We start from the raw sequence: 54,515 nt of genomic DNA on the forward strand, positions 1-54,515 counted from the left end.
TTGGCCGAAGCCGCGGGGGCGTTCGACAGGATCATCCGGTCAAGTCGGTCGGCCCAAACGGATCGGCCAAGTCATGGCGTCGCCGCACGGGCGCGCCGCAGGCCGCCGGAGCCGTCCGCGATCGCCCCCAATGTGGGCGGGCGCGCCATTGTTGCGCCTGAGCAGATCGGTTGCCCTTGCGGCTGCCTCGTGCGCGCGCCGTCGCTCCATGGACGCGCCCGCCCGCGCCGCGCGCCCGATGCGCGGGCCAGGATCCGGCGCGCCGCCGTGACGAGCCGGCCGAAGGCGCGGGGGCGTTTGCGCAGGGTGCGAGGTGCGCGCGGCGGCGCAGATGAGGCGCGGCGATCGAGACAAAATGCCTTTGGGGCGCGACGTGCGCGCGGCGGTGCGTCCGCAAGGCGGCGCATCCGCAAGGGCGATCTCAGCGCGCCGCGCCCAGCCTGCGCGCGCCCGCGGCGCCATCGGCCGCGTCCTCGCCTTCCGGTCGGCCCTGTTCGCCGCCGCTGCCCTCGGCGGCGCCCGATTCCGCCCGCGCCGGCGGCTCGGAGGGCCGTCCGGGCGCCGGGCGCCGACGGCGGCGGCGCGCCGAGGCCGGAGCGCCCGATTCCGGTCCGCCTTCGCAGTCGAACGCCCCTTCCGCCGCACGACGCCCGGGGGCTTGCGCCGGACGTCGCGCGGGCGCGGCCAGCTTGGCGCCGTCATCCGCCGGGCCGGCGCCCGATCCGGCAGCCCCGCCGGCGCCGCCGGCTCCGCCGTTCCCGTCGCCGTCGCCGCCCGTGCGCGCCTTCGCGCCGGCGCCCGTCCGCCGCGCGCGGCGCAGCGTGGCCGAGGGCGCTTCGCCGAAGCGCGCGCGGTAGGCCGCTGCGAAGCGGCCCAGGTGATTGAAGCCGCAGGCCAGCGCGATCTCGCTCACGCCTTCGTGCGGCCCCGGGCTGTCAAGGCGCGCGCGCGCCAGGTCGAGGCGCATGTTCGTCAGCCGCTCGCGCGGGGGTTCGCGGCCCATCTCGCGAAAAGCCATCTGAAGACGGCGCAGCGTCACGCCCACGTCGCGCGCGACGGCGGCCGCGGTGAGCGGCTCGGTCATGCGCGCGCGCATGATCTCTTCCGCCGCCAGGGTCAGCGCGCGCGCGCGGGGCGAGGGCGCCGCGCCTTGCGAGTCGTTCTGTCTGTTCATGGCGCCAAGGACCGCTTCGTTGGAATGTTGCCGTGGCGGAAGCCTGCGCGCCATGAGAGCGCGTCGCGTGAGGGGCCTGCTCGGTCGCCCGGGGGCGTCCGGTTCCGCGCGCCAGCGGCTTCTCCCTTGGGCGCAATGGAAGAATTGCCGCTCAACCTTTGACGAATCGTTGTGGATAACCATGAAGCGCGCGCGCAATGCCGAAAAATCGCCGGGAATTTTCCCGAGATTTCGCGTTGCGGATTGCGAGAGCCGCCCGCCATCGCCTCAATGCTGCGGCTTTTCGGTCGATGTCAGCGACGTCGCTTCAGCCGATGGTTGAAGCCGGCGGCGCTCGCGCGGCGAGGCTGGCGGGGTTTGCAGGCATGGATGACGGGCGGAGACCGGACCATCGGTTCGCGGCGCGCGCGGCGGCGGCGGGGTTCCTGGCGCTTGCGGCCGCCGCGGCCTTCGCCGGCGCGGCGACGGGCGATTTCTCGGCAAGCCGCTCGCTTGCCGCCCCCTGGGCGCAGTTGGCGCAGCGCGTGGCGGGGGACGGGCCGCCGGCGGTCGAGGGGCTGGGCGTGATGGGCGGCGCGCTGATCAACGCTGTCGTGGTGGGCGCGCTGGTCTGGGTCGGCCTGCGGCGGCGCTGAGCCGCGGCTGTTGACAGCGCGCGCGCCGGCGGCGAAGCATCGCGCATGACCGCCACCAGCCCTTCCGCGCCGACGGCGCGCCCGCTTGCCGACCGCATCCGCCGCCTTCCGCGCGCGCACGACCCGCGCCGCGGCGCCGAGGCGTGGGCGGCGCTCGACCTCGATCCGGCGCTGCGCCCGCTGATCGAGGGCGCCGCGGGCTCTTCGCCCTACCTGCAGGGCCTGATGCGGGCCGAGGGCGCGTGGCTGTCTCGGGCCCTGGCCGCGCCGCCCGAGCAGGCCATGGCCGAGATCCTGGACCAGGTGCGCGCCATGCCGGCGACGGTCGAACGGCCCGATCGCGGCCCCTGGCTGCGCCGGGCCAAGCGGCGCGCGGCGCTCCTCATCGCGCTGTGCGATCTGGCGGGCGCGTGGTCGCTGGAGGAGACGACGGGCGCGCTGTCGGATCTGGCCGACGCGGCGGTGGACGCGGCGCTGCGCGCGCTGGTGGCGGACGAGGCCGCGCGCGGGCGCCTGCCCGGCCCCGACGAGGATCCGGGCGGCTGCGCGGGGCTGACGGCGCTGGCCATGGGCAAGGGCGGCGCGCGCGAGCTGAACTACTCGTCCGACATCGACCTGATCTTCCTGTTCGACGAGTCGCGCTATGGCGCGCGCGACGCGCTCGAGGCGCGGGCGCGGCTCATCAAGGTGTGCCAGCAGGCCACGCGGCTGCTCAGCCAGCCCACGGGCGAGGGCTACGTCTTCCGCGTCGACCTGCGCCTGCGCCCCGACCCCTCGACGACGCCGGTCTGCGTGTCGATGGGCATGGCCGAGCAGTATTACGAGAGCCTCGGCCGCACCTGGGAGCGCGCGGCCTACATCAAGGCGCGCGCGGCGGCGGGCGACGTCGCGGCGGGCGAGGCCTTTCTGCGGCGCCTGACGCCCTTCATCTGGCGCAAGCATCTGGATTACGCCGCCATCGGCGACGCGCAGGGCATCCGCGAGCGCATCCGCGCCCATCGCGGCGTGGGCGGGCCGATCCGCCTGCCGGGGCACGACATGAAGCTGGGCCGCGGCGGGATCCGCGAGATCGAGTTCTTCGTCCAGACGCGGCAGCTGATCTGCGGCGGCCGCGACCCCTCGCTGCGCGCGCGCGCCACGCGCAAGGCGCTGGCCGCGCTGACCGAGGCCGGCTGGGTCGGCGAGGACGAGCGCGCCGCGCTCGACGCCGCCTATGTCGCCCATCGCGAGATCGAGCACAGGCTGCAGATGATCGAGGACGCGCAGACCCATGTCATGCCCGTTTCGGCCGAGGCGCGCGCGCGCGTCGCGGCGCTGTGCGGGCGCGAGGATCAGGCGGCATGGGAGGCCGAGATCATGGCGCGGCTCGAGACGGTCGATCGCCTGACCGAGCCCTTCTTCACGCCGGGCCCGCGCCAGGCCGCCCCCGCGGCCGACGCCGAGGCGCTGGCGGCGATGGGCTTCGCGCGCCCCGACGCCGCCGAGGCGACGCTGATGCGCTGGCGAGACGGCGAGATCCCCGCCACGCGCAACGCCCGCGCGCGCGAGCTGCTGGGCCGTCTCGAGCCGCTGATCCTGCGCAGCCTGTCGCGCGCCGCCCAGGCCGACGAGGCCCTGGCCCATTTCGACCGCTTCCTGTCGGGCCTGCCGGCGGGCGTGCAGATCCTGTCGCTGTTCGAATCGAACCCGGCGCTTCTGGACCTGATCGCGCAGCTATGCGCCGCCGCGCCGCGCCTGGCCGAGCATCTGGGCCGCAACGCCCAGGTTCTGGACGCGCTGCTCGACCGCGACTTCTTCGAGCCCCTGCCCGCCGCCGACGCGCTGCGCAAGGATCTGGCCGCGGCGCTGGCGGCCGAGCAGGATTACGAGCGCAAGCTCGACCGCGCCCGCCGCTGGCGCAAGGAGGCCGCCTTTCGCGTCGGCGTACAGCTGCTGCGCGGGCTGGCCGACCCGGCCGAGGCGGCGCGCGGCTTCTCGGCCATCGCCGAGGCCTGCCTGCAGGCGCTGCTGCCCGAGGTCGAGGCCGAGTTCGCCCGCCGCCATGGCCCGCCCCCCGGCCGCGGCGCGGCGATCCTCGCGATGGGCAAGCTCGGCAGCGCCGAGATGACCGCGGGTTCGGACCTGGACCTGATCCTGCTTTACGACGCGGCGGGGCAGGAGACGTCCGAGGGCCCGCGCCCGCTTGCCGCCTCGGCCTATTTCTCGCGCTTCGCGCAGGCGCTGATCAGCGCCGTCAGCGCCAAGACGGCCGAGGGCGCGCTCTACGAGATCGACATGCGCCTGCGCCCCTCGGGCCGGCAGGGCATGGTGGCGACCTCGCTGGCGGGGTTCGAGGACTACCAGCGCGCCAAGGCCTGGACATGGGAGCACATGGCGCTGACGCGCGCGCGCGCCGTCGCCGGGCGCGCGGATCTGATGGCCGACGTGGACGAGGCGGTGGCGCGCGCCCTGAGCCTGCCGCGCGACGAGGCCGCCACCCTGGCCGACGCCGCCCGGATGCGCGCGCGCGTCGCCGCGGCGCATGGCGCGCGCCGCGCCGATCCGTGGGACGTCAAGCATGCCGCGGGCGGGTTGATGGACATCGACTTCGTCGCCCAGGCCGGCGCGCTGATCCTGGGGCGCGGACGCCCCGCCGGCGCCGAGGCGGCGATCGCGGCGCTGGCCGAGGCGGGGCGGCTCGGCGCCGACGAGGCCGAGGCGCTGATCGCCGCGCGCCGCCTTCAGAGCGCGGTGCAGCAGCTGACCCGCGTCGCGCTGGACGGCGACCCGCGCCCCGAGGCCTTCGGCGCCGAGCTGCGCGGCGTGCTGTGCCGCGCGACGGGGGCCGCCGACGTCGCGGCGCTCGAGGCGCGGCTGGCCGAGGCGCAGGCGCGCGCCGCCGCCGCGGCCGACCGCTTCCTGCCCGCCCCGGCGCCCGAGGCGGGCTGAGCGCCGCGCGCGGGCGTCAGGACAGCGCCCGCGGCAGCCACAGGGTCAGCGCCGGCAGGGCGATGAGCAGCCCCACGCGGATCAGCTCGGCGAAGAAGAAGGGCGCCACGCCGAGGAAGGTGCGCCGCATGGGCACTCCGCCCGACAGGGCCGAGATGACGAACACGTTCATCCCCACCGGCGGCGTGATCAGCCCCAGCTCGACCACGATCAGCGCCAGGATGCCGAACCAGACCTTCAGATCCTCGGTCGTCATGCCGAAGGCGGCCTCGGCGGCGGGCACGTAGTCGCCGCCGTTGATCTCGACCAGGGCCGGCCAGAAGAAGGGGATGACCAGCAGGATCATCGACAGGCTGTCCATCAGGCAGCCCAGCGCGATCAGCGCGGCCAGCAGGATCAGCAACACCGCCATCGGCGCGAGGCCCGAGTTCGCCATCCACTCGGCCATGGCCTGGGGAACGCCGCCGCGCGACATGAAGATCTTCAGCATCTCGGCGCCCAGCAGGATCAGATAGATCATGCCCGTGGTGCGCGCCGTCTCGAGCAGCGCGCCGCGCAGCGCCTTGAGCCCGACCGTGCCGCGCGCCGCGCCGTAGATCCACACCAGGAACGCCCCGATCGAGGCCGCCGGCGTCGGGTTGAAGAAGCCCAGATAGATGCCGCCGATGACCAGCGCGAAGATGCCCAGAACCGGCAGGACGCGCAGGCTGGCCTCGGTCAGCTCGGCCCTTGTCGGACGCGGCGCGGCGGGGCCCGCTTCGGGGCGCAGGCGCACATACAAGGCGATGGTGGCCAGGAACAGAAGCACCGCCAGGATGCCGGGAATCAACGCCGCCATGAACATGGTGACGATGTTCGCCTCGACGATCACGGCGTAGATGACCAGCACCACCGAGGGCGGGATCAGGATGCCCAGCACGCCGCCCGCGGCCAGCGTTCCCGTGGCCAGCGCGTCCGAATAGCCCAGCCGGCGCAGCTCGGGCAGCGCCACCTGGCCCATGGTCGAGGCCGTGGCCAGCGACGAGCCGCACACCGCGCCGAAGCCCGCGCAGGCGGCGATGGCGCTCATGGCCGCGCCGCCGGGCAGCCAGCCCAGCCAGGCCGCCGCGGCGCGGAACAGGTCGCGGCTGAGCCCGGCGCGCGTGGCGATCGCGCCCATGAGCACGAACATCGGCACGACGCTCAGGTCGTAGATCGAGAACTGCCCGTAGGCCAGCGTCTTGAGCTGGCTCATGAAGATGTCGGGGCCGTTCAGCAGCGCGACCCCGACGCCGCCCACCAGGATCATCGCATAGGCGATGGGCATGCGCAGCGCGATCAGCGCGACCAGGACCGCCAGCCCGCCAAGGCCGGTCGCAAGGGCGTCGTTCATCGCTTCAGCTCCGCAGCAGCGCGCGCAGATCCCGCGCCAGAGTCGCGGCCGAAGCCGCCGCCAGCAGCGCCAGCGAGGGCAGGATCAGCGCGAAGGCCTGCCAGTGCGGGATCTGCAGGATCGCCGTGGTGTATCCGTAGGTCATCTGGTCGGTCATGCCGAACCACATGCGCCACAGCAGCAGCGCCGAGAAGCACAGCGCCGCCAGGCTGCCCGCCAGCGAGAACGCCGCCAGCCAACGCCGCGAGGCGCCCATGGTGAAGATGTCGGCCGTCACGTTCGCCCCGCTCATCTGGCAATGGGGCAGGAAGGCGAAGACCGCCACGCACACGCCCATCTCGGTCAGCTCGAAATCGCCCGGAAAGGGCGCCCCCGCCACCGCCGAGGCGACCACCGACCACACATTCATCAGAACCACCGCGCACAACAGCGCGCCCCCGCCCAGCGCCCACAGCTCGGCCGCGCGGGCCAGCGCCCGCTCGAACGGGCCGGGGGCGTCGTCGGGGGCGTGGTCGGGGGCGTCGTGGGGGCCGCGCGCCGCGCCGCCGGCCATGTCGCCGGCGGCGGGCCGCGCATTCTCGCGCGTCATCGGCTCAGCGGCTCGCGTTCTGCGCCATCAGCGCGCGGGCGCGCGCGATCAGCGCCGCGCCGTCGATGCCGCGGGCCGAGACCTCTTCGATCCAGCGCCGCTGCACGGGCTCGAGCGCGGCCAGCAGCGCGTCGGTCTCTTCGGGCGTGAGGACCACATGCTCGTTGCCCGCCGAGACCGCCAGCGCGATGCCCGCGTCGTCGCTGGCGCGCCAGATGCGGCCGACCTCGCGCAGCCAGTCCTCGTCCGAGGCGTCGCGGAAGGCCTTCTTGACGTCGTCGGGCAGCGAGTCCCAGCGCGCCTTGTTCATCGAGACCTGGAAGGTGGTGGTGCCGATGCGCGTCTGGTCATGACCCTCGATCTGGTAGCGGGTCTGCTGCTGAAGGCGCAGGGGGGCGATGATCTCCCACGGGATCAGCGCGCCGTCCACCACCTTCTTGCTCAGCGCCTGGGGCAGCTCGGGCACGGGCATGGCCACGGGCGCGGCGCCCAGCGCCTCGATCGCCCAGGCGCCGGTGCGGGTGGGGATTCGCAGCTTGAGCCCGGCGAAGTCCTCGGGCTTGCGCACCAGCTTGTCGACCATGTGGATGCCCTGGCCGGCGTGGACGTGCAGGAACATCACCTCGACGCCGTCGTAGTCCTTGGACAGCTCGTCGTCGAACATGCGCCGCATGGCCACGTTCGCCGCCGCGGGGTCGTTGAGGAACACGCCCGGCAGCTCGAACGCCTCGGTGCGCGGAAAGGCGCCGGGGGTGTATCCGTTCACGGTCCAGACCAGATCCACGACGCCGTCGCGCACCTGCTGGATCAGCTCGGGCGGCTTTCCGCCCAGCGACATGGCGGGGTAGATCTCGATCTTGACCTTGCCGCCGGAATTGGCCTCGACGCGGCGCGCCCAGGGTTCGAGCATCCTGGCATGCGCCGGCGCCTTGGCCGACAGGAAATGATGCAGCTTGAAGACGTATTCCTGCGCCTGCGCGGCGCCCGACAGCGCGCCCAACGCGCCCAGCGCGGCGGCGGCGATGCGGATCAGTTTCATGGCGTCGGCTCCCTGTTGCGGTCGTGCTTCTTGTCGATGGCGCGGCGTCGCGCCCGCCCGGCGGCGCGGCCTGCGCGCGCCCGGATCATGAGGCGGCCCACGGCCCGCGCGCCGGCCCCGGGCGGCTGCGAGCCGCGGCGAGGCTGGGACATGAAGTTACCGGCGCGACCGCCCGCGCGCCATGTCTATTGCGCCATGACGTCATGCCCATGGCGTCAGATTCCGTGGAACCCGCGCACAAGCTGCCGCAGCCCCAGCGCCGCGCCGGCGGCCATGGCCAGCGTCGCCGCGGGCGCGCTCGTCGCCAGCGTCGAGAAGGCCGACAGCCCCTGGCCGACCGAGCAGCCCAGCGCCGTCACGCCCCCCGCGCCCATGAGGAAGGCGCCCAGCATCTGGCGGCCAAGCTCTGCGGCGTCGTCGCAGGCCTCCCAGCGGAATTGCCCGCGCACGAGGCTGCCCGCCAGCGCGCCCAGCGTCACCCCCGCCACCGAGCCGACCCCGAAGCTGGGCGCCGCGCCGGTGGCGGTCATCAGGTAAAGCAGCGTCTCGCCCAGCGGCGCGGCGAAGGTATGGCTCTCGACCTGGATGGGCTCGAAGGCGCGCGCGGCCAGAAGCCCGGTGCAGACCCAGCCCGCGGCCACCGCCGCGCCGGCCGTCGCCGCCCACGCCGCCTGGGCGGGCCTTCGCGCCAGACCGCCCGGCGCGAAGGCGGCCAGCGCCAGCGCCGCCGTCAGCGCGGCGGCCAGCGTTCCGTCCTGCGCCCCGATCAGCGCCGACAGGGTGGGCGGCGTCTCGCCCTGCTCGAGAAAGCGCGGTGGGAACAGCGCCTCGCGCAGCCAGCCCAGCGGCCCGCCGATGGTCATGTAGGCCGACACGCCCATCACCAGCACGATGACCAGCGCGCGCAGATCGCCCCCGCCCAGCCGCGCCAGCGCGCCGTAGCCGCAGCCTCCGGCCAGCGCCATGCCGTAGCCGAAGGCCAGGCCGCCCAGGATCGTCGCGGCCGGGTTCCATGCCTGGCGCAGATAGATCGAATCGGCCGGCGAAAACAGCCCGAGCGCCGCGGCCAGCTGCGTCAGCCCGATCGCCGTCGCCAGCGCCAGCGCCCACATGCGCGCCCGCGTCCAGTCGCCGCCGAGCATCGCATCCTCGACCGCGCCCAGCGTGCAGAACCGCCCCAGCCGCGCCGCAAGTCCAAGCGCGGCGCCTCCCGCCAGCCCCGCAAGCGCGGCAAGTTCGGGTTCGGAGATGAAAGCCATGCCTGACCTCGTGCGATCGGATGCGGGCTTGGGCCCCGCGCCTCGTTCCGATCATGCCTTTCGCGGGGCCGGGCGCAACTGCCCGGCGCGGGCTTGGCGACAAGGCGCCTTGGGCGCGGCGCGCCGGGCATGGCGCGGCGCCGCGGGCGCGGGCCTGCGACGGGCGGCGTCCGGGCGCGTCGCAAGGGCCGGCGCGAGGCCCGGCGGCGTGGCGCGCGGTCAGCTGGCGGGGGCCTCCGCGCCGGGTTGGCTCGGGGCGGGCGCCCGGGCCGGCAGCCGGTCGAGCAGCCTGCCCAGCAGCGGCCAGAAGAAGTCCGGGCCGGGATAGCCCTCGATGCGGCCGATCTCGCGCCCCTCATCCATGAGGATGAAGGTCGGGGTGAAGGGCGCGCGCCGCGTCAGCCCGAGCGCATCCTGCGCATGCGCCTCGACGCGGCGCAGCGGGGCGCGGCGGCCCTCGTCGGTGCGGTCGTAGATGCCGCCGATCTCGGCGTTCCAGCGCTCGCACCAGCCGCAGCCGGGCTCTTCGATCATCACCAGCTCGGCGGCGCGGGGCGCGGCGGCGGCGCCCAGCGCGCACAGGGCCGCAAGGATCAGGAGGCGCGTGAATCGGGGCATGCCTTCTCCGTCGGTGGGGCGGTGGGTGGGGTGGCGGACGCAAATATCGACAAAAACATATATGAAAATGTAACGTGGCGCAAAGGACGCGCCGGGGAGGATGCGCATGGATTTCGACATAGGCTTGTGGAGCGCGGCGGGGGCGGGGCTCTTGTCCTTCCTGTCGCCGTGCATTCTGCCGATCGTTCCCTTCTATCTGGCCTACATGGCGGGGCTGTCGGTGGCCGAGCTGGGCGCCGAGGGGCGGCCGCGCCCGGGCGCGCGCCGGCGGGCGGTGACCGCGGCGCTGCTTTTCGCGCTGGGGGTGGCGACGATCTTCGTGGGCATGGGCGCGGCGGCCTCGAGCTTCGGACAGGCGCTGCGCGAATGGTTCGACGTCCTGCGCTGGGCGGCGGCGGGCGTGATCCTGCTGATGGGGCTGCACTTTCTGGGCGTGTTCCGCATCGCGCTGCTCTTTCGCCAGGCGCGGATCGAGACCGAGACAAGGGCGCTGGGGCCGCTCGGCGCCTATGTCGCGGGCCTCGCCTTCGCCTTCGGCTGGACGCCTTGCGTGGGGCCGGTGCTGGCGGCCATCCTGTTCGCGGCGGCCGGAACCGAGACGGCCGCCCGCGGCGCGGCGCTTCTGGCGGCCTATGCGGCGGGCATGACGCTGCCCTTCGTCCTGGCGGCGGCCTTCGCGGGGCCGTTCATGCGCTGGGCGGCGCGCTTTCGCCGCCATCTGGGCCTGGTCGAAAAGGTCATGGGCGCGGCGCTGGTGCTGTTCGCCGCGCTCATCGCGACGGGCAGCGTGAACCGCATCGCCCAGTGGATGCTGGACGTGGCGCCCGACATCGGGACGCTGCGCTGAAGAGGAGAGACGACGATGCTGCGATGGAAAACCCTGCGCGCGGCCGCCCTGGCGCTGGCGGCCCTGGCCGCGGCCGGCGCCGCCCGCGCGGTCGAGATCGGCGAGGACGGCCTGCACAAGCAGCCCTGGTTCTCATACACCTTCAAGGACCTGCGCGAGGACATCCAGACCGCGCGCGAGCAGGGCAAGCGCCTTGTGCTGTTCATCGAGCAGCGCGGCTGCATCTACTGCAAGAAGATGCACGAGGAGGTCTACTCGGACCCCGAGATCGCGGACTTCATCGCCCGCAACTTCATGGTCGTGCAGATCAACATGTTCGGCGACGAGGAGGTGACCGACCTTGACGGCGCGACGCTGACCGAGAAGGAGGCCGTGCGCCGCTGGGGCGTGCTGTTCACGCCGACGGCGCTGTTCATGCCCGATACCCCGCCCGAGGACGGCCGCAACGCCGCGCAGGCCGCCGTGGCCACCATGCCCGGCGCCTTCGGCAAGGGCACGACGCGCGACATGTATCAATGGGTGCTCGACAAGGGCTACGAGGGCGACGAGCCCTTCCAGCGCTACCACGCCCGGATGATCGAGGCGCGGCGCAAGGGCCAGTAGCCGGGCGCGCGGCGCAATGATGTTGCGCCGCAGCGCGACGCGGCGGGCGAATCGAAAAATTCGATTTCTTGAATTTAATGTTTGCCCGCTCGTCCCGGCCCGTTTAGTTTCACACACAACCCTTGGGCAACCCATGGGCGGCCCGGCGGCAGGCCCGGCGCCGGAACGAGAAAGACGAAGGGGGAGGAACAGCAATGGCTGCACCGCGAATTCTGACCGCGGCTGCTCTGACGGCGGCGTTGGCCGGCGGCGCCTGGGCGGCCGAAACCGCGCCCGCCGAGGTGCGCTTCGACGGCTCGGCCGTGCCGCAGCGCCTGACCGACGCGCCCGGCGATCCGGCCCGCGGCAGGGCCGTGTTCATCGACCGCAAGCTGGGCAACTGCCTGGCCTGCCACGCCAATTCCGACATGGCCGACGAGCCCTTCCACGGCGAGATCGGCCCCCCGCTCGACGGCGTGGCCGATCGCTGGAGCGAGGCCGAGCTGCGCGGCATCCTGGTCAACTCGAAGAAGACCTTCGAGGGCACGATCATGCCCGCCTTCTACAAGGACAGCGGCTTCAACCGGCCGCTCAAGAAATTCGCGGGCAAGCCCATCCTCACCGCCCAGCAGGTCGAGGACGTGGTCGCCTATCTGCTCACGCTCAAGGAAGAATGACGCGGACCCGGCGCCCGGCGCCGCTCCGCAGCACCATCAGGAGGAACACCGCATGAAACTCAACCGACGCGACGCGCTGCAGCTGGCGGCCGCAGGGGCCGCGCTTGCGGCCCTGCCCGCGGGGGCGCTTCGGGCCGCCGAGCACGCCGACGTCGAGGCGGCCATCGCCGCCTTCGCCGGAGGCGCGCCGGTCAAGGAGGGCGGCGTCGAGGTCGAGGCCCCCGAGATCGCCGAGAACGGCAACACGGTGCCGATCTCGGTCGCGGCCGAGGGCGCCGAGGCGATCCTCATCCTGGCGGCGGGCAACCCCAATCCCGACGTCGCGACCTTCCATTTCGGCAAGCTGGCCGTTCCCGCCGCCTCGACCCGCATCCGCCTGGCCGGCACGCAGGACGTGATCGCGGTGGCGAAATTCGCCGACGGCAGCTTCGGGCGCGCCGCGCGCACGGTGAAGGTGACCATCGGCGGCTGCGGCGGCTGACCCAGGGATCAGGAGAACACTCATGGCCAAGATCAAACCCCGCGTGAAGGCGCCCAAGAAGGCCGCCGTCGGCGAGATCATCGAGATCAAGACGCTCATCAGCCACCCGATGGAATCGGGCCAGCGCAAGGACAGCAAGACCGGCGAGCGCATTCCGCGCAAGATCATCAACAAGTTCGTCGCCACCTTCGAGGGCGAAGAGGTCGTCAGCGCCGATCTGCATCCGGCGGTCTCGGCCAACCCCTACATCCGCTTCGAGATGAAGGTGCCCGGCCCGGGCGAGCTGCGCTTCGCCTGGACCGACGACGACGGCTCGGTCTACGAGACCTCGAGCAAGATCGCCATCGCCTGACGCGCGCCGGCCCCGTGCGCGGGGCCGGGCCGAAGAACGCCCCGCCAAAGGGGCGGCACATACGGGGAGGAACACCGACATGACGGCACGCATCATCAAGAGGGCGGCGGCCCTGGGCGTGATCGCGGCGATGGGCGCCGGCGCCGCCCTGGCCGATTACGACGATGACGAGCTGGTGATCGACGGCGTCAAGATCGCGACCAAGGTGCCGGCGCCGCCGGGCCACCCGCTGCCCGAGATCGTGTCCGGCTGGCGCTTTCGCAGCGACGAGACCCAGGCGCTCGAGGCCGACGACTTCGAGAACCCGGCCATGGTCGCGGTCGATTACGGCCAGTCGCTGTGGGACGCGGTCGATGGCGAGGCGGGCAAGTCCTGCGCCTCGTGCCATGGCGACGTCGAGGAAAGCATGAAGGGCGTGCGCGCCGGCTATCCCAAGTGGAACGAGAAGGCCGGCCGCCCCTTCACGCTCGAGAACCAGATCAACGCCTGCCGCACCGAGAACATGAAGGCCGAGCCCTGGAAGTGGGAATCGCGCGAGATGCTGGCCATGACCGCGCTGGTCGGCAAGCAGGCGCGCGGCTACCCGATGAAGATCCAGAAGGACGGCCCCATGGCCGAGTGGATCGAGAAGGGAAAGGAGCTCTACTACACGCGCTTCGGCCAGTTGGATCTGGCCTGCTCGAACTGCCACGAGGACAATTACGGCAAGATGATCCGCGCCGACCATCTGAGCCAGGGGCATATCAACGGCTTTCCGACCTACCGCTTCAAGTGGCAGGGGCTGGGCTCGCTGCATCGCCGCTTCAAGGGCTGCATGGAGAACATCCGCGCCGAACCCTTCAAGCGCGGCTCGGACGAGTTCGTCGCGCTCGAGGCCTATCTGGCCGTCCGCGGCGAGGGGCTGGGCATCGAGACTCCGGCCGTGCGCAACTGACCGGCGCGCGCCGCGCCTTTGCGCGCGGCGCGCCCTCGCCCCTTCGCCAGGGGCGCGAAGAAGACCTCATCACAGGAGAGCGACGCATGATTTCCCGCCGGGATTTCCTCCAGGCCGCCGCGGCGGCGTCCGCCATCGTCGGCGGCTCGGCCGCAGGAGGGTGGGGGCGGCTGATGGCCGCGCAGTCCCTGACCCAGGATCAGCTGCTGGAGTTCGAGACCACCGGGAACGTGACGCTCATCCACGTCACCGACATCCACGCGCAGCTCAAGCCGATCTGGTTCCGCGAGCCCGAAATCAACATCGGCGTCGGCGAGGCCGCGGGCCAGCCGCCGCACGTCACGGGCGCCGACTTCCTGCAGCTGTTCGGCTTCAGGCCCGGCACGCCCGAGGCCTACGCCTTCACCTATCTCGATTTCGTCGCCCTGGCGCGCAGCTACGGGCGCATGGGCGGGCTTGACCGCGTGGCCACGGTCGTCAACGCCATCCGCGCCGACCGGCCCGACGCGCTGCTTCTGGACGGGGGCGACACCTGGCAGGGCAGCTACACCGCCAACGCCACGCGCGGGCAGGACATGGTCAACGTCATGAACGCCCTGCGCCCCGACGCCATGACCTCGCATTGGGAATTCACCTACGGCGTCGATCGCGTCAACGAGATCGTCGAGACGCTGGACTTCCCCTTCCTCGGCGCCAACATCTTCGACGCCGAGTGGGAAGAGCCCGCCTACGAGCCCTACAGGATCTTCGAGCGCGGCGGCGTGCGCATCGCGGTCATCGGCCAGGCCTTTCCCTACCTGCCGGTGGCCAATCCGCGCTGGATGTTCCCCAATCTGAGCTTCGGCGTGCGCGAGGAGCGCATGCGCGAGGTCGTCGCCCAGGTGCGCGAAGAGGAAGGCGCCGATCTGGTGGTGCTGCTCTCGCACAACGGCTTCGACGTGGACCGCAAGATGGCCGCGCGCGTGCCCGGCATCGACGTGATCCTGACCGGCCACACCCATGACGCGCTGCCCGAGCCGCTCGTCGTCGGCAAGACGCTGCTGCTGGCCTCGGGCTCGAACGGCAAGTTCGTGGCGCGGCTGGATCTGGACGTGCGCGACGGCGCCCTGCGCGGCTGGCGGCACAAGCTGATCCCCGTCTTCTCGGACGTCATCGCGCCCGACCCCGAGGTGGCGGCGCTGATCGAGGCCGAGCGCGCGCCCTTCAAGGCGCAGCTCGAAGAGGTGCTGGGCACGACCGAAAGCCTGCTCTACCGGCGCGGCAACTTCAACGGCTCGTGGGACGATCTGATCTGCAACGCCCTCATCGAAGAGCGCGAGGCCGACATCGCCCTGTCGCCCGGCTTCCGCTGGGGGCCCAGCCTGCTGCCCGGCGAGCCGATCACCCGCGAGGACCTGTTCAACGCCACGGCCATGACCTATCCGGCCGCCTACCGCACCGAGATGACGGGCGAGCAGCTCAAGGCCGTGCTCGAGGACGTGGCCGACAACCTGTTCAACCCCGACCCCTACTATCAGCAGGGCGGCGACATGGTGCGCGTGGGCGGCATGGGCTACGCCATCGACCCGAACGCGCCGATGGGGCGGCGCATCTCGTCCATGACGCTGTTGCGCGACGGCAGCCCGATCGACCCGCAGCGCAGCTATGTGGTGGCGGGCTGGGCTTCGGTGAACGAGGGCACGGAAGGCCCCGCGATCTGGGACGTGGTCGAGAGCTTCGTCAAGCGCAAGGGCGTGGTGCGCATCGACCCCAACGCCACGGTGCGCGTGGCGGGCCGCTGAGGGGTGCGGCGCGCGGGGCCGCGTCGCGGCGTTGATATGCGTAAAGTCGAATAAGAGAATGCGAGATCGGAGCGAACCCCAGGGTTCCCACGACCATCGGAGGATGAAGATGAGCGACGAGAGCAGGCAGCCCAAGGCGTCGCGGCGCGCCTTCCTGACCGGAAGCCTCGCCGCCGGCGGCGCGCTGGCGGCGGTGGGCGCGGCGCGGGCGGCGGGCGATCCGGCGATCCTCGAGCTGCCGGACTGGACGACGACCCTGGGCGAGGGGGTGGACGCCAACCCCTACGGCATGCCCAGCGAATACGAGGCGCATGTGGTGCGCCGCAACGTGCCCTGGCTGACGGCCGATCCGGTCAGCTCGGTCAACTTCACGCCGCTGCACGAGCTGGACGGCATCATCACCCCCAACGGCCTGTGCTTCGAGCGCCACCACGGCGGCGTGGCGCAGGTGGACCCGGCGCAGTGGCGGCTGATGATCCACGGGCTGGTCGAGACGCCGCTGGTCTTCACCCTCGAGGACCTCAAGCGGTTCCCGCGCGTGAACAAGGTCTATTTCCTGGAATGCGCGGCCAATTCGGGCATGGAGTGGCGCGGCGCCCAGCTCAACGGCGTGCAGTTCACCCATGGCATGATCCACAACGTCATGTATACGGGCGTGCCGCTGCGCACGATCCTCGAGGAATGCGGCCTCAAGCCGGCGGGCAAGTGGATGCTGGCCGAAGGGGCCGACGCGGCGGCGATGACGCGCTCGATCCCGATCGAGAAGGCGCTGGACGACTGCATGGTCGCCTTCAAGATGAACGGCGAGGCGCTGCGCCCCGAACAGGGCTATCCCGCGCGGCTGGTCGTGCCCGGCTGGGAGGGCAACATGTGGGTCAAGTGGCTGCGCCGGCTCGAGATCGGCGACAAGCCCTGGCACCACCGCGAAGAGACCTCGAAATACACCGACCTTCTGCCCGACGGGACCGCGCGCCGCTTCACCTGGGAGATGGACGCCAAATCGGTCATCACCAGCCCCAGCCCGCAGGCCCCGATCACGCATGGCAAGGGCCGAACCGTCATCACCGGCATCGCCTGGTCGGGGCGCGGCACGATCCGGCGCGTGGACGTCTCGCTCGACGGCGGGCGCAACTGGCTTCCGGCGCGGCTCGACGGCCCCAGCTTCGACAAGTCGATCCACCGCTTCTATCACGAGTTCGACTGGGACGGCCGGCCGCTTTACCTGCAAAGCCGCGCCATCGACAGCACCGGCTACGTCCAGCCCACCAAGGACGCGCTGCGCTCGGTGCGGGGCGTGAACTCGATCTACCACAACAACGGCATCCAGACCTGGTATGTGAACGAGAACGGAGAGGCGGAAAATGTCGAGGTTTCCTGAGCTTGGCCTGATCCTGGCCCTTGCCGCGGGCCTGCAGGCGGCCCCCGCATCGGCCGGCCCGCTGGGGCTGGGCCGCCCGGCGACGCCCGACGAGATCGCCGCCTGGGACATCGACGTGCGCCCCGACGGCGTCGGCCTGCCCGAGGGGCGGGGCGGCGTGGCCGAGGGCGAAGAGCTCTATTCCGACAACTGCGCCGTCTGCCATGGCGATTTCGGCGAGGCGGTCGGCCGTTGGCCCGTTCTGGCGGGCGGTCAGGGCACGCTGACCGCGGACCGGCCGATCAAGACGATCGGCTCCTACTGGCCCTATCTGTCGACGGTGTATGACTATGTGCACCGGGCCATGCCCTTCGGCGCGGCGCAGTCGCTGTCGCATGACGAGGTCTACGCCATCACCGCCTACCTGCTTTACCTCAACGACCTGGTGGACGAGGATTTCGTGCTCTCGCGCGAGAACTTCCTGTCGGTCCGGCTGCCCAACGAGCCGAACTTCAAGGATGACGACCGCCTGCAGACCGAAACCTTCGTGTTCGACGAGCCCTGCATGAAGGACTGCAAGCCGGGCGAGCCGACCATCACCATGCGCGCGGCGGTGCTGGACGTGACCCCCGAGGGCGACGGCGAAGGCTCGCTGGAATGAGGCGGCGCGCGCCCCGGACGTGCTCGCTTCCGGGGCGCGGGGCGGCGGGCGCGGCCCCTCTGGCCGCGCGCCGCGGCTCAGGCCCGGGCGCGGCGGCGGCGCGCGGCGGCGCCCAGCGCCAGCAGACCCGCGCCCATCAAGAGGCCCGCGCCGGGCAGCGGCACGGCCGAGGCGCCCGAGGGCGTGCGCTCGAAGCTGATGGCGCTCAGATAGAACTCGTCATCCACATAGCGCAGCAGGATGTCGGTGAAGGCCGACACGCGCGCGGAAACCGGCAGATCTCCGGCCAGGGCGTATCTGCTGTAGTTGTCGCCGCCGTCCCACGAGATGTCCACGCTGCCCGAGAAGACCGGCCGGTGGACCGAGTTGCGGAAGGACAGCCCCGTGATCTCGAGATTTTCGAGGAAGGCGACGCTCAGGATCTCGCCCGTCGTCACGTTGTCGTCGCTCGAGGGGCTGCACTGCGCGCTCGCGGTCACGGTCTTGCAAACGCCCACGCCCGCGCCGCCGCGGTCGAAATAGGCATAGGCCGGATCGCCCCCGGCGGTTCCGCCCAGCACCATGCTCACGCCGCCGATGACGACGGGGTTGGCATGGCCGTTCGGCGCGCCCACGGCGGCTTCGCCGGCGACGTTGTCGATATGGTCGATGAAATCGATCACCGCCGCGCCCGCGGGCTGGGCGGCCGAGACGAGGCTTGCCGCGGCAAGCGAAAGAAGAGCGGTCCTGAACATGGCGGTTCCTGGTTATCGACGTTTCGCGCGTTCCCCGATTGCGGAACGCGGGCGGAAATCACGACGCATGGTCTTCGAACGCGGACGATGAGAGGAATATCGGATGTGAACGGCGAATGATCAAGATGAACCAATCTTAACGCCGCCCCCTGCGGCAAAGGCCGCATTGCCCCGCCCGCGCGTGGGGGGTAACTTGATCGAAGTCAATGCAGCCACGCAACCATTCGGGCGATACAGCCGCCTGCGACCCACGCGCCGCGCCCCGCGCGGTCAGCCGGAGGACCTGATGGATTACGAAGCTTTCTTCCAGAGCGAGCTGGATTCGCTGCGCCGCGAGGGGAACTACCGCATCTTCGCCAATCTCGAGCGCGAGGCCGGCGCCTTTCCGCGCGCGCGCCGCCGCGCCGACGGGCGCGAGCAGGAAGTGGTGGTCTGGTGCTCGAACGACTATCTGGGCATGGGGCAGCATCCCAAGGTGCGCCAGGCGATGAAGGACGCCATCGACCGCTGCGGCGCGGGGGCGGGCGGCACGCGCAACATCTCGGGCACCAACGTGCATCACGTCGAGCTGGAGCGCGAGCTGGCGGATCTGCACGGCAAGGAGGCGGCGCTTCTGTTCACCTCGGGCTACGTGTCGAACTGGGCGGCGCTGGGCACGCTGGCCGCGCGCCTGCCGGGCTGCGTGGTGCTGTCCGACGCGCTCAACCACGCCTCGATGATCGAGGGCATCCGCCATTCGCGCGCGCAAAAGCGCATCTGGAAGCACAACGACGTCGAGGATCTGGAGCGCAAGCTGGCCGATCTGGACCCCGACGCGCCCAAGATCGTGGCCTTCGAATCCGTCTACTCGATGGATGGCGACATCGCCCCGATCAAGGAGATCTGCGACGTGGCCGAGCGCTACGGCGCCATGACCTATCTCGACGAGGTGCACGCCGTCGGGCTTTACGGCCCGCGCGGCGGCGGCGTGGCCGAGCGCGAGGGGCTGATGCACCGCCTGACCGTGATCGAGGGCACGCTGGGCAAGGCCTTCGGCGTGATGGGCGGCTACATCGCCGCCTCGGCGGCGCTGTGCGACTTCGTGCGCAGCTTCGCCTCGGGCTTCATCTTCACCACCTCGCTGCCGCCGGCGGTGGCGGCCGGCGCCTGCGCTTCGATCCGCCATCTCAAGACCAGCGACGTCGAGCGCAAGGCCCATCAGGAGGCCGTGCGCAAGCTGCGCCGGCGGCTCGATCAGCTGGGCATCCCGCACATGGACAACCCCAGCCACATCGTGCCCGTGATGGTGGGCGATCCGGTCAAGTGCAAGATGATCTCGGACATCCTGCTCGAGGATTACGGCATCTACGTCCAGCCCATCAACTACCCCACCGTGCCCAAGGGCACCGAGCGGCTGCGCTTCACGCCCTCGCCCTACCACACCGACGCCGACATCGAGCATCTGGCGCAGGCGCTGCACGCGCTCTGGAGCCAGTGCGCCCTGTCGCGCGCCGTCGCCTGAGCGCGGCGGCGCCCGCGCCCGGCCGGCGCGGCGGGCGGCGGCGCCGCCGGACGGCGCGGGGCGGCATGGCGCGCGGGGCGATGGCCGGGCGCGGGCTCTTGCGCGCCCCGCCGGCGCCGTGCGCAGGCGCGAAGGGCGGCCCCATGGGCGGCGCTCAGAGGGGATCTTCCTCGGCCTGGCGCAAAGCCTCGGCGCCGGTCAGGACATCCATCATTTCCTCGGTGATCTCGTCCTGACGCAGGATGAGCGACTGGCGCGTCAGCTCGGCAAGCTTCTCGCGGATGTTGCGGTCGGCGGCGCGCATGACCTCAAGGCGCGCGGCGTTCTCGGCGGCCATGGTTTCGACCAGCGCGGCGGCGATGCGCGAGAAGAGCAGCTCGTCGGCCAGGCCGGCCGCAAGCGCGTCCGGCGCAAGCTGGGCGAGCGGGGCGTCCAGCCCCGACGGGGGCCGCGCGGCGGCCGGATCGAGGCGGTGCGGCGCCAGGCGCGTCAGGACGGGCGCTTGCGGCCCGCCGCGCCCGCATGGCGCGTGGATCAGGCGCAGCGAAGGCGCGCGCGCCAGGCGCGCCGCCAGACGCGCGGCCAGTTCGGGGGCCGAGGCGATCCGCGCCGGCATGGGCAGCACGGCGTCCGGCGCGCGTCCGCTTTCCTGCGCAAGGGTCCGCGCAAGACGCGCGCCGACGACCTCGAGCGCCTCGCCGGGCGCCAGCGCCCTGACGGCGCGCGCGGCGAGGCGGGCGTTCATCGCGCCGACGAAGCCATGTTCCGAGCCCATGACCAGCAGCGTCGCGCGCGGCGCGGCCGCCGGCCCGGTCTCCGGCGCGTCGGCGCGCGCGCTTTGCGGCCCGAAGGCGGGCGCTAGCGGCGCGTCTTCGGCGGCGCCGGGCGCAAGATCGGCAAGCAGGCCGGGCGCGAAGGCCGCCAGCGCCTGGCGCGTCGCCGCGAGGTGGGCGCGCGCGGCCTCGAGCGCCGGGGCGGCGGCGCGCGACTGGGCCGCGGCCAGCGATTGCAGCGCCCGGACGATCTCGTGAAAGCTGCGCAGCGCGGCGATTCGCCCGCGGATATGGGGCAGCTTGTCGCTCACGCGCCCGCATCCCGGCTTGCCGCCGCATCCTGCGCGATCAGCGCGCGCGCGGCATCGAGCAGGGTCGCGCGATCGGCGGGCTCAAGGGTCTGCTCGCGCGCAATGCGCGCCCAGGCCGCCGGCGCGGCCCGGGGCAGTTCGCGCCGCAGCGCCGCCGCCAGCCGCGGAACCCGCTCTTCGGGGACCGGGTCGAACAGCCCTTCGTCGGCCGCCAGCAGCAGCGCCGCCTGGGCGGGCAGGGGCAGGGGGGCCAGCTCTTCCTGCCGCAGGATCGCGCGGATGCGGCGGCCATGGCGCAGGCGCGCGGCGGCGCGCTCGTCGCTCACCGCGCCGAAGCGCGAGAAGGACTCCAGCTCCAGATACTGCGCGTATTCCAGCTTGAGCCGCTCGGCCACCGATCGCAGCGCGGGCGCCTGCGTCTTGCCGCCCACGCGGCTGACGCTCAGCCCCACGTTGACGGCCGGTTTCTGGCCCTCGTTGAACAGCGTCGGCTCGAGATAGATCTGTCCGTCCGTGATCGAGACGAGATTGGTGGGGATGTAGGCGGTCAGGTTTCCGGCCTGCGTCTCGGCGATGGGCAGCGCCGTGAGCGAGCCGCCCCCCAGCGCCGGCGACAGCCGCGCCGCCCGTTCGAGCAGGCGGGCATGCAGATGAAAGACGTCTCCGGGATAGGCCTCGCGGCCGGGCGGCCTGCGCAGCAGCAGCGACAATTCCCGATACACGATCGCGTGCCGCGTCAGGTCGTCGAACACCACCAGCGCATCGCGGCCGTTGTCGCGAAAGTGTTCGGCCATGGCGCATGCTGCATAGGGCGCGATCCACTGCAGCCCGGGCGCCGCTTCGGGCGGCGCGAACACGAAGATGCAGTTGCCGGGGTCGCCGTGGCGGCGCACCGCGTCGATCACCCGCGCGGTCGAGGACGCCTTCTGCCCGATGGCGCAATAGACGCAGATCACGCCCGAGCCCGCTTGCCCGGCGCCCGACCGGTCGATGCCCGATCGGTCGAGGCCCGATTGATTGATGATCGTGTCGACCGCGATCGAGGTCTTGCCCGTCTTGCGGTCGCCGATGATCAGCTCGCGCTGGCCGCGGCCGAGGGGGATCATCGCGTCGATGACCGTCAGCCCCGTGAGCAGCGGCTGCGTGACCGGCGCGCGATCCATGATGCGGGGCGCGGGGCGCTCGACGGGCAGCGAGGCGGCGGCGCGCAGGGCGGGCCCGCCATCCAGCGGGCGGCCCAGAGGATCGATCACGCGGCCCAGAAGCGCTTCGCCCACGGGCACGCGCACGATGTCGCCCGAGGCGCGCACCGCGTCGCCCGCGCGCACCCCCGCGTCGGGGCCCAGAAGCGCAATCCCCGTCAGCCTTTCGCTGACGGTCAGGGCCACGCCCTCGACGCCGCTTCCGAAGATCAGCCTTTCATTCAGCCGGCAGCGCGGCAGGTTCTCGACCTGCGCCACGCCATCTCCGACCCGCAGAACCCGCCCCACATGGGACAGACGCGCGCGCGGGCTCAGCTCGGCCGCCTGCGCGCGCGCCTTGCGCAGCCAGCTGCGCAGCGCGGCGTCGGGCGTCGGGGCGGGGGCGTCGGGGTCGGCCGCTGGGTCGTCAGGGCGCATCGTCCATGCTCCTTGCAAGGCGCGCGCGGGCTTCGGACAGGAAATCGGCCCAGGCCAGCCGCAGCTCTGCGCCGCCCATGGTCAGGACGAAGCCGCCGAGCAGCGCGGGATCGACGCGGAAGGTCAGCCGCGGCGGCGCGCCGACAAGACGGCCAAGCGCCTCGCGCCACGCGGCGCGCGCGTCCTCGTCCAGCGCGCGGGCGGTGACGAGCGCGGCGTCCGCCCCGGGCGAGGCCAGCGCGGCGCGCTCGGCAGGTTCCATCTGCGCCAGCGCGCGCTCGAAGGCGGCGATCTGCGCGGGCGCGTCGTCCGCGCCGCAGGCCACGCCGAAGCTTTGCAGCACGCGCCCGGCCAGCGTGGCGGCCAGGGCGGCGATGTCGGCCCGCGCGGCGTCGATGGCGCGCGCGCGGGTCTCTTGCGCCGCGCGCCGCGCGGCCTCGCGGATGGCCTCGGCTTCGGCCTCGGCCTTGGCGATGCGCTGCGCGCGCAACGCCTCGAGCTCGGCTTCGGCCTGCGCGGCGAGGGCGCGCTTGCGCTCCTCGAACTCGGCCAGCGCCCGCTCATGGCGGCGGCGCGCCTCCTCGGCGGCCGCCTCGCGCGCGCGCGCCGCGTCGAGCGCGGCGTTCACGCGGGCTTGACGCTCGGCGATCACCTGTCGCACCGGGCGGTAGAGAACGCGCGTCAACACCCAGGCGAGGACCAGGAAGTTCGCGGCCTGCAGCCCCAGCGTCCACCAGTCGATGGTCATGCGTCAGCCGACGAAAGGGTTGGCGTAGAGCAGAAGCAGCGCGACCACGAGGCAGTAGATCGCCATCGTCTCGATCATCGCGAGCCCCACGAACAATGTGCGCGAGAGCACCCCCGCCGCCTCGGGCTGGCGGGCGATCGCCTCCATCGCCGCGGCCACGGCGCGCCCTTCGGCCAGCGCGGGGGCGATGGCGCCGAAGCTGACCGCCAGCGCGGCGCAGATCACCGAGATCGTTTCGATCGTCATGAGAGAGGCTCCTTTCAGGTTTCGACGACGCCAAGACCGGCGCCGATGTAGACGGCGGCGAGAACGGTGAAGATGTAGGCCTGCACCAGGCCGATCAGCACGCCCAGCGCCATGAATGGCGTCGGCAGCAGAGAGCCCGCCAGCGACAGCAGGATCGCCACGACGAATTCGTGGCTCATCATGTTGCCGAACAGGCGGATCATCAGCGAGAAGGTGCGCGTGATCTCGCCCAGAAGGTTCAGCGGCAGCATCAACGCCGTGGGCTCGGCATAGCGCCGCAGATAGGCCCGCCAGCCGCGCGCGCGGACCCCGTGCCAGTGCACCGAGAAGAACACGATCAGCGCCAGCGCCGCGGGGGTTTCCAGATGGCCGGTGGGGGGCGCAAGGCCCGGAACCGCCGCGGACAGGTTGGCGCTGGCGATGAACAGGAAGAGCGTGCCCAGCAGGGGCATGAAGGGCCAGGGGTCGCGGCCCAGGATCTCTTCCGCCTGGCGCGCGATGGCCTCGACCACGATCTCGAGCGCGGCTTGCGCGCGGCCCGGCGCGATGCGCGGGCGCCGCATGATGGCGCCCGCGGTCAGCGTCATCGCCGACATCAGCAGCCACGTCGTCGCCACCGCCGCCGAGACGGGAACCGGGCCGAGGTGGAACAGGATCTCGGGGGTCAGGGGATTGGTCGTCATGGGCGTTTCCCGTCCTGGGGCGCGTCGCGGGCGCCGGGGTCCGCGCCGCGATGGGCGGGCGGGCGCGGGCCGGCGTCCAGCTCGCGCAGCGCGGCGCGCATGCGCAGGCGCCGCGCCAGCAGGAAGCCGGCGAACAGCGCCAGAAGCGGCCCCGCGCCCCGTTGCGCCGCCAGCCAGAACGCCGCGCCGGCCAGGGTCAGCCGGCCAAGCGCCAGCGCCGCGGCGCGCATGGGGCCGGCCGCGCCGGCGGCGGGGGTCGCGCGGCGCAGAAGCGCCAGATAGACCATGCCAAGCGCCGCGCCGGCCGCCGCGAACGCCGCCGCCTCAAGCGCAGGAGCAAGCGTCGGGGGCGTCATGCGTCGTCCTCCTTCTTGCGCGCGGGGTCCGACCTGGCGTCGGGCGCGCGGTCGGCGCGCTGGGCCCGGCGCACGCGCCGCCACGCCAGCCAGCCGCCTAGCGATGCGCCCGGCATGATCACTCCGGCGCTGAAGGCCCCCCCTGGCCCAGCCGCAGGTCCAGCAAGCGCCCCAGCGCCGCCGCCGCCAGGGTCGGCGCGGCCACCAGCCACCCCAGCCCGCCCGTCACGGACAGATCGCGCCAGAACGCGCCGGGCGCGTCGGCGGCCGCGCGCCGGCGCGCCTCGCGCTCAAGCGCCTCGGCCAGCGCCGCGCGCCCGCCCTCGTCGCGGGCGGCCGGGCCGGCGCCGTCGCCCGCGGCGGCGGCCTTGCCCTGCGGGCGGTCGGGGCCGTCGGCGCGGGCGGGGCTCATGGCGCGTCGTCCTCGCGCCCGTCCGGCGCCGCGCCGGGGCCGAAGGCGGGCGTCGCCGGAACGGGGGCCGGGCGGCGCCGCGCCTCGAGCACCTCGCGCAGGCGGCGCGCGGCGGCCACATGCAGCCGCGCGGCCTCGGCGCGGGCGCGGGTCTCCTCCGCGTCGCGGCGGGAATATTCGGCCAGGACCTCGCGCGCGAGCGCCGCCAGATCGTCGCCGCAGCGCGCGTCGCGGGCGGCCACCTCGACCGGCGCGCCGCCGCGGACGCGCAGGACCCCGCCCCGCACCGCCACATGCGATTCGCGGCCCGCGCGGTCGCGCCAGCTGAGCGCGCCGGTCTCGAGCAGAGTCACGAAATCGGCGTGTCCGGGCAGGATGCCGAATGCGCCGCTTGCGTCCGCAGCCCGGATCGCGGCCACCTCGGGCGCATCCAGCACCTGGGCGACGGGGGTCATGACGCGCAGGCGCATCATCGCGCGGCCCCCCCTCCGGCCCCCCCTCCGGTCCCCTCTCCGGCCCCGCCGCGCCTCGCGGCGCGGGTGCGCGCGTCGTCCAGCGTGCCGGTCATGTAGAGCGCCTCTTCGTCCAGCGAGTCGGCCTCGCCGGCCAGAATCGCCTCGGCGCCGTCCAGGGTCGCCTCGAGCGGCGCCGAGGCGCCCGGGCGCCCGGTGAAATGCTCGGTCACGGCGAAGGGCTGGGTCAGGAAGCGCTCCATGCGCCGCGCGCGCGCCACGGCGAGGCGGTCCTCGGGGCTCAGCTCCTCCATGCCCAGAAGCGAAATCACCTCCTGCAGCTCGCGCCGCCGCTCCATCAGCTCGCGCACGCCCTCGGCGATGCGGCAATGGCGCTGGCCAAAGATGCGCGGGTCGATCAGCGTCGAGGACGAGGCCAGGGGATCGACCGCCGGGTAGAGCCCCTGCGCGGCCATCTCGCGGCTCAGGACCACGGCGCTGTCCAGATGCGCGAAGGTCTGCGCCACCGCCGGGTCGGTGAAGTCGTCGGCCGGAACGTAGACCGCCTGGATCGAGGTCACCGCCGCGCCGTGCGCCGAGGCGATGCGCTCTTCGAGCTCGGCGATCTCGGTGGCGAGGGTGGGCTGGTAGCCGACCCGGCTGGGCAGGCGCCCGAGCAGGCCCGACACCTCGGCGCCCGCCTGCACGAAGCGATAGACGTTGTCCATCAAGAGCAGCACGTCGCTGCGCTCGACGTCGCGGAAATGCTCGGCCACGGTCAGCGCCGTCAGACCCGCGCGCCAGCGCGCGCCCGGGGGTTCGTTCATCTGCCCGAAGACCAGCGCCGTGTTGGCCAGAACCCCCGAGGCGCCGAGGTCGAGCCAGAGCTCGTGCCCCTCGCGCGAGCGCTCGCCGATTCCCGCGAAGACCGAGATGCCCCCGTGGCGCGTGGCGGCGGCGCGGATCAGCTCCATGATGAGCACCGTCTTGCCCACGCCCGCGCCGCCGAACATCGCCGCCTTTCCCCCGCGCAGAAGCGGCGCCATCAGGTCGATGATCTTGATGCCGGTCAGGAAGGGTTCGCGCGTCGCCCCCTGCTCGGCCAATGGCGGCGGCGGGCGGTGGATGGGCATGCGCGGCAGATCGGCGGGCAGGGGCGGGCCGCCGTCGATCGGGTCGCCGGCCACGTCGATCATCCGGCCCAGCAGCGCGCGGCCCGTCGGCGCGGTCAGCGGCCCGCCGGAGTCGCGCACCGGCGTTCCGGGGCGCAGCCCGGCCGTTTCCTGCAGGGCGACGCAGCGCGCCGTCGCCGGATCCAGATGCGCCTGCACCTCGAGCGTCAGGCGGTGCGGGCCGTCCCACTCGACCTCGAGCGCGCTGCGGATGGGCGGCGCGCCGGCATCGCCGAAATCGACGTCCACCACGGCGCCGGCCGCCGCCACGATGCGGCCGCGCCGGAGCTCGGTTGCCGGGCGTTCCGCGGCGGTTGCCTGCGCCATGGTCTTCCTCATCGGTTGCCCGGGCAATCTTGCACGCGATCGTCCTTCATTCCTTGATGCAGCGCAAATTCGCCGTCCACGGCGCGCGCCCGGTCGCAGCCCCTTGCGTGGAGCTGCGCGGCCGCCGGACCGACCGCCGTCGCCACGAGGCTTGCCGCGCAGTCTGCCGGGGCCGCCGGATTCCGCCGGGGCCTGCCGGCGTCGGGCGGCGCCGGGGGCAAGCCCGCGCGGCGGCCCGCGGCGTCCGGGGCCCGGCGCGCGGTCGGTCGGCGCCCGCGGCGCGGCGCGCCGCGCAGATCGTCCCGCGGCTTGCGCGTGCGTCGCTACGGCGCCTGCGACGCGAGGGCCGAGGACAGGCCATTGCGCGCGGCGCGGCCCCGGGGCGGACGCGCGGTCAGGCGCGGCGCGGCCCCTGACCGGCGCGATGGGGCGCCGCGCGCGGCGGCGCGGGCGGTCTTGCCGATGCGGCGGCCCGCGCGGCGTCGAAGCCCATCTGCGGGCCTGCGCCGCCGCCGGGGCTCATTCGAGCCCCGGCTCGTCGAGCAGCGCGCGCCCCTCGCGGTCCTCGACCTCGATGATCCACAGATCCGGGTCGAAGGCGCGCTGGCGCGCCAGAGAGGCGTCCACCTCGGCCTCGTCGCCTTCGGCGAGAACGGTCCACACGCGCTCGCCCGACGGGCCGAGACTGCGCGCATGGGCGCGCGCGCGCCCGTCCAGGGTGTTGACCTTGACGATCACCGCGCCGGCGTGGTCGTCGCCATGGGCGGTCACATAGGCGGGGATGTCGTTCAGACGCAGCCGCGCCAGATAGGCGTGCACCCAGAATTCGGCGCGCAGGCGCGGCGCGCTCATGACTTGCCGGCGTCGCGGAAGTCGAGCCCCATTTCCTGATAGCGCTCGGGCTCGTCCATCCAGCTGGGGCGGGCGCGCACGTCAAGGAACAGATGCGCCGGGCGCCCCAGCAGGCGGGTCAGCTCTTCGCGCGCCTGGGCGCCGATCTGCTTGATCGTCTCGCCCTTGCGGCCGAGCACGATGCCCTTGTGGCCGTCGCGCGCGACGTAGATCACCTGCTCGATGCGCACCGAGCCGTCCTTGCGCTCTTCCCAGCTCTCGGTCTCGACGGTCAGCTGGTAGGGCAGCTCCTGATGCAGGCGCAGGGTCAGCTTCTCGCGCGTGATCTCGGCGGCGATCATGCGCAGCGGCAGATCGGCGATCTGGTCCTCGGGATACAGCCACGGACCCTCGGGCATGCGTTCGGCCAGCCAGCGGCGCAGATCGGCGACGCCGTCGCCCTTCTCGGCCGAGATCATGAAGGTGGCCGCGAAGGGGTGGCGCTCGTTCATGCGGGCGGCCAGCTCGAGCAGCTTCTCGCGGCGCACGCGGTCGATCTTGTTGATGACCAGGATGACGGTCTGCGCGGGGCGGGCGCGCTCTTCGAGGGCGCGCAGGATCTCTTCCACGCCCTCGGTCAGGCCGCGATGGGCCTCGATCATCAGCGCCACCACATCGGCGTCCTCGGCGCCGCCCCAGGCGGCCGCGACCATGGCGCGGTCGAGGCGCCGGCGCGGGCGGAACAGGCCCGGCGTGTCCACGAACACGATCTGCGCCGCGCCCTCGACGGCGATGCCGCGGATGCGCGCGCGCGTGGTCTGCACCTTGTGCGTGACGATCGACACCTTGGCGCCGACCATGCGGTTGAGCAGGGTGGATTTTCCGGCGTTCGGCTCGCCGATCAGGGCAACGAAGCCGCAGCGCGTCGGCGCCGCGGCGGGGGCTTCGACGTCAGGCATCATCGGACTCCAGCTGATCGAGAAGGCGGGCGGCGGCGGCCTGCTGCGCGGCGCGCTTGGACGGGGCCGAGGCGGTGGCCTCGCGCCCGTCGGCAAGACGCGCCGCGACGGTGAAGACGGGGGCGTGGTCGGCGCCCTCGCGCGAGATGGTGGCGTATCGCGGCGGCTCCATGCCGCGCGCCTGCGCCCATTTCTGCAAGGCGGACTTGGCGTCGGTGGGCGGCTCGTCCCCGGCCGCCTCGAGGCGCGGCCCCCACAGGCGCAGGATGGCGGCGCGCGCGGCGTCCAGCCCGTGTTCGAGATAGACCGCCGCGATCAGCGCCTCCATCGCGTCGCCCAGCATGGCCTGCTTGCGCCGCCCGCCGGTCAGCTTCTCGGAGCGGCCAAGGCGCATGGCCTCGCCCAGCCCGATCTGCGCGGCGATCTGCGCGCAGGTCTCCTTGCGCACCAGGGCGTTGTAGCGCGCGGCGATGCGGCCCTCGGGCTCGTCGGGGTGGCGGGCCAGCAAGGCCTCGGCCAGCACCAGGTTCAGAACGCGGTCGCCCAGGAATTCGAGGCGCTGATTGTCCGCGCGCGCCGGCGACGAGGCGGATGGGTGCGTCAGCGCCTCTTCCAGCAGGTCGCTGGGCTGCAGCGGCGCCCCCAGCGCCTGCGACAGGCGCCGCGCATGGGCGGCCAGCTCGCGCCGGCTCATGCGCCCCCCGCCCGCGTCATCGGACCGCCACGAAGAAGCGGTCGGCGCGCCAGTTCCAGACCTCCCAGAAGCGGCCCGCGAAGCTGAGCGCGATCAGATCGGCGCGGCCGACCAGGTTCTCGAACGGGACCATGCCCACGCCCTGGCGGCTGTCGTTGGAATTGTCGCGGTTGTCGCCCATGAAGAAGTAATGCCCCTCGGGCACCACGAATTCGCGGGTGTTGTCGGTGAATGGCTTGTCGTTGTCGTCGGCGTTCAGGACGATGTGCTCGCGCCCGCCGGGCAGGGTCTCGATGAAGCGCTCCTTGAGGCACATCACCTCGCCGTCGATGCGCGGGTAGGCCTTGCAGGCCAGGTTGGCGCCGGGGTCGATGGGCTCGATGAAGACGCCGTCGGGGCGCTGGGGCGCGGCCTGGCCGTTGATGTAGAGGATGCCCTTGCGCATCTGGATCCGGTCGCCGGGCAGGCCGATCAGGCGCTTGACGTAATCCTCGCCCGAGCGGGGATGCTTGAACACGATGACGTCGCCGCGCTCGGGCTGGCGGGCCAGGATGCGGCCGGGGATCGGCACGGCCGAGAAGGGGAAGGAGTGGCGCGAGTAGCCGTAGGCGTATTTCGACACGAACAGGAAATCGCCGATCAGCAGCGTCGACTTCATCGAGCCCGAGGGAATCCAGAAGGGCTGGAACAGGAAGCTGCGGAACGCGCCCGCGATCAGCAGCGCGTAGACAACGGTCTTGAGCAGCTCGCCCAGACCTTCCTTCTTCTTGGCCATGCGCATTCATCCATTCCCGCGGGCGCCTTCCCGCCGCCGCGTTGTCGCGCCTGGCCCCGGCCATGTCAAGCAAGGCCCGGACCGGTCAGCGGGCGGGCGCGGCGGGCCTTGCCTCGATCACCACGAAGGCCTGCGCCCATGGGTGATCGTCGGTGATCGTCAGGTGGATCACGGCCTCGCGCCCCGGCGGGGTCAGCGCCGCCAGCCGCGCCGCCGCGCCGCCGGTCAGGCGCATGGTGGGCTGGCCCGAGGGCAGGTTGACCACGCCCATCTCGCGCCAGGCCACGCCCATGCGCAGCCCCGTGCCCAGGGCCTTGGCGCAGGCCTCCTTGGCGGCCCAGCGCTTGGCGTAGGAGGCGGCGCGGGCGCGGCGGCGCTCGGATTTCGCCTGCTCGATCTCGGTGAAGACGCGCTGCACGAAGCGCTCGCCGAAGCGTTCGAGCGTGCGCTCGATGCGGCGGATGTCCGCCAGATCCGCGCCGACGCCCAGGATCATGCCGCCCCGCCTTGCGCGCGCGCCGCGTCCATCAGCGCCCGCATGCGCGCGATCGAGGCCTCGAGCCCGACGAAGATGGCCTCTCCGATCAGGAAATGGCCGATGTTCAGCTCGACGATCTGGGGGATCCGGGCCACCGGGGCGACGGTGTCGTAGGTCAGCCCGTGACCGGCATGCACCTCGAGCCCCAGCGCCCCGGCCAGCGCCGCCATCTCGCGCAGGCGCACCAGCTCGGCGTCGCGGTCGTCGAAGCGGCCCTCGTGATGGGCGTCGCAATAGGCGCCGGTGTGCAGCTCGACCACCTGCGCGCCGATGCGCGCGGCGGCCTCGATCTGCGCGCGCTCGGCCGCGACGAAAAGCGACACCCGGCAGCCCGCCGCGCGCAGCGGGGCGATGAAGGCGGCCAGGCGCGCCTCGTCGCCGGCCACGTCGAGCCCGCCCTCGGTCGTGCGCTCCTGCCGCTTTTCGGGGACGATGCAGACGGCGTGCGGCCTGTGGCGCAGGGCGATGGCCTGCATCTCGTCGGTGGCCGCCATCTCGAGGTTCAGGGGCGCCGAGATCGCCGCCGCCAGCGCGGCGATGTCCGCATCGGTGATGTGGCGGCGATCCTCGCGCAGATGCGCGGTGATGCCGTCGGCGCCGGCGGCCTCGGCCATGCGCGCGGCGCGCAGCGGGTCGGGGTGCGGGCCGCCGCGCGCGTTGCGGATGGTGGCGACGTGGTCGATGTTGACGCCAAGCCTGAGCTTGCGCGGTTGCGAGGGGCTCATGGGCTGCTCCTGCCTGTGGTCGTCTGCCTGCGATCGGCGATCGCGCCGTGGGCGCATTTGGCCAGCGGCGCGGGCGCATGTCCAGCGGCGGAGGGGGTCAGGCGGCGTCGTCGGCGGCCGCCTCGTCGCCGCCGCGCCGGCGCGCCTTGCGCGCGCGCAGGCGGTTGGCGTGTTCGTGCACGCGCCGGCGCGCCGCCGCCATCAGCCGCTCGCGCCGGCGGCTCTGATACGCGGCCACGATCGGGCGCACCAGCGCATAGAACCCCCACGCGCAGATCAGGCCGGGGCCGAGACCGCCCAGCAGATAGGGCACGAGGATGCTTTCGAGGTTCGCCCACAGCCAGCCCAGCGAGAAGTCCTGCGGCGGCGGCACATGGACGCCGGTCAGGTGAAAGCCGATATAGAGCGCCGAGCCGGCGATGACGGGAAAGGTCGCGGGATTGCCCACGAAGGTGCCCAGCGCCGAGGCCAGGATGTTGCCGCCCAAGAGCCAGGCCAGCGCCGCGGCCAGCACGAAATGCAGTCCGAAGAACGGGGTGAACGAGACGAACACGCCGCAGGCGAAGCCCAGCGCGATGCGGTGGGGGGTGTCGGGCAGGCGCTGCATGCGCTTGCCGATGTAGAGATAGCCGCGCCGCCACCCCTTGCGCGGGACCAGAAGCTCGCGCAGGCGAACCAGGACCGGGGCTTTGTCGCGCCTCTTGAAGATCATGGCTTCGGCCTTTCAGCCCGATTCGGGTCCATGCGTGCGCAGCGGTCCGGTCTTGAACAGGCCCGCCATGTCGTTCTCCACCTCCGCTCCGGAGGCGGGGCGCGCCTCGGCCGCGCCGGTGTCCGGCGTCGCGCCGCCCGCGCCGCCCGCGCCGCCCCTGCGTTGCGCGACGGGCGCGCGGTCCTGCGGCGCGGCGCCGCCCTCGGCGCCGCCCTCGTCGCCCGCGCCGCGCGCGCGGTCCGCCGCGGCGCCGGTTTCGGGCGCCGCGCCGTCCTTGCCGCCCGCGCCGCCCTCGGCGGACGCACGGTCCGCGCCGCCCCTGCCTTCCGCAGCGCCGTCGCCGGCATCCGCGCCGCCCGCGCCGTCTGGCCCGGCCGGGCGCTGCGCGCCGTCTTCGGCCGCGCCCCGGGGCGCCGCGTCGCGCGTTTGAGCGGCGACGCCTTCGTCGCCCGCCGCCTCGGGCCCGGGGCCTTCGTCGGCGAAGCCGGCGGGGTCGAGCAGCGCCGGCATGATCCGGCGCACCTCGGTGACGATCGGCTGCGCGTCCAGCATGGTCACGATCTGGCTCACATGCTTCACGTCCCGCACTTCAAGGTCTATCCGCGCCCGGTAAAAATCCGGTTTGCGGTCGTTGAACTCGAGCTGCACGATGTCGGCGTTCATCTCGGCGATCACCGCGCAGACCCGGGCCAGGGCGCCGCGCTCATGCGCGAAGGTCAGGCTGATCGAGGTCTGATGCGCCTGCGCGGCGCGCTCGTCCCAGCGCAGATCCAGCCACAGCTCGGGCTTGTCTTCATACGCCGCCAGAATAGGGCAGTCGATGGCGTGAACCGTCACACCCTTGCCCTTGCGCGCGATGCCCACGATCCGGTCGCCGGGCACGGGCGCGCAGCAGGGGCCGAATCGCACCTTGTGCGCGCGGCTGACGCCGATCACCCCCGGCCCCTCGCCCCGCGCGGGCGCAGGCGGCGCCTGGCCGGCCGCGGCGGGGAACAGCGCGGCGACGACCTGCGCGCCGGTGACGTCGGCCGCGCCCAAAGCCTGCAGCAGGTCGTCGCGCGAGGCAAAGCCCATGAGGCGCGCGGCGGTGGACAGGGCCTTGTCGCTCAGCTCCTGGCCCGCGCGCTCGAAGGCCTGGCGGGCGATCTCGCGGCCCATGCGGATCTCGGCGGCGCGCTGCTCGGTGCGCAGGGCGCGGCGGATGGCCTGCTTGGCGCGGCCGGTGACGACCATCTGCTCCCAGACGGGCTGGGGGCGCTGGGCGTCGGCGCGGATGATCTCGACCGTCTGCCCGTTGCGCAGCTTGGTCCACAGCGGCGCGCGGCGTCCGTCGATCTTGGCGCCCACGCAGCTGTCGCCGATGCGGGTGTGGATGGCGTAGGCGAAGTCGATGGGCGTCGCCCCGCGCGGCAGCTTGATGACCTTGCCCTTGGGCGTGAAGCAGAACACCTGGTCCTGGAACATCTCGAGCTTCACATGCTCGAGAAACTCGTTCGGGTTCTCGGCCTGCTCGAAGCTTTCGGTCAGGTTGCGCAGCCACTGGAAGGGGTCGGCGGCGAAGGGATTGTCGACCCGCGCGCCGTCCTTGTAGGACCAGTGCGCGGCGATGCCGCTTTCGGCCACCTCGTGCATCTGGCGCGTGCGGATCTGCACCTCGACGCGCTTGGCGTCGCGGCCCGAGACGGTGGTGTGGATCGAGCGGTAGCCGTTCGACTTGGGCTGGCTGATGTAGTCCTTGAAGCGGCCCGGCACCGCGCGCCAGCGCCGATGCACCGCGCCCAGCGCGCGGTAGCAGTCGCTTTCGGTCTCGGTGATGATGCGGAAGCCGTAGATGTCGGACAGGCGCGAGAATTCCTCGCCCTTCTCCTGCATCTTGCGCCAGATCGAGTAGGGGCGCTTCTCGCGGCCGGTGACCTGGGCGCTGACGCCCTCGGCGGCCAGGGCGGCGCGGATGTCCTCGGTGATCTGCGGGATGAGGTCGCCCGTCTCCTTCTTCAGCTGCACGAAGCGGCGCATGATCGAGCGGCGCGCGTCGGGGTTGAGCACGCGGAAGGCCAGGTCCTCGAGCTCTTCGCGCATGGACTGCATGCCCATGCGCCCGGCCAGCGGCGCGTAGATCTCCATGGTCTCGCGCGCCTTCTGCTCCTGCTTGTGCGGGGGCATGTGCGCGATGGTGCGCATGTTGTGCAGCCGGTCGGCCAGCTTGACCAGCAGCACGCGCACGTCCTTGGACATGGCAAGCAGCAGCTTGCGCAGGTTCTCGGCCTGCTCGGCCTCGGCCGAGCTGAGCTGCAGCTTGGTCAGCTTGGTCACGCCGTCGACGAGCTGGGCGATCTCTTCGCCGAACAGCTCGCGCAGCTCTTCATGGGTGGCGGGCGTGTCCTCGACCGTGTCGTGCAGCAGCGCGGTGACGATCGTGGCGTCGTCCAGATGCAGCTCGGCCAGGATGTTGGCGACCTCGACCGGGTGGTTCCAGTAGGGCTCGCCCGACTTGCGGAACTGCCCGGCATGGGCGCGCGCCCCGAACACGTAGGCCGCGTTCAGGAGCGCTTCGTCCGTGTTGGGGTTGTAGGCCCGGATGCGCTCGACCAGCTCGTGCGGACGGATCAAGGCGCGCTCCGGGTCACATGCGGCATGGCCGCGTCAGGCCTTGCCCTGCTCGGCCAGCAGGCGGCGCAGCATCTCTTCCTCGTTCAGCCCGTCGTCTTCGGGCTTGTCCTCTTCGAGGGCGCCCATCAGGCGCGGCATGTCGTCCTCTTCGGGCTCGTCCACCTCGATCTGGCGCTGGAAGTCGCGGATCGCCGACTCTTCCAGATCGCGGGGGTCGATCGTCTCTTCGGCGATCTCGCGCAGGGCGACGACGGGGTTCTTGTCGTTGTCGCGCTCGACGGTGATCGGCGCGCCGGAAGAGATCTGCCGCGCGCGATGGGCGGCCAGAACGACCAGGTCGAACCGGTTCGGGATCTTGTCCACGCAATCTTCTACGGTGACGCGGGCCATGCGGGCGCTCCGGTGTTCTGTGAACGGGAAGTCGCTTATCTAGACCCCTTGAGGGCGAAAGGCAAGGGGCGCGGGCCAGGGGCGAAGGGCGGCGGCGCTCAGGAGCCGGCGGGCAGCGGCGACATGCCCGCCATCGCCCCCGGACCCAGCGCCGCCAGCATCTGCGCCGCCGTCAAGCCCGAAATCGGGTGGCGCCAGGCGGGCGCGACCTCGGCCAGCGGCGCCAGGACGAAGGCGCGTTCATGCGCGCGCGGGTGCGGCAGGATCAGCCGGTCCGGGGCGGGCAGGGCGCCGGCCCGGTCGCCCAGCGCCATCCATCGGCGCAGCTCGTCCGCGTCGGGGGCGATGCGCCCGCCCCAGTCGATCAGGTCCAGATCGCAGCTGCGCGGCGCCCAGCGCGCCGGGCGCGCGCGCCCCAGCGCGTCCTCGACCCAGTGCAGGGCGGCCAGCACGCCCTCGGCCGGCAGGGCCGATTCGCACGCCGCCGCGCCGTTGACGAAATCGGGACCAGATCCCGGCGGATGGGCGGGGGTGCGCCACCACCGGCTGACGCGGATGGGGCGCACCCCCTCGGCCGCAAGCCGCGCAAGCGCCTCGTCCAGCGTCTGCGCGGGCGTCCGCTCTCCCGCCGGAAGGTTGGCGCCCAGCGCGATCAGGCATAAAGTCATCGTCCGCGCCCGCTTGCGATTGCAACATTCAGCAGAGGCGATATTTTCCAGCGCCATGCGCCTGGCATCCCCGCGGCTCGTGACGGCCGGCCCGGCGCCTCATTTTCAGGAGTGCTCATGTTCTACCGTGACGAAAGACTGGCCCTCTTCATAGACGGGTCGAACCTCTACGCCGCAGCCAAGGCGCTGGGCTTCGACATCGACTACAAGCTGTTGCGCAGCGAGTTCATGCGGCGCGGCAAGCTGGTGCGGGCCTTCTACTACACCGCCCTGGTCGAGGATCAGGAATATTCGCCGATCCGACCCCTGGTGGATTGGCTGGACTACAACGGCTTCACCATGGTGACCAAGGCGGCCAAGGAATTCACCGATTCCATGGGCCGGCGCAAGGTCAAGGGCAACATGGACATCGAGCTGGCCGTCGACGCCATGGAGCTGGCGCCGCGCATCGATCACATGGTGCTGTTCTCGGGCGACGGCGATTTCCGCCCGCTGGTCAAGGGCATCCAGCGCAAGGGCGTGCGGGTGTCGGTGGTCTCGACCATCCGCTCGAACCCGCCCATGATCGCCGACGAGCTGCGCCGCCAGGCCGACAACTTTATCGAGCTGGACGAGCTGCGCGACGTGATCGGCCGCCCGCCGCGCCCGCCGCGCGCCGAAGCCGAGGAGGCCGGCGAGGACTGAGCCCCGCCGGCTCGGCGCCCCGCCGGCCGCGGCCATGGCGGGGCGCTCAGCCTTCCATCGCCTCGAGCTCGTCGATCATCGAGGCGATCAGCCCCAGACCCTTGTCCCAGAAGCCCGGATCCGAGGCGTCCAGCCCGAAGGGGGCCAGAAGCTCGCGATACGACTTCGCGCCGCCCGCGGCGAGCAGGTCGAAATACTTGCGCTCGAAATCCGGGTCGCCCTCCTCGTAGACGGCGTAGAGCGCGTTCACCAGCCCGTCGCCGAACGCATAGGCGTAGACGTAGAAGGGCGAGTGGATGAAGTGGGGCACATAGGTCCAGAAGTTCTCGTAGCCGGGCGCGAACTCGAAGGCCGGGCCCAGGCTTTCGCTCTGCACGTCCAGCCAGATGCGGCCGATGCGCTCGGCCGTCAGCTCGCCCTCACGGCGCGCCTCGTGCACGCGCGACTCGAAGTCGTAAAAGGCGATCTGACGCACGACGGTGTTGATCATGTCCTCGACCTTGCCGGCCAGCAGCGCCTTGCGCCGACGCGGATCGGTCTGCGCGGCCAGAAGCTTGCGGAAGGTCAGCATCTCGCCGAAGACGCTGGCGGTCTCGGCCAGGGTCAGCGGCGTCGAGGACAGAAGCTCGCCCTGGGCGGCGGCCAGGCGCTGATGCACGCCATGGCCCAGCTCATGCGCCAGGGTCATCACGTCGCGCGTCTTGCCCAGATAGTTGAGCATCACATAGGGATGCACGTCGGTCACGGTGGGGTGGGCGAAGGCGCCGGGCGCCTTGCCCGGCTTGACCGGCGCGTCGATCCAGCCCTTGTCGAAGAAGGGCTCGGCCAGCTCGGCCATCCGCGGCGAGAAGTCGGCATAGGCCTCGAGCACGATGCGCCGCGCCTCGTCCCAGGGGATCTTGCGGTCCTCTTCCTCGGGCAGCGGGGCGTTGCGGTCCCAGTGCTGAAGCTTGTCCAGCCCCAGCCAACGGGCCTTGAGCGCGTAATAGCGGTGCGAAAGGCGCGGATAGGCCGCCACCACCGCATCGCGCAGGGCCTGCACGACCTCGGGCTCGACCTGGTTGGACAGGTGGCGCGCCATCTGCGGCGTGGGCAGCTTGCGCCAGCGGTCCTCGATCTCCTTCTCCTTGACCAGCGTGTTGGTGATGCGCACGAACAGGGGCAGGTTCTGCGCGAAGACCTCGCTCAGCGCGGCGGCGGCGGCGGCGCGCTTGCCGCGGTCGGCGTCCGAAAGCAGCGTCAGCGTCGCCTCGAGGGGCAGCTCCTCGCCCTCGACCTCGAAGGTCAGCCGCGCCATGGTCTCGTCGAACAGGCGGTTCCAGGCCGCGGCGCCGACCACCGACTGGTCGTGCAGGAACTTCTCCAGCTCGTCCGACAGCTGGTAGGGGCGGAAGGCGCGCAGCCGGTCGAGCCAAGGCTTGTAGCGCGCAAGCTCGGGGTCGGCCAGGGCGCGGGCCAGGGCCTCGTCGTCGATGCGGTTGAGCTCGAGCGTGAAGAACACCAGCGGCGTGGTGATGCGCGTCACCTCCTCCTGCATGTCGCCCATGAACTTGGCGCGCGCCGGGTCGGCGGTGTTCTGGTAATAGAGCAGGCCGGCATAGGACATGATGCGCCCCAGCACCTGCTGCAGCTTCTCGTAGCGGCGCACCGCCTCGGCCAGCCCCGCGCCGTCGAGCGCGGCCAGGCGTCCCTCGAGATCGGCGGCGAAGGCGGCGGCCTCGTTGCGCGCCCAGTCCAGGTCGCGGCGCAGCTCGGGGCTGTCCATGCCGGGGTAGAGGTCGTCCAGGTTCCACTCGGGCAGATCGCCCAGCGGCGCGCCGCCGCCCTCGCGCGCGGCCTCGCTGGCCGGGAATGTGCGGGGCAGGGGGGCGAGCGGTGGCGTCTGGCGCATGTGGGGCCTCCGGATGGGATGTGGTCGGTCGTTCCTGCGCTCAGGTAACGCCTTGGGCGGCGCAGGGGAAGGGGATCAGAGCTCGAGCGTCTCGGGCGCGTCGGTGTCGGGCGCGTGCTCGGGCGCATCGGGGGGCGCGGGCGACGGGCGCTTGCGCGGGATCAGGATGTCGCCGTTGGGCAGGATCCGCGGCGCGTCGTAGTCGTCGAGCGCGCCCAGCGTTTCCTGAAGCCCGCGCAGCGCTGGGCCGAGCTGGCGCGTCAGGGATTCGAGCGCGTCGCGCGCGGCGCGCTCCAGCTCTTCGGCCAGCGGCCGTTCGGGCGGGGCGTCGGGGCCGGCGCCGGGGGGCTCGGCCGCCGCCGGCGCGGCCAGCGCAAGGACAAGCGCCGCGGCAAGATGCGTCCTGTGTCGGTTCATAGGCAAGAGATGGGGCGCGCCGCGCGCGATTCCAAGCCCCGCGCATGAAAACGCCCCGCGGCCCTGGGGGCGCGGGGCGTTGCAGGCGGGCGCCGGGTCGGACCCGGCGCCGTCAAGCCCGGATCACTCCGAGATCGCGATGGTGGCGCGACGGTTGCGCGGCTCGCGCACGTTGTCCGGGGTCGGCACGGCCAGCTCGGCCTCCGAACGGCCCGCGGTGGTCACGTTGCCCACCTTGACGTTCTGCGCGGCGGCGCGGGCCAGAAGGGCCTTCTTCACCGCTTCGGCGCGGCGCTCGGACAGCTTCTGGTTGTACTCGAAGGTGCCGACCGTGTCGGTGTGGCCGACGATCGAGACCAGCGGCTCGGCATAGGCGCGCATGGCCTCGACGACCTCGTTGATCACCTCCTGCGCGGCCTTGGTGATGTCGTAACGGTCGAAGCCGAAATACACCACGTAGTCGGCCGACACGCCGGCGCAGGCCTTGAGGGCGTCGTCCAGCATGGCCTTGGCGTCTTCGGCCGAGATGCAGGCCAGCGCGCCCTCGGCGAGCGACTCGAGATACTGATCCCAGTAGGCCTGCGCGCGGGCGCACTCGGCCGGGCGCGCGGCGACGTTCTCGGTGATGGTCGCCACGGTCTTCTCGTAGCCGTCGGCGCTCACGCCCAGATCGGCGGGCGACCACGGAGCGACGCCGCCGTTGGCGGCCGCTTCGGACTTGGCGATGTAGGCGGTCGCGTCCATCCAGTTCACGTCCTGGGTGGCCGAACGGTTCGCCAGGCCCTGGTATTCGCGCGCCAGCGCGGCGTTGAAGTCGCCGCCCTCGATCGACGTGCCCAGATAGCTTTCGGCGGTGAACGTCCCGCCAAGATTGGCGCCCGGCAGCGACGAGCATCCGGCGACCGCCAGAGCGGCGGCGGCCATGGTCATGCGGGAAATCATGTTCATCCCTCTCTCCGTCTCGTTTTCGCCGAGGGCGTTGTCCCCCGGCTGTGATTCTGACGGATCGCGTCCTTGCGGCGCGATCTCGTCCCGACGCTTCGCACGAAGCGCCTGCGATTTCAATGCGTCCGGCGCGCGCGCGGCCCCGACGACACGCATAAATCGTTGCGCGTCGCGGATACACAACACTTTAACCCGCCCTCGCGCAAGCTGTCACCCGAGGAGGCGAGCAGGGGTGAGCGAATGAAGGCGGATTCAACCCGCGGCCAGGCCGCGCCGGTGCTGATCGCCGACGCGGACCCGGCGGTGCGGCGCTATCTGCGCGCGGTTCTGGAGACCGACGGACGCCGCGTCGAAGAGGCCTCCGACCTGGCCGCGGCGCTGCGTCGGCTGTCGGCGGCGCCGCGGCCGCGCCTGGCGCTGGCCGACATGGATCTGGACGGGGGCGGCGCGCTTGCGCTCTTGTCGCGGCTGCCGCCCGGCGCGCCGCCGGTGGTGGTGCTGAGCGTCGATCCGGCGCCTGCGCGCATCGTGCGGGCCGCGCGGGCGGGGGCGCGCGACGTGCTGATCAAGCCGGTCGATCCGGCGGCCCTGCGCGCGGCCGTCGGCGCCCATGCCGAACGCCGCGCCGCCGCTCCCGCGGCCGCGGGCGGCCTTGACGCGCTGATCGCCGTCAGCCCCGCGGCGCGCGCGGCCGCCGATCTGGCCAGGCGCTTCGCCGGCTCGGACGCGCCGCTGCTCATCGAGGGCGAGAGCGGCGCCGGCAAGGAGGCCTTCGCCCGCGCGATCCATGCCGAGGGCCCGCGCCGCGATGGGCCCTTCGTGGCGTTCGACTGCGCCGCCATGCCCCCCGATCTGGCCGAGGCGGCCCTGTTCGGCCGCGCGGGCGCGGACGTCTCGCTTGCGGGCAAGTTCGAGGAGGCAGAAGGGGGCGTTCTGTTCCTCGACGGGGTCTGCGATCTGCCCGCGCGGGCGCAGGCGCGGCTTGCGCGCATCGTCGCCACGGGCCGGATCGCGCGCGTTGGCGGCGGGCCGCCGCGGCGCGTGAACGCGCGGCTGATCTCGGCCGCAGACCGCCCTCTTTCGGACGAGGCGGCCGCGGGGCGTTTCCGGCAGGAGCTTTTCCTTGGCCTGTCGGCGCTGTGCCTGCGCGTGCCGCCGCTGCGCGCGCGCCGCGAGGACATCGCCCCGCTGGCCGAGCTGTTCGCGCGCCGCGCCGCCGAGGCCGAGAGCGTCGCGCCGCCCCGGCTGACCCCCGAGGCGCTGGCCGCGCTCGAGGCGCATGACTGGCCGGGAAACCTGCGCGAGCTCGAGAACGTCATGCGGCGCCTCGCGGTGCTGCATCCGTCCGAGGCGGTCGAGGCCGAGGCCGCAAGGGCGGCCTTGCGGGCGCGGCCGACGCAGGGCGCCGGTCAGGGACCCGCCTGCGCGGGGGCCGAAGCGAGAGGGGCGCCGGCGCAGGCCTGCGACGCGGCGCGCCTTCGCGTCGACGGGCGCGGGGCCGAGGGCGCGCGCCGCGGCGGGCGGTCGGCGCCCGCCGGCGGCTTCTTCGACGCCGAGGGCGAGATCCGCCCGATCTGGGAAATCGAGGCCGCCGCCATCGCGGCCGCCCTTTCGCGCTATGGCGGGGACGTCGCCCTGGCGTCGCGCAAGCTGGGGATGGGGCGCGCGACGCTCTATCGCAAGATGCGCGATCACGGCCTGACGTCGCGCTGAAGGGGCCGGCGGCGGTCGGCCTGGCCGCCGCGCCCTTTGGGCGGCGCGCCCCGGGAACCCCGAGCCAGGCGACGCACGCGATGGCGGGCGCGGCCCCATGGTCGGTGCGGCCGGGGTGCGCCGGCGCGATCGCGCCGAGCCGAAAGCGGAGCCCGCCGCGCCGCCCCCTCGGCCGCCTGACGCGCGCGCTAGCGGGCCGAGACGTCCACCGTCGAGGACGATCGCAAGACCGTGATCGCCGTCTGACGCGCGCGCGGGCCGAGACTGGAGAGCGAGGCGCGAGAGGGCGTGGAGATCGGGCTTCGGCTCGCTTGGCGCGCGGGGGGCTGGTCATCGGCCCAGGTCTCGCGCCCGAGCGCCGATTGCGCGCGGCGTCAGGGACGATCGCGGCGAAACAGCCCCGCCCGACGGGCCATTGCGGCGACGGGGCCGAACTCCGCCGAGATCGGCGCCGCGCGGGCCTCCGGCTCCTCCCGAAGCGCCATTGCGCCGACGGGGCCGGGACTCTGCCCGACGCGGTCGGGGAACGCCGCGGGCGTCGAGCGATTCCGCCGCCTGCCGGTCGCCCCGCTCGGCGCGCTCGGGAAACGCCGACTTCGCCGCCGGCGCGCTCGACGTCCGCAGATCGCCCGCGCCGCGTCCGTCCGCGGAGCGATCCGTTCGGAGCGCGGCATTCCCGCCGGGCGCGGCGCGCGGGGCCCGCCGGGCGCGGCGCGCGGGGCAGGATGCCTGACCTCCTGCACGCCTTGCGCGGCGCCCTCGGAAAACCGCCGCTCGCCTTGCGCGCGGCGCGGGCCACGGGCCGCCGCACGGCGATCGGCGGCGGCCAGGACGGCCTCCGGCGCAGGCGCTGCCCTGACTGCGCTGTGGGGCGTGCGGTCACGGCCCGGCCTCCGGCGCGGGCGGAAATGTCCCGAGGGCGCGGCGCGCCTGCGAGCAAGCCCGGCGCATGCGCGCGCGCCTCCTGGCGCAGCCGGATCGAAAAGCGGCGCGCATCGCCCCTGGCCCGCGCCCGGGCCGGGCTTGGCGGCGCCGCGCAGGGGCCCCGCGCCCGCCCAGGGCGGCGCGCGGGTCCCATGCGCCCCGCGCGGGCGTCACATGTTGGGATAGTTCGGCCCGTCGCCGCCCTGGGGCGTGGTCCATTCGATGTTCTGCGCGGGGTCCTTGATGTCGCAGGTCTTGCAGTGCACGCAGTTCTGGAAGTTGATGACGAAGCGCGGCTCGGCATCCGGCGCGTCTCGGACCACCTCGTAGACCCCGGCGGGGCAGTAGCGCTGGGCCGGCTCGTCGTATTTGGGCAGGTTCCAGCGGATCGGGATGTCGGGATCCTTGAGCTTCAGATGGCAGGGCTGGCTTTCCTCGTGATTGGTGAACGAGTAGGCCACGTTGGTCAGCCGGTCGAAGCTGAGCTTGCCATCGGGCTTGGGGTATTCGATGCGCTCGAAGCGGTCGGCGCGGCCGGTGGCGGCGGCGTCGGTCTTGCCGTGGCGCAGCGTGCCGAACAGGGTGCGCCCGCGGGCAAGCGTCGCGAACCACATGTCCAGCCCGCCCAGGGCCAGCCCGCCCAGAAGGCCATAGCGCGACCACAGCGGCTTGACGTTGCGCACGGGCTTGAGGTCGCGGGCGATGGGGCCGGTGCGCACTTCCTCTTCATAGGCCGTCAGCTCGTCCGAGGCGCGGCCGGCGCGCAGCGCCTCGAAGGCCGCCTCGGCGGCCGCCTTGCCCGACAGCATGGCGTTGTGGTTGCCCTTGATGCGCGGCAGGTTGACCATGCCCGCCGAGCAGCCCAGCAGCGCGCCGCCCGGGAAGGTCAGCTTGGGCAGCGACTGCCAGCCGCCCTCGGAGATCGCGCGCGCGCCGTAGGCGATGCGCTTGCCGCCCTCGAGCACCGAGGCGATGGCCGGATGGTGCTTGAAGCGCTGGAACTCCATGTAGGGGAACAGGTGCGGGTTCTCGTAGTTCAGATGCACCACGAAGCCGATATACACCTGATTGTTCTCGGCGTGATACATGAACGAGCCGCCGCCCGCGTTCTTGCCCAGCGGCCAGCCCATGGTGTGCGTGACCTGGCCCGGCTTGTGGTTCTCGGGGCGGATCTCCCAGATCTCCTTCATGCCGATGCCGTATTTCTGCACGTCCGAATTGGCGTCGAGGCCGTAGCGCGCGATCACCTGCTTGGAGAGCGAGCCGCGCACGCCCTCGGCGAGGAAGACGTATTTGCCCAGCAGCTCCATGCCCGGCTCGTAATTCGGACCCGGCGTGCCGTCGGACAGGCGCCCGAACTCGCCCGCGACCACGCCGCGCACCTCGCCGTTCTCGCCATAGACCAGCTCCGAGCAGGACATGCCCGGGAAGATCTCGACGCCCAGCGCCTCGGCCTGCTCGGCCATCCAGCGGCACACATTGCCCATCGAGACGATGTAGTTGCCGTGATTGTCCATGAGCGGCGGCATGGGCCAGTTGGGAATGCGCAGCTCGCCATGCTCGCCCATCAGAAGGAAGCGGTCCTCGGTCACCGGGACGTTGAGCGGGGCGCCCTTCTCCTTCCAGTCGGGGATGAGGGCCGTCAGGCCCGAGGGATCGAGCACCGCGCCCGACAGGATGTGCGCGCCGACCTCGGCGCCCTTCTCCAGCACCACGACCGAGACGTCGTCGCCTCCCAGCTGCTTGAGCCGGATGGCGGCCGAAAGCCCGGCCGGGCCGGCGCCGACGATGACGACGTCGTATTCCATGGACTCGCGGGTGATCTCGGACATGGCGGCTCCTCGAGCTTGGCCGCGCGCGCGCGCGGTGGCGTGGATGGCGGTCAGGCGAAGGCCTAGCCACAGCGCCCGGCGCCGTCAATGGCGACGTTGCGGCCCTTGGCCCCCTGGCGGAACGCCGTTCCGCAAATGCGGCGCGCAAAACCCTCCCCGCGCGATCCGCGCCGCGGGGCGCATGCGCTCTCGACTGCGCCGCGCGGGGCGCTAAGGTTCCGGCGCATGGACGACAGCGGACCCAGCGGCGATTCGCAGCGCCCGGCGCCGGATTCGCGCGCCGAGCTCCTGGCCATGCTCGCCTTGCAGATCGACCTTGGCGCGGACGAGGCCATCCTGGACGCGCCGGTCGATCGCTTCGCCGAAAGCGCGGCGGCGCCCGCGCGCCGGCCGGCCGGCGCGCCCGCTTCGCCGCGCCCCGGCGCCGGGCGGGGCGCGGCCGCCGCGCCGGTCCGCGCCCCGCGCCCGGCGCCCGAGCCGCCCGCCGGCGAAGAGGCCGCGCGCATCGCCGCCGCCTGCGCCACGCTGGACGAGCTGCGCGCCGCGCTCGAGGCCTTCGAGCGTTGCGCGCTCAAGCGCGGGGCGCGCTCGACGGTGTTCGCAGACGGGCTGCCGGGGGCGCGGCTGATGGCGATCGGCGAGGCGCCCGGCCGCGACGAGGATCTGCAGGGCAAGCCCTTCGTCGGCCGCTCGGGGGCGCTGCTGGACCGGATGCTGGCGGCCATCGGGCTGGACCGGCGCGCCGAGGACCCGGACAAGGGGGTCTACATCTCGAACCTGATTCCCTGGCGCCCGCTCGAGAACCGCACCCCCTCGGAAGACGAGGCGGCGATGATGCTGCCCTTCCTCGAGCGGCACATCGAGCTGGCGCGCCCGCGCTTTCTGCTGCTGCTGGGCTCGACGCCCACGCGCGCGCTGCTGGGCCGAGGGGCGGGGGTGACGCGCATGCGCGGCAAATGGGCGCGTTGGCGCGACGTGCCGGCCATGGCCACCTTTCACCCCGCCTATCTGCTGCGCCGCCCGCTGATGAAGCGCGAGGCATGGCGCGACCTGCGCGCGCTGCGCGCCGCGCTGGACGGCGCCCCGCCCGGCCAGGGCGCGGACGCCGCGAACCCGTCCGACCGACCCGCCGGAGATCCCGCATGAGCCGCATCGACGAAAGCCTGCCCTTCATTCCCCTGCGCATCGCCGTGCTGACGGTGTCGGACACGCGCGGGCTCGAGGACGACCGCTCGGGCGACACGCTGGTCGGATGCCTGACCGAGGCCGGGCATGTCCTGGCCGACCGGCGCATCCTGCCCGACGAGCGCGAGGCCATCGCCGCGCAGCTGCGCGCCTGGTGCGAGGATCCGCAGGTGGACGCGGTCATCACCACCGGCGGCACCGGGCTGACCGGGCGCGACGTCACCGTCGAGGCCCATCGCGACGTCTACGAGAAGGAGATCGAGGCCTTCGGCGTGATCTTCGCCATGATCTCGTTCCGCAAGATCGGCACCTCGGCGGTGCAGTCGCGCGCCTGCGCGGGGGTGGCCAGGGGCACCTATCTGTTCGCGCTGCCCGGCTCGCCTGGCGCGTGCCGCGACGGCTGGGACGAGATCCTGTCGCTGCAGCTCGACTACCGCCACCGGCCGTGCAACTTCGTCGAGATCATGCCCCGCCTCGAGGAGCATCTGCGCCGCAAGTGAGCGCGTCGCCGCTCAGCCCCTTTCGTCCGACCCCTCGGGCCCGAGGGGCGTGAGCAGCGTCACGCCCTGCGCGCCGGCCTCGGCATCGGCGAAGTCGAGCGACATGCGCAGCGCGTCGCCCCGCCGCCACAGCAGCGACTGGTCGTCGTAGAAGCGCGAGAGCGGATGCCCGCTCTGCCCGGTCGAGATCACGATCAGCGAGCTGTCGGGATCGGCGAAGTCCACCACCATGCGCATCCCCGCCGCGGTGACCACCTTGTGCGGCTCGGGACCCGAGCCCGCGCCCTGCGCGCGCAGCAGCGTGAAGTCGCCGCCCGAGGCTTCGTGCGTGATGTTGACCAGCGGCGCCAGCAGCGCGAAGCGGCCCAGCGGCGTGTGCTCGTGCGTGGCGACATGGGCCTCGCCCCAGCGCCAGCCGCGCGGGTCGGGGCCGTAGCGCTCGGCCAGCGCGCCCAGCGCGTCGTCCAGCGCCAGCGCGGCCATCTCGGCGCAGGTCTCGACGCGGGTGGTCTTGTTCACGTCGCACCACGCGCCCGCGCCGCCGATGTCGCGGAACACGCGCTCGACGAAGACCGGGCGCGGGCCGGCGACCAGCTCGACCGCGGGGCCCAGCTCGTCGGCCGCCAGGCGCAGGGTCAGGCGGCGCATCCACTCGGCGAAGATCAGCGGCTCGGGGGCGTGCTGGGTCATCTCGCCGTTCCACTCGCCCAGCATCTCGAGCGCCTCGCGCCGGCGCGCCTCGACCGGGTCGGCGGGGGCGGCGGCGCCCGTCCACCACAGGTCGCGCGCGATCAGGGGCAGCACCGCACGCGCCATCTCGGACACGGCGTCGTTCTGCAGGGCGGCGGCGCCGTCGCGGCTGTGGAACTCGCGCGAGGCCAGCTCCTTGCGGATGCGGCGGATGCGGTAGGGATCGCCCCAATGGAAGCTGACATGGCGCGGATAGGGCGCCTGCGCGGTGCGGTTGTTGGCGTTGGCCACCGCCCCCGAGGCCGGGCGCATGACGCGCGGAAGGTCGGGCGTGCGCAGATAGCCCGTCCAGTCGTTCACCGCCACCCAGCCCGGCGCGGGCAGCCGCCCCTTGCCGGGGTTGAGCCGGTGGCGCAGCGGCAGGCGGCCGGCGACGATCATGCCCACGTCGCGCTCGTCGGCAAGGGTGACGTTGAGCGGCGGCGCCACATGGTCGGCCATGGCGGCGGCGCCCTCGTCGATGTCGCGCGCCAGCATCAGCCCGAAGGCGGCGGTGAACGAGCGGTCGTCCTCGGTCAGCGCCGTCCAGCTGAGCGCCGCGACATGGCCCGCGGGCGTCACCTGCGCCAGGCCCAGCTGGTCGGGCGGCAGCACCGGGCCGTGGCGCGTCCAGCGCAGCTCGACCTCCTCGGGCGGGCGGCCGGCGACCTGGATCAGCTCGCGGCGCACGCGAAAGGGCGCGTAGCCTTCGGGCGTCAGGTAGCGCGAGGGGTCTTCGGGGTCGAGCTTCTCGATGTAGATGTCGGCGTCGTCGCCGTAGCTGGCGGTCAGCCCCCAGGCGAGGCGCTCGTTGCGGCCGATCAGGATCAGCGGCAGCCCCGGCACGGCGGCGCCCATGATCCCGCCGACTCCCGGCAGCTCGAGCCGCGCCAGGTGCCAGATCGAGGGCGCCGACAGCCACAGATGCGGATCGTTCGCCAGAATGGGCTTGCCCGCGGCGGTGCGCGCGCCGCTCAGCGCCCAGGCGTTCGACGCGCCGCCCCGCCCGGCCGCCGGCAGCGCCTGCGCCGTGCGCGGCGCGCCCGCCGCGGGGCGGGCGAAGCGCAGGCCGGGGAACAGCGCGGCGTAGTCGGGCAGGGCGATGGAGCCGTCTTCGGGGTAGTCGGGGTCAATGTCGCGCAGCCGCTCGGCGGGCAGCAGCAGCGACAGCGCGGCGCGGCGCACCTCGGCCGCGGCATGGTCGCTCAGGCGCAGCGCCAGCAGCTTGGCGATCGACAGGCTGTCGGCGGGCGTCCAGGGGGCGATGCTGCGCGAGAAGAACAGGAATTCGGGGGCGCCGCGCCCCAGCGCCTGGTCGGCCACCGCGCGCAGCCGCGCGTTGACCCCGCGCGCATAGGCCTCGAGCGCGGCGCGCGCGCGCGGGCTTTGCCGCGCCACCGCCGCGCGCGCCAGGCGATGCAGGTCCAGCGCGCGCATCATCCGGTCCACCGGCAGCAGCGCAGGGCCGAACAGCTCGGCCAGGCGGCCCTGGGCGGCGCGGCGGTTCAGCTCCATCTGCCACAGCCGGTCCTGCGCGTGGGCGAAGCCGAGGGCGAAGAACGCATCCTCTTCGGTCTCGGCGCGGATGTGGGGAACGGCGTGCGCGTCGCGCAGAATCCGCGCCGGCGCGCCCAGCCCGCGCACGGCGAAGTCGCGGTCGTAGTCGGGCAGCGACCCGGCCACCAGCAGATAGGCCGCCGCCAGCGCCAGCGCGCTCAGCGCCGCAAGCGCGCCCAGCGCGCGATAGAGCCATTTGAACGCCGTCGCCATGCCCGCCCGCTTCCTCGGCCTGTCTTCCGTTCCGGCCGCGCGCCGCGATTCGGCCCGCGCGCTTGACCTGAACATCGCGGGCCGTCAGTTTCCAGACCCAAGCGCCGCATCGTCGCAAGGAGGGAAAGCGCATGGCCAAGGTCGCCTTCATCGGTCTGGGCGTGATGGGATATCCGATGGCCGGACATCTGGTCGCGAACGGGCACGAGGTCACGGTCTACAACCGCACGCATCTCAAGGCCGAGAAATGGGTCGCCCAGCATGGCGGGCGCATGGCCGCCAGCCCCGCGGGCGCGGCCGAGGGGGCCGAGTTCGTCTTCGCCTGCGTGGGCGACGACGACGATCTGCGCTCGGTCACCACCGGCCCCGGCGGCGCCTTCGAGGCGCTCGAGCCCGGCATGATCTTCGTCGATCACACCACCGCCTCGGCCCGCGTCGCGCGCGAGCTGCACGCCCACGCCGCCGAGCACGGCGCCCATTTCATCGACGCGCCCGTCTCGGGCGGGCAGTCGGGCGCCGAGAACGGCGTGCTGACGGTGATGTGCGGCGGCGAAGAGGGGCCCTACGCCCGCGCCGAGCCGCTCATCATGTCCTACGCGCGTTCGTGCCGCCTGATGGGGCCGTCCGGCGCGGGGCAGCTGACCAAGATGGTCAACCAGATCTGCATCGCCGGGCTGGTGCAGGGCCTGTCCGAGGGGCTGGCCTTCGCGATCAAGGCCGGGCTCGACGCCAAGGCGGTGGTCGAGGTGATCTCGAAGGGGGCCGCCGGTTCGTGGCAGATGGAGAACCGCGGCCCGACCATGATCGACGACAAGTTCGATTTCGGCTTCGCCGTCGACTGGATGCGCAAGGATCTGAAGATCTGCCTCGAGGAAGCCGACGCCAACGGCGCGGCGCTGCCGGTCACGGCGCTGGTGGACCAGTTCTACAAGGACGTGCAGGCCATGGGCGGCGGCCGCTGGGACACCTCGAGCCTGATCCGCCGCCTGCGCTGAGCGGCGCGGCCGGCGCGCGTCGCGCCGGCCGCGTCAGCGCTTGATGCGGGTGTATTTCGCGCCCTCGAGCGACAGCCCCGCCATGATCCCGCGCTCGCCGAACACGACCTCGATCACCGGGTGGCGCGCCGTGGTGGTCGAGATGCCCGCCTGAAGCCCGTCCTCGGGGGTGACGACCTGCGCGTCGGCGCCCAGCTCCCACCCCTCCGAGCGGCGGAACTTCTCGAGCGCGGCGGTGGTCATGAACAGCAGCGCCTGCGACATGCGCTGCACGCCCGCCTGAAGGCCGAAGCTGGCGGCGGCGACGGCGTAGTAGTCCACCGTCACGCCGTTGATGCGCAGCGCGCCCTCGCCATAGGCGCCGCCGATCAGGAAGCCGGCCTTGGTGATTTCGGGCATGACCAGCACGCCGCGCGCCTTTTGCAGCAGCTCGCGCATTTCGGGCGACTGGGCGCGCAGCTCGGCCAGCGCCTTGTCCACCTTGTAGTCGATGACGGCCGCGTCCTCGGCCCGCGCCCGGCGCGCGGCGCCGAGCGCCAGCGGCAGGGCGGCCAGACCGGCCAGGAATTCGCGACGATGGGCGCCTCTCATGGGCCTTCTCCTTGTGCTGCCCGGAACGATGCGTTCCGCCTCGGGCCGAGTCTGGCGCCGCCGCGCGGCCGGAGCAAGGCCGCTCAGCCTTCCAGCAGCGCCGGGTCGGGACGGCGCGCGTCCTTGCCCTCGGCCGCGGCGGCGCGGAAATGGGGCCGCTCGGCCAGGCGCGCCATGTAGGCGGCGACCTCGGGCAGCAGCGCGACCCGGCCGATGCGCATCAGGTGCAGCGTGTAGCCCATGGCGATGTCCGCCGCCGAGAAGCCGCGCGCCAGGATGTGCCCGCCCGCCGCCACCCGCGCGGCCAGGGCGCGCTGGGCGCGGGCGATCTGGTCCTCGAGATAGGCGGCATGGGCGTCCGAGACCTGGTATTGCGCCATGCCCGCGCGATGCCCGGCCAGGGTGGCGACATGCGTCGCCACGCCCGCCTCGGCGTAGTGCATCCATTGCAGCCAGTCGCCGTAATCGGGATCGGCCGGGCGCGGGGCGAGCGGGGTCGGGCCGTAGCGGCCGCACAGATACTCCATGGCCGCGATCGACTCGAACACCCGCGTCTGTCCGTCGATCAGCGCCGGCACCTTGCCGGCCGGATTGATCCGCGTCCATTCCTCCGAGGCCAGCCATTCGCGGTCAAGCGGCAGCGAGATCACCTCGCCCTCCAGCCCCATCTCGCGCATCAGCCACAGCACGCGGAACGAGCGCGAATGGCGCACATGGAAAAGACGCAAGCTCATGCCGAACCCTCCAGCAGCTGCGCCGCGCGCGGCGCGAAATAGGTCAGGACGCCGTCGCAGCCCGCGCGCTTGAACGCCAGCAGGCTTTCCATCATCGCCTGGTCGCCGTCCAGCCAGCCATTGGCGGCGGCGGCCTGGATCATGGCGTATTCGCCCGACACCTGGTAGGCGAAGGTGGGCGCGCCGAAGGTCTCGCGCGCGCGCCGGCACACGTCCAGATAGGGCATGCCGGGCTTGACCATGATCATGTCGGCGCCTTCCTCGAGGTCCGCGGCGATCTCGCGCAGGGCCTCGTCGGTGTTGCCGGGGTCCATCTGGTAGGTCTTCTTGTCGCCCTTGAGCGCGCCCTTGGCGCCCACCGCGTCGCGGAACGGGCCGTAGAAGGCGCTGGCGTATTTCGCCGCGTAGGACATGATCGCCACATGCTGGAAGTCGTGCGCCTCGAGCGCGCGGCGGATGACGCCGATGCGCCCGTCCATCATGTCCGAGGGGCCGAGGATGTCGGCGCCCGCCTCGGCCTGCGCCAGGGCTTGCCGCTCGAGCGCCTCGAGCGTCTCGTCATTGGCCACGTCGCCGTCGCGCACGATGCCGTCATGCCCGTCCGAGTTGTAGGGGTCGAGCGCGACGTCCAGCATGACGCCCATCTGCGGCACGGCGCGCTTGATGGCGCGGGTGGCCGTGTTGACCAGGTTGTCGGGGTTCCAGGCCTCTTCGGCGCCGGGGGTCTTGCGCGCGGGGTCCGTACGCGGGAACAGCGCCATGCAGACGATGCCCAGATCCGCCGCGCGGCGCGCCGCCTCGACGGCGCGATCGACCGTCAGCCGCGAGACCCCGGGCATCGAGGGCACGGGCTCTTCGGCGTCGACGCCGTCGATCAGGAAGAGGGGCCAGATCAGGTCGCGCACGCTCAGCTCGTGCTCGCGCACAAGGTCGCGGATCCAGGGGGCGCGGCGCAGGCGGCGCGGGCGCGAAAGCGGGAACGGGGCGATGCGCGGCGAGGTCATGCGGGGGTCTCCGATGCGGCTGGCGTCGCCTTCGCAATGCCACGGGCGCGGCCGCGCGGCAAGGCTTGGGCTTCTCCTGGCCGGGGCGGGAAGGCTAAAAGGGGGCCGAGTCGGCCGCGGCGGCGCGGCGAGGCATGGGGCGGGGCGGGGCATGAGCGTCGAGACGACGGTGCACAGCATCTGGTATTGGGCGTTGCTGGCCGTTCTCTGGACCTGGGCCGGGGCCAGCGTGCACGGGGTGCCCCACCATGCCATCCGCCGCGCGGCGCTGCATGGCGGGCCGGATGCGGCGCTGTTCGACGCGCTGGCGCGCCGCAGCCTGGCGTGGATCGATTTCCGCTTCCATCGCGAGGGGTTGTGGTGGGGGCTGACCGGCGGCTTCGCCCTGTCCTCGCTGACGGTGCTGGCGCTGGGCTTCGGATACGAACCCGCGCTGGGTCTGTGGGCCGTCGCCGCGCCGTGGAGCGCGTTGTCGGTTCTGGCGCTGCGCGAGGCGCTGGCGCTGCACCGCGCCCAGCCCGCGCCCGACGAGCTGCTGCGCCGCTTCGTGCGCCGGCGCCGGATTCACGTCGGGGTCGGCTATGCGGCGGTGATGCTCACGGCCGCGGTCTTCGCGCTTGAAAGGGCTGGGGCGCTGGCTTTTCCGATGCGCTGACGCGCCGCCGCGCGGCGGCGGGGATCGGGTCCGCCTTCGCGCCCGCCGCAAGGGCCGTCGCCCTGTCAGTCGCCGCCATTTTTTCGCTGGGTCCCTGGTCCGCCCCCGCCGCGCCGTCGCTTTCGAGGGTTCCTTGCGCCGACGTGCAAGCTTGCGCGCCCCGCGGGTCTGGGTCTGGGTCTGGGTCTGGGCCCGGGTTCCCGGATTTGGCCTTGGCGGCAAGGCGTCAATCGCCGCCGGCTTCGGCCGGGCGGAACGCGCGGCGCCGCCGCGCCGCGCGCCCGAGCGCACGCGCCCGAGGGGCCGGCGCGCATGCGCAGGCCCCCGCACGCCTCGCCCCCGCACGCCTCGCCCCTGCGCGCCCCGGCCGGGCACCTCGTCCAATGGGGGCCGACCAGTCAGGCCGTCCAGGCCGCCCCCCCACCCGGCGCCCGCCTGTGCGGCCGCCCGCGCGCCCGCCTCCGCCCGTGGCCGCCCGCCTCGGCGGGCGCGCCGCGCTTGCGCGCTGGCGGCCGACGCGCTACCTCGCGCGCATGGCACGCGATCCATCCAGCACCCCCGCCAGCCCCCCCGCCCGTTCCTCCGGCGCGTCGACGCCGCCGCTCGCGCCCGGCCAGCTGCGCGTGGGCGGCGCGCCCGAGGGCTACGACGCCAAGCTGACCGCCGAGCTGGCGGCGCGCGCCGGCGGGCCGGTGCTGCATGTGGCGCGCGACGACGCCCGCCTGGCCGCCTTCGCCGAGGCGCTGGCCTTCTTCGCCCCGGATCTGCCCGTGCTGCGCTTTCCCGCCTGGGATTGCCTGCCCTATGACCGCATCTCGCCCAACCCCGAGATCGCCGCCGCGCGCATGGCGACGCTGGCCGCGCTGGCCGACGGCTTCGACCGTCCCTCGGTGGTGCTGACCACCGTCGCCGCCGCCGCCCAGCGCCTGCCCGCGCGCGAGGTGGTGCGCGGCGCCAGCTTCGTGGCCGAGGTCGGCAAGCCGCTGGATCTGGACGCGCTGCGCGACTACCTGGCGCGCATGGGCTTCAACCGCGCCTCGACGGTGACCGAGCCGGGCGACTTCGCCATCCGCGGCGGCGTCATCGACATCTTCCCCCCCGGCGCGCGCGGACCCGTGCGGCTGGACCTGTTCGGCGACATACTGGACGGCGCGCGCCGCTTCGATCCCGAAACCCAGCGCGCCACCGCCCGCCTGCGCCGGGTCGAGCTGGCGCCCGTCAGCGAGGTCATCCTGGACGAACCCGCCATCGCCCGCTTTCGCCAGCGCTATCGCGAGCTGTTCGGCGCCGCGGGCATGGACGACCCGCTCTACGAGGCCGTCAGCGCCGGGCGCAAGCACCAGGGCATGGAGCATTGGGCGCCCCTGTTCCACGAGCGCATGGAGACCCTGTTCGACTACCTGCCCGGCGCGCCCGTCAGCCTCGACCACCAGGCCGAAGAGGCCCTGGCCGCCCGGCGCGAGATGGTGGCCGACCACTACGACAACCGCCGCGCGGCCATGAACGCCAAGCCCGCCGCGGGCCTGTCGGCCCCGGTCTACAAGCCGTGCCCGCCCGAGATGCTGCACCTGACCGAGGCCGACTGGAGCGAGGCGCTGTCGGGCCGCCACCTGCGCCGCCTGTCGCCGCTGCCCCAGCCGCCGGGGCCGGGCTGCATCGACGCGGGCGGGCGCGCGGGGCGCAGCTTCGCCCCCGAGCGCCAGGCGCGCGAGGGGCGGCTGTTCGAGGCGCTGGCCGGCCATGTGCGCGCCCTGCGCGCGGCGGGCAAGACGGTGATCTTCGCCACCTATTCAGAGGGCGCGCGCGAGCGCGTGGGCACGCTGCTGTCCGATGCCGGGGTCGAGGGGCTGCGCCCCGCCGCGCGCTTCTCGGACGTTGCGCCCGACGCGGTCAACCTGGCGATCTGGGCGCTCGAGGCCGGGTTCGAGACAGACCGCCTCGCCGTGATCTCCGAGCAGGACGTGCTGGGCGACCGGCTGGTGCGCGCCCCGCGCCGGCGCCGGCGCGCCGACGCCTTCCTGACCGAGGTTGCCGACCTGTCGCCGGGCGATCTGGTCGTGCATGCCGAGCATGGCGTGGGCCGCTATCTGGGCCTTCAGACCATCGAGGCCATGGGCGCGCCGCACGAATGCGCCGCGCTCGAATACGCGGGCGGCGACAAGCTGTATCTGCCGGTCGAGAACATCGAGCTGCTGAGCCGCTACGGCCAGGAGGCCGGCCTTCTGGACCGGCTCGGCGGCGGCGCCTGGCAGGCGCGCAAGGCGAAGATGAAGGAGCGCATCCGCGACATGGCGGAGAAGCTCATCCGCGTGGCGGCCGAACGGGCGCTTCGCTCGGCGCCGCGCTTCGTCCCGCCCCATGGCCTGTGGGAAGAGTTCTGCGCCCGCTTCCCCTATCAGGAGACCGAGGACCAGCTGGCCGCCA

At 72.9% G+C, this 54,515-nt stretch carries 53 protein-coding genes (1 of these 53 running past the window's edge); 19 read left to right on the forward strand and 34 right to left on the reverse strand.

Going from position 1 to position 54,515, the window contains the following annotated elements; genetic code table 11:
* Positions 1-421 precede the first annotated feature (421 nt).
* On the reverse strand, positions 422-1,174 hold the full coding sequence (locus BMW67_RS15680) for a helix-turn-helix transcriptional regulator (protein WP_072746204.1): 753 nt from the start codon (positions 1,172-1,174) through the stop codon (positions 422-424).
* Positions 1,175-1,539: 365 nt separating this feature from the next.
* Here BMW67_RS15680 and BMW67_RS15685 point away from each other — a divergent pair, with 365 nt between their 5' ends.
* Complete coding sequence (locus BMW67_RS15685; RefSeq protein WP_072746203.1) at positions 1,540-1,809, forward strand: hypothetical protein; 270 nt, start codon at positions 1,540-1,542, stop codon at positions 1,807-1,809.
* 45 nt (positions 1,810-1,854) lie between these two features.
* On the forward strand, positions 1,855-4,737 hold the full coding sequence (locus tag BMW67_RS07285; protein ID WP_072746202.1) for a bifunctional [glutamine synthetase] adenylyltransferase/[glutamine synthetase]-adenylyl-L-tyrosine phosphorylase: 2,883 nt from the start codon (positions 1,855-1,857) through the stop codon (positions 4,735-4,737).
* Positions 4,738-4,753: 16 nt separating this feature from the next.
* Here the strand turns inward: BMW67_RS07285 and BMW67_RS07290 are convergent, their stop codons facing one another.
* From BMW67_RS07290 to BMW67_RS07310, 5 genes are all read right to left on the reverse strand, one after another.
* Entirely contained in the window at positions 4,754-6,109 is a 1,356-nt protein-coding gene (locus tag BMW67_RS07290) for a TRAP transporter large permease (protein WP_072746201.1), read from the reverse strand.
* 4 nt (positions 6,110-6,113) lie between these two features.
* Positions 6,114-6,698: a TRAP transporter small permease gene (locus BMW67_RS07295; RefSeq protein WP_245728479.1), complete on the reverse strand. Its 585-nt coding sequence runs from the start codon at positions 6,696-6,698 to the stop codon at positions 6,114-6,116.
* Between the two features lie 4 nt (positions 6,699-6,702).
* Positions 6,703-7,737, reverse strand: coding sequence for a TRAP transporter substrate-binding protein (locus BMW67_RS07300; protein ID WP_072746200.1), 1,035 nt, complete (start codon positions 7,735-7,737; stop codon positions 6,703-6,705).
* Between the two features lie 215 nt (positions 7,738-7,952).
* On the reverse strand, positions 7,953-8,996 hold the full coding sequence (locus BMW67_RS07305) for a YeeE/YedE family protein (protein WP_177174489.1): 1,044 nt from the start codon (positions 8,994-8,996) through the stop codon (positions 7,953-7,955).
* A 219-nt stretch (positions 8,997-9,215) separates the two neighbouring features.
* On the reverse strand, positions 9,216-9,614 hold the full coding sequence (locus BMW67_RS07310; protein WP_072746199.1) for a thioredoxin domain-containing protein: 399 nt from the start codon (positions 9,612-9,614) through the stop codon (positions 9,216-9,218).
* Positions 9,615-9,720: 106 nt separating this feature from the next.
* On the opposite strand from BMW67_RS07310, the gene BMW67_RS07315 reads away from it, so the two are divergent.
* The 9 genes from BMW67_RS07315 to BMW67_RS07355 all read left to right on the forward strand — a co-directional run bounded on the left by BMW67_RS07315 (position 9,721) and on the right by BMW67_RS07355 (position 17,286).
* Entirely contained in the window at positions 9,721-10,461 is a 741-nt protein-coding gene (locus tag BMW67_RS07315; protein ID WP_072746558.1) for a cytochrome c biogenesis CcdA family protein, read from the forward strand.
* A 15-nt stretch (positions 10,462-10,476) separates the two neighbouring features.
* Positions 10,477-11,064: a thioredoxin family protein gene (locus BMW67_RS07320; protein ID WP_072746198.1), complete on the forward strand. Its 588-nt coding sequence runs from the start codon at positions 10,477-10,479 to the stop codon at positions 11,062-11,064.
* A gap of 194 nt (positions 11,065-11,258) precedes the next feature.
* Complete coding sequence (gene soxX / locus BMW67_RS07325; RefSeq protein ID WP_072746197.1) at positions 11,259-11,720, forward strand: sulfur oxidation c-type cytochrome SoxX; 462 nt, start codon at positions 11,259-11,261, stop codon at positions 11,718-11,720.
* Positions 11,721-11,772: 52 nt separating this feature from the next.
* Positions 11,773-12,201: a thiosulfate oxidation carrier protein SoxY gene (gene soxY, locus BMW67_RS07330; protein WP_072746196.1), complete on the forward strand. Its 429-nt coding sequence runs from the start codon at positions 11,773-11,775 to the stop codon at positions 12,199-12,201.
* 22 nt (positions 12,202-12,223) lie between these two features.
* The gene (gene soxZ / locus BMW67_RS07335) at positions 12,224-12,553 is read left to right on the forward strand and encodes a thiosulfate oxidation carrier complex protein SoxZ (RefSeq protein ID WP_072746195.1); all 330 of its coding nucleotides are present in this window, start codon (positions 12,224-12,226) and stop codon (positions 12,551-12,553) included.
* Positions 12,554-12,632: 79 nt separating this feature from the next.
* Entirely contained in the window at positions 12,633-13,487 is an 855-nt protein-coding gene (gene soxA / locus BMW67_RS07340) for a sulfur oxidation c-type cytochrome SoxA (protein WP_083581126.1), read from the forward strand.
* A gap of 86 nt (positions 13,488-13,573) precedes the next feature.
* Positions 13,574-15,268 carry a thiosulfohydrolase SoxB gene (soxB, locus tag BMW67_RS07345; RefSeq protein WP_072746194.1) on the forward strand — a complete coding sequence of 565 codons (1,695 nt, stop codon included), beginning with the start codon at positions 13,574-13,576 and terminating at the stop codon, positions 15,266-15,268.
* Positions 15,269-15,377: 109 nt separating this feature from the next.
* Positions 15,378-16,646, forward strand: a complete 1,269-nt coding sequence (gene soxC, locus BMW67_RS07350; protein WP_072746193.1) for a sulfite dehydrogenase — start codon at positions 15,378-15,380, stop codon at positions 16,644-16,646.
* A complete protein-coding gene (locus tag BMW67_RS07355; RefSeq protein ID WP_072746192.1) occupies positions 16,630-17,286 on the forward strand; it encodes a c-type cytochrome in 657 nt (218 codons plus the stop codon). The genes soxC and BMW67_RS07355 overlap by 17 nt, the downstream gene beginning before the upstream one ends.
* 77 nt (positions 17,287-17,363) lie before the next feature.
* Here BMW67_RS07355 and BMW67_RS07360 read toward each other — a convergent pair whose 3' ends face one another.
* Positions 17,364-18,020, reverse strand: coding sequence for a hypothetical protein (locus BMW67_RS07360; RefSeq protein WP_072746191.1), 657 nt, complete (start codon positions 18,018-18,020; stop codon positions 17,364-17,366).
* Positions 18,021-18,306: 286 nt separating this feature from the next.
* Between BMW67_RS07360 and hemA the strand changes: the two genes are divergently transcribed.
* On the forward strand, positions 18,307-19,521 hold the full coding sequence (hemA, locus tag BMW67_RS07365) for a 5-aminolevulinate synthase (protein WP_072746190.1): 1,215 nt from the start codon (positions 18,307-18,309) through the stop codon (positions 19,519-19,521).
* Positions 19,522-19,675: 154 nt separating this feature from the next.
* Here the strand turns inward: hemA and BMW67_RS07370 are convergent, their stop codons facing one another.
* The 19 genes from BMW67_RS07370 to folK all read right to left on the reverse strand — a co-directional run bounded on the left by BMW67_RS07370 (position 19,676) and on the right by folK (position 35,522).
* Entirely contained in the window at positions 19,676-20,605 is a 930-nt protein-coding gene (locus tag BMW67_RS07370) for a F0F1 ATP synthase subunit gamma (protein ID WP_072746189.1), read from the reverse strand.
* Positions 20,602-22,224, reverse strand: coding sequence for a F0F1 ATP synthase subunit alpha (locus tag BMW67_RS07375; RefSeq protein ID WP_072746188.1), 1,623 nt, complete (start codon positions 22,222-22,224; stop codon positions 20,602-20,604). Before BMW67_RS07375 ends, BMW67_RS07370 begins: the two co-directional genes overlap by 4 nt.
* Positions 22,214-22,972 carry a F0F1 ATP synthase subunit delta gene (locus tag BMW67_RS07380; RefSeq protein ID WP_072746187.1) on the reverse strand — a complete coding sequence of 253 codons (759 nt, stop codon included), beginning with the start codon at positions 22,970-22,972 and terminating at the stop codon, positions 22,214-22,216. The genes BMW67_RS07375 and BMW67_RS07380 overlap by 11 nt, the downstream gene beginning before the upstream one ends.
* A 3-nt stretch (positions 22,973-22,975) precedes the next feature.
* Positions 22,976-23,218 (reverse strand): F0F1 ATP synthase subunit C, encoded by a 243-nt coding sequence (locus tag BMW67_RS07385; protein WP_072746186.1) that lies wholly within the window; start codon positions 23,216-23,218, stop codon positions 22,976-22,978.
* Between the two features lie 14 nt (positions 23,219-23,232).
* Positions 23,233-23,901, reverse strand: coding sequence for a F0F1 ATP synthase subunit A (gene atpB / locus BMW67_RS07390; protein ID WP_072746185.1), 669 nt, complete (start codon positions 23,899-23,901; stop codon positions 23,233-23,235).
* Entirely contained in the window at positions 23,898-24,257 is a 360-nt protein-coding gene (locus BMW67_RS07395) for an N-ATPase subunit AtpR (RefSeq protein WP_072746184.1), read from the reverse strand. Before BMW67_RS07395 ends, atpB begins: the two co-directional genes overlap by 4 nt.
* Before the next feature lie 118 nt (positions 24,258-24,375).
* Positions 24,376-24,669, reverse strand: a complete 294-nt coding sequence (locus BMW67_RS07400) for a hypothetical protein (protein ID WP_072746183.1) — start codon at positions 24,667-24,669, stop codon at positions 24,376-24,378.
* Positions 24,666-25,142 (reverse strand): F0F1 ATP synthase subunit epsilon, encoded by a 477-nt coding sequence (locus tag BMW67_RS07405; RefSeq protein ID WP_218139761.1) that lies wholly within the window; start codon positions 25,140-25,142, stop codon positions 24,666-24,668. Before BMW67_RS07405 ends, BMW67_RS07400 begins: the two co-directional genes overlap by 4 nt.
* Positions 25,139-26,620 (reverse strand): F0F1 ATP synthase subunit beta, encoded by a 1,482-nt coding sequence (gene atpD / locus BMW67_RS07410; protein ID WP_072746555.1) that lies wholly within the window; start codon positions 26,618-26,620, stop codon positions 25,139-25,141. Before atpD ends, BMW67_RS07405 begins: the two co-directional genes overlap by 4 nt.
* 519 nt (positions 26,621-27,139) lie before the next feature.
* Positions 27,140-27,472, reverse strand: a complete 333-nt coding sequence (locus BMW67_RS07415) for a DUF1491 family protein (RefSeq protein ID WP_072746182.1) — start codon at positions 27,470-27,472, stop codon at positions 27,140-27,142.
* The gene (gene era / locus BMW67_RS07420) at positions 27,469-28,410 is read right to left on the reverse strand and encodes a GTPase Era (RefSeq protein WP_072746181.1); all 942 of its coding nucleotides are present in this window, start codon (positions 28,408-28,410) and stop codon (positions 27,469-27,471) included. The genes BMW67_RS07415 and era overlap by 4 nt, the downstream gene beginning before the upstream one ends.
* Positions 28,403-29,104, reverse strand: a complete 702-nt coding sequence (rnc, locus tag BMW67_RS07425; RefSeq protein WP_072746180.1) for a ribonuclease III — start codon at positions 29,102-29,104, stop codon at positions 28,403-28,405. The genes era and rnc overlap by 8 nt, the downstream gene beginning before the upstream one ends.
* 16 nt (positions 29,105-29,120) lie before the next feature.
* Positions 29,121-29,879, reverse strand: coding sequence for a signal peptidase I (gene lepB / locus BMW67_RS07430; RefSeq protein WP_072746554.1), 759 nt, complete (start codon positions 29,877-29,879; stop codon positions 29,121-29,123).
* 85 nt (positions 29,880-29,964) lie between these two features.
* Positions 29,965-30,375, reverse strand: a complete 411-nt coding sequence (acpS, locus tag BMW67_RS07435; protein WP_072746179.1) for a holo-ACP synthase — start codon at positions 30,373-30,375, stop codon at positions 29,965-29,967.
* Entirely contained in the window at positions 30,372-31,142 is a 771-nt protein-coding gene (locus tag BMW67_RS07440; RefSeq protein WP_072746178.1) for a pyridoxine 5'-phosphate synthase, read from the reverse strand. Before BMW67_RS07440 ends, acpS begins: the two co-directional genes overlap by 4 nt.
* A gap of 97 nt (positions 31,143-31,239) precedes the next feature.
* Positions 31,240-31,854, reverse strand: a complete 615-nt coding sequence (locus tag BMW67_RS07445; RefSeq protein ID WP_072746177.1) for a DUF2062 domain-containing protein — start codon at positions 31,852-31,854, stop codon at positions 31,240-31,242.
* A gap of 12 nt (positions 31,855-31,866) precedes the next feature.
* Positions 31,867-34,464, reverse strand: coding sequence for a RelA/SpoT family protein (locus BMW67_RS07450; RefSeq protein ID WP_072746176.1), 2,598 nt, complete (start codon positions 34,462-34,464; stop codon positions 31,867-31,869).
* A gap of 33 nt (positions 34,465-34,497) precedes the next feature.
* The gene (rpoZ, locus tag BMW67_RS07455; protein ID WP_072746175.1) at positions 34,498-34,854 is read right to left on the reverse strand and encodes a DNA-directed RNA polymerase subunit omega; all 357 of its coding nucleotides are present in this window, start codon (positions 34,852-34,854) and stop codon (positions 34,498-34,500) included.
* A gap of 98 nt (positions 34,855-34,952) precedes the next feature.
* Entirely contained in the window at positions 34,953-35,522 is a 570-nt protein-coding gene (gene folK, locus BMW67_RS07460; protein ID WP_072746174.1) for a 2-amino-4-hydroxy-6-hydroxymethyldihydropteridine diphosphokinase, read from the reverse strand.
* 117 nt (positions 35,523-35,639) lie between these two features.
* Here folK and BMW67_RS07465 point away from each other — a divergent pair, with 117 nt between their 5' ends.
* The gene (locus tag BMW67_RS07465) at positions 35,640-36,206 is read left to right on the forward strand and encodes a LabA-like NYN domain-containing protein (RefSeq protein WP_072746173.1); all 567 of its coding nucleotides are present in this window, start codon (positions 35,640-35,642) and stop codon (positions 36,204-36,206) included.
* Positions 36,207-36,252: 46 nt separating this feature from the next.
* On the opposite strand, the gene BMW67_RS07470 is transcribed toward BMW67_RS07465, so the two are convergent.
* The 3 genes from BMW67_RS07470 to BMW67_RS16145 all read right to left on the reverse strand — a co-directional run bounded on the left by BMW67_RS07470 (position 36,253) and on the right by BMW67_RS16145 (position 39,462).
* Entirely contained in the window at positions 36,253-38,097 is a 1,845-nt protein-coding gene (locus tag BMW67_RS07470; protein ID WP_072746172.1) for a M3 family oligoendopeptidase, read from the reverse strand.
* 75 nt (positions 38,098-38,172) lie between these two features.
* Positions 38,173-38,514, reverse strand: a complete 342-nt coding sequence (locus tag BMW67_RS07475) for a hypothetical protein (protein WP_072746171.1) — start codon at positions 38,512-38,514, stop codon at positions 38,173-38,175.
* 123 nt (positions 38,515-38,637) lie between these two features.
* A complete protein-coding gene (locus tag BMW67_RS16145) occupies positions 38,638-39,462 on the reverse strand; it encodes an OmpA family protein (protein WP_072746170.1) in 825 nt (274 codons plus the stop codon).
* A 237-nt stretch (positions 39,463-39,699) separates the two neighbouring features.
* Here BMW67_RS16145 and BMW67_RS07485 point away from each other — a divergent pair, with 237 nt between their 5' ends.
* Complete coding sequence (locus tag BMW67_RS07485; RefSeq protein WP_072746169.1) at positions 39,700-41,172, forward strand: sigma-54-dependent transcriptional regulator; 1,473 nt, start codon at positions 39,700-39,702, stop codon at positions 41,170-41,172.
* Positions 41,173-42,266: 1,094 nt separating this feature from the next.
* Here the strand turns inward: BMW67_RS07485 and BMW67_RS07490 are convergent.
* Complete coding sequence (locus tag BMW67_RS07490; protein WP_072746168.1) at positions 42,267-43,928, reverse strand: electron transfer flavoprotein-ubiquinone oxidoreductase; 1,662 nt, start codon at positions 43,926-43,928, stop codon at positions 42,267-42,269.
* Positions 43,929-44,222: 294 nt separating this feature from the next.
* Here BMW67_RS07490 and BMW67_RS07495 point away from each other — a divergent pair, with 294 nt between their 5' ends.
* Together BMW67_RS07495 and moaB are read left to right on the forward strand one after the other, a co-directional pair.
* On the forward strand, positions 44,223-45,074 hold the full coding sequence (locus BMW67_RS07495) for a uracil-DNA glycosylase (RefSeq protein ID WP_245728488.1): 852 nt from the start codon (positions 44,223-44,225) through the stop codon (positions 45,072-45,074).
* The gene (gene moaB / locus BMW67_RS07500; RefSeq protein ID WP_072746166.1) at positions 45,071-45,613 is read left to right on the forward strand and encodes a molybdenum cofactor biosynthesis protein B; all 543 of its coding nucleotides are present in this window, start codon (positions 45,071-45,073) and stop codon (positions 45,611-45,613) included. Before BMW67_RS07495 ends, moaB begins: the two co-directional genes overlap by 4 nt.
* Before the next feature lie 12 nt (positions 45,614-45,625).
* On the opposite strand, the gene BMW67_RS07505 is transcribed toward moaB, so the two are convergent.
* Entirely contained in the window at positions 45,626-48,112 is a 2,487-nt protein-coding gene (locus BMW67_RS07505; RefSeq protein ID WP_072746165.1) for a penicillin acylase family protein, read from the reverse strand.
* A gap of 131 nt (positions 48,113-48,243) precedes the next feature.
* Between BMW67_RS07505 and BMW67_RS07510 the strand changes: the two genes are divergently transcribed.
* Entirely contained in the window at positions 48,244-49,107 is an 864-nt protein-coding gene (locus BMW67_RS07510) for an NAD(P)-dependent oxidoreductase (protein WP_072746164.1), read from the forward strand.
* Positions 49,108-49,140: 33 nt separating this feature from the next.
* Here the strand turns inward: BMW67_RS07510 and BMW67_RS07515 are convergent, their stop codons facing one another.
* The 3 genes from BMW67_RS07515 to hemB all read right to left on the reverse strand — a co-directional run bounded on the left by BMW67_RS07515 (position 49,141) and on the right by hemB (position 51,436).
* Positions 49,141-49,698 (reverse strand): lipid-binding SYLF domain-containing protein, encoded by a 558-nt coding sequence (locus BMW67_RS07515; RefSeq protein WP_072746163.1) that lies wholly within the window; start codon positions 49,696-49,698, stop codon positions 49,141-49,143.
* An 83-nt stretch (positions 49,699-49,781) separates the two neighbouring features.
* Positions 49,782-50,432 carry a glutathione S-transferase family protein gene (locus tag BMW67_RS07520; protein ID WP_072746162.1) on the reverse strand — a complete coding sequence of 217 codons (651 nt, stop codon included), beginning with the start codon at positions 50,430-50,432 and terminating at the stop codon, positions 49,782-49,784.
* Complete coding sequence (gene hemB / locus BMW67_RS07525) at positions 50,429-51,436, reverse strand: porphobilinogen synthase (RefSeq protein ID WP_072746161.1); 1,008 nt, start codon at positions 51,434-51,436, stop codon at positions 50,429-50,431. Before hemB ends, BMW67_RS07520 begins: the two co-directional genes overlap by 4 nt.
* 151 nt (positions 51,437-51,587) lie before the next feature.
* On the opposite strand from hemB, the gene BMW67_RS07530 reads away from it, so the two are divergent.
* Together BMW67_RS07530 and mfd are read left to right on the forward strand one after the other, a co-directional pair.
* Entirely contained in the window at positions 51,588-52,091 is a 504-nt protein-coding gene (locus tag BMW67_RS07530; RefSeq protein WP_072746160.1) for a hypothetical protein, read from the forward strand.
* Positions 52,092-52,624: 533 nt separating this feature from the next.
* Positions 52,625-54,515: the 5' portion of a transcription-repair coupling factor gene (gene mfd / locus BMW67_RS07535; protein WP_091764192.1), read on the forward strand. Its footprint extends 1,847 nt past the window's final position; only the first 1,891 of its 3,738 coding nucleotides appear in the window; it begins with the start codon at positions 52,625-52,627; its stop codon lies off the right edge, out of view.

Source organism: Oceanicella actignis (assembly GCF_900111545.1).
GTDB classification, from domain to species: Bacteria; Pseudomonadota; Alphaproteobacteria; order Rhodobacterales; family Rhodobacteraceae; genus Oceanicella; species Oceanicella actignis.

What these genes read in the sequence shown, in the direction of transcription:
- BMW67_RS07285 (WP_072746202.1), top strand. Translation starts at nt 1,855, where the DNA reads ATGACCGCCACCAGCCCTTCCGCGCCGACGGCGCGCCCGCTTGCCGAC.
- rpoZ (WP_072746175.1), bottom strand. Translation starts at nt 34,854, where the DNA reads ATGGCCCGCGTCACCGTAGAAGATTGCGTGGACAAGATCCCGAACCGG.
- BMW67_RS07355 (WP_072746192.1), top strand. Translation starts at nt 16,630, where the DNA reads ATGTCGAGGTTTCCTGAGCTTGGCCTGATCCTGGCCCTTGCCGCGGGC.
- soxY (WP_072746196.1), top strand. Translation starts at nt 11,773, where the DNA reads ATGAAACTCAACCGACGCGACGCGCTGCAGCTGGCGGCCGCAGGGGCC.
- era (WP_072746181.1), bottom strand. Translation starts at nt 28,410, where the DNA reads ATGCCTGACGTCGAAGCCCCCGCCGCGGCGCCGACGCGCTGCGGCTTC.
- BMW67_RS07360 (WP_072746191.1), bottom strand. Translation starts at nt 18,020, where the DNA reads ATGTTCAGGACCGCTCTTCTTTCGCTTGCCGCGGCAAGCCTCGTCTCG.
- BMW67_RS07415 (WP_072746182.1), bottom strand. Translation starts at nt 27,472, where the DNA reads ATGAGCGCGCCGCGCCTGCGCGCCGAATTCTGGGTGCACGCCTATCTG.
- lepB (WP_072746554.1), bottom strand. Translation starts at nt 29,879, where the DNA reads ATGGCCAAGAAGAAGGAAGGTCTGGGCGAGCTGCTCAAGACCGTTGTC.
- BMW67_RS07405 (WP_218139761.1), bottom strand. Translation starts at nt 25,142, where the DNA reads ATGATGCGCCTGCGCGTCATGACCCCCGTCGCCCAGGTGCTGGATGCG.
- BMW67_RS07475 (WP_072746171.1), bottom strand. Translation starts at nt 38,514, where the DNA reads ATGAACCGACACAGGACGCATCTTGCCGCGGCGCTTGTCCTTGCGCTG.
- hemB (WP_072746161.1), bottom strand. Translation starts at nt 51,436, where the DNA reads ATGACCTCGCCGCGCATCGCCCCGTTCCCGCTTTCGCGCCCGCGCCGC.
- BMW67_RS07295 (WP_245728479.1), bottom strand. Translation starts at nt 6,698, where the DNA reads ATGACGCGCGAGAATGCGCGGCCCGCCGCCGGCGACATGGCCGGCGGC.
- BMW67_RS15680 (WP_072746204.1), bottom strand. Translation starts at nt 1,174, where the DNA reads ATGAACAGACAGAACGACTCGCAAGGCGCGGCGCCCTCGCCCCGCGCG.
- BMW67_RS07385 (WP_072746186.1), bottom strand. Translation starts at nt 23,218, where the DNA reads ATGACGATCGAAACGATCTCGGTGATCTGCGCCGCGCTGGCGGTCAGC.
- BMW67_RS16145 (WP_072746170.1), bottom strand. Translation starts at nt 39,462, where the DNA reads ATGAACATGATTTCCCGCATGACCATGGCCGCCGCCGCTCTGGCGGTC.
- BMW67_RS15685 (WP_072746203.1), top strand. Translation starts at nt 1,540, where the DNA reads ATGGATGACGGGCGGAGACCGGACCATCGGTTCGCGGCGCGCGCGGCG.
- BMW67_RS07305 (WP_177174489.1), bottom strand. Translation starts at nt 8,996, where the DNA reads ATGGCTTTCATCTCCGAACCCGAACTTGCCGCGCTTGCGGGGCTGGCG.
- moaB (WP_072746166.1), top strand. Translation starts at nt 45,071, where the DNA reads ATGAGCCGCATCGACGAAAGCCTGCCCTTCATTCCCCTGCGCATCGCC.
- rnc (WP_072746180.1), bottom strand. Translation starts at nt 29,104, where the DNA reads ATGAGCCGGCGCGAGCTGGCCGCCCATGCGCGGCGCCTGTCGCAGGCG.
- soxB (WP_072746194.1), top strand. Translation starts at nt 13,574, where the DNA reads ATGATTTCCCGCCGGGATTTCCTCCAGGCCGCCGCGGCGGCGTCCGCC.
- BMW67_RS07485 (WP_072746169.1), top strand. Translation starts at nt 39,700, where the DNA reads ATGAAGGCGGATTCAACCCGCGGCCAGGCCGCGCCGGTGCTGATCGCC.
- BMW67_RS07380 (WP_072746187.1), bottom strand. Translation starts at nt 22,972, where the DNA reads ATGACCATCGACTGGTGGACGCTGGGGCTGCAGGCCGCGAACTTCCTG.
- BMW67_RS07445 (WP_072746177.1), bottom strand. Translation starts at nt 31,854, where the DNA reads ATGATCTTCAAGAGGCGCGACAAAGCCCCGGTCCTGGTTCGCCTGCGC.
- BMW67_RS07290 (WP_072746201.1), bottom strand. Translation starts at nt 6,109, where the DNA reads ATGAACGACGCCCTTGCGACCGGCCTTGGCGGGCTGGCGGTCCTGGTC.
- soxA (WP_083581126.1), top strand. Translation starts at nt 12,633, where the DNA reads ATGACGGCACGCATCATCAAGAGGGCGGCGGCCCTGGGCGTGATCGCG.
- BMW67_RS07470 (WP_072746172.1), bottom strand. Translation starts at nt 38,097, where the DNA reads ATGCGCCAGACGCCACCGCTCGCCCCCCTGCCCCGCACATTCCCGGCC.
- atpD (WP_072746555.1), bottom strand. Translation starts at nt 26,620, where the DNA reads ATGGCGCAGGCAACCGCCGCGGAACGCCCGGCAACCGAGCTCCGGCGC.
- hemA (WP_072746190.1), top strand. Translation starts at nt 18,307, where the DNA reads ATGGATTACGAAGCTTTCTTCCAGAGCGAGCTGGATTCGCTGCGCCGC.
- BMW67_RS07505 (WP_072746165.1), bottom strand. Translation starts at nt 48,112, where the DNA reads ATGGCGACGGCGTTCAAATGGCTCTATCGCGCGCTGGGCGCGCTTGCG.
- BMW67_RS07315 (WP_072746558.1), top strand. Translation starts at nt 9,721, where the DNA reads ATGGATTTCGACATAGGCTTGTGGAGCGCGGCGGGGGCGGGGCTCTTG.
- folK (WP_072746174.1), bottom strand. Translation starts at nt 35,522, where the DNA reads ATGACTTTATGCCTGATCGCGCTGGGCGCCAACCTTCCGGCGGGAGAG.
- BMW67_RS07515 (WP_072746163.1), bottom strand. Translation starts at nt 49,698, where the DNA reads ATGAGAGGCGCCCATCGTCGCGAATTCCTGGCCGGTCTGGCCGCCCTG.
- BMW67_RS07465 (WP_072746173.1), top strand. Translation starts at nt 35,640, where the DNA reads ATGTTCTACCGTGACGAAAGACTGGCCCTCTTCATAGACGGGTCGAAC.
- BMW67_RS07310 (WP_072746199.1), bottom strand. Translation starts at nt 9,614, where the DNA reads ATGCCCCGATTCACGCGCCTCCTGATCCTTGCGGCCCTGTGCGCGCTG.
- BMW67_RS07495 (WP_245728488.1), top strand. Translation starts at nt 44,223, where the DNA reads ATGCTCGCCTTGCAGATCGACCTTGGCGCGGACGAGGCCATCCTGGAC.
- BMW67_RS07400 (WP_072746183.1), bottom strand. Translation starts at nt 24,669, where the DNA reads ATGAGCCCCGCCCGCGCCGACGGCCCCGACCGCCCGCAGGGCAAGGCC.
- atpB (WP_072746185.1), bottom strand. Translation starts at nt 23,901, where the DNA reads ATGACGACCAATCCCCTGACCCCCGAGATCCTGTTCCACCTCGGCCCG.
- soxC (WP_072746193.1), top strand. Translation starts at nt 15,378, where the DNA reads ATGAGCGACGAGAGCAGGCAGCCCAAGGCGTCGCGGCGCGCCTTCCTG.
- BMW67_RS07320 (WP_072746198.1), top strand. Translation starts at nt 10,477, where the DNA reads ATGCTGCGATGGAAAACCCTGCGCGCGGCCGCCCTGGCGCTGGCGGCC.
- BMW67_RS07395 (WP_072746184.1), bottom strand. Translation starts at nt 24,257, where the DNA reads ATGACGCCCCCGACGCTTGCTCCTGCGCTTGAGGCGGCGGCGTTCGCG.
- acpS (WP_072746179.1), bottom strand. Translation starts at nt 30,375, where the DNA reads ATGATCCTGGGCGTCGGCGCGGATCTGGCGGACATCCGCCGCATCGAG.
- BMW67_RS07510 (WP_072746164.1), top strand. Translation starts at nt 48,244, where the DNA reads ATGGCCAAGGTCGCCTTCATCGGTCTGGGCGTGATGGGATATCCGATG.
- BMW67_RS07530 (WP_072746160.1), top strand. Translation starts at nt 51,588, where the DNA reads ATGAGCGTCGAGACGACGGTGCACAGCATCTGGTATTGGGCGTTGCTG.
- soxX (WP_072746197.1), top strand. Translation starts at nt 11,259, where the DNA reads ATGGCTGCACCGCGAATTCTGACCGCGGCTGCTCTGACGGCGGCGTTG.
- soxZ (WP_072746195.1), top strand. Translation starts at nt 12,224, where the DNA reads ATGGCCAAGATCAAACCCCGCGTGAAGGCGCCCAAGAAGGCCGCCGTC.
- BMW67_RS07300 (WP_072746200.1), bottom strand. Translation starts at nt 7,737, where the DNA reads ATGAAACTGATCCGCATCGCCGCCGCCGCGCTGGGCGCGTTGGGCGCG.
- BMW67_RS07520 (WP_072746162.1), bottom strand. Translation starts at nt 50,432, where the DNA reads ATGAGCTTGCGTCTTTTCCATGTGCGCCATTCGCGCTCGTTCCGCGTG.
- BMW67_RS07490 (WP_072746168.1), bottom strand. Translation starts at nt 43,928, where the DNA reads ATGTCCGAGATCACCCGCGAGTCCATGGAATACGACGTCGTCATCGTC.
- BMW67_RS07440 (WP_072746178.1), bottom strand. Translation starts at nt 31,142, where the DNA reads ATGAGCCCCTCGCAACCGCGCAAGCTCAGGCTTGGCGTCAACATCGAC.
- BMW67_RS07375 (WP_072746188.1), bottom strand. Translation starts at nt 22,224, where the DNA reads ATGCGCCCTGACGACCCAGCGGCCGACCCCGACGCCCCCGCCCCGACG.